This is a genomic window from Rhizobium sp. 01T417 (genome assembly GCF_056398905.1).
This window is the reverse complement of record NZ_JBFTQH010000040.1, coordinates 1-42662: the sequence shown is the minus strand read 5'-3', so window position 1 is coordinate 42662 and position 42662 is coordinate 1. Positions and strand designations below refer to the sequence as shown.

Below are 42662 nucleotides of genomic sequence, written 5' to 3'. Positions count from 1 at the left end.
GCCGCAAGGAGTTTCGACGCAATATCAAATGCCCTGAGCGACATCTGTGCACTGTTCCCCGTCGAAGAATGTCGAAACTACTTCAGGGCCGCCGGGTATGAGGCGATTTAGACGCGACAAGCTTTAGGCCGATTTCCGATCAAAAAGCCGCCGCAAAAAAGCTATCTCGCTTGTTGCGTTTGTGTCGCGTGGACTGGCCCAGTGTGTGTGTGGAAACCGTTGGAAATCAAAGGAAACGAATTACAACAAGGACGCAACACAAATCGCTGTCAAAAACCAGCTAAGCGCTTGAAATTAATGGTGCCAAGAGCCGGAATCGAACCAGCGACACGCGGATTTTCAATCCGCGGCCGCCGCAGCCGGAGGTTTGCTGTCTGGGTCGACCCGATCGACACCGAAAAGCTGACGCTTGACCGCCTCCCTGACCGTTTGAACGTATATATAGAGGAGTGGAATTATCAGGAGGCCGAGGACCGATCCGACCACCAGGCCGCCGAGAACCGTCGTGCCGATCGCCTGCCTGCTGCCTGCTCCCGCACCTGTAGCCACGACCAGCGGCACCACGCCAAGCACAGATGCCATCGCAGTCATCAGCACTGGCCTGAAGCGCTGTGACGTGCCATCGGTCGCCGCTTCCATGATGCTCAACCCTTCCTCCCGGCGCTTCTTGGCGAACTCCACGATGAGAATCGCATTTTTGGCGGCCAGTCCGACCAGCAGCAGCAGGCCAATTTGGGCGTAGATGTTGAGGTCGATACCACCAATCAGAAGGCTGCCCAACGCTCCCAGAACGGCCACCGTCACGGACAGCATCACTGCAAGCGGGACGCTCCAGCTTTCATATTGGGCAACGAGGAAGAGGTAGGTGAAAAGGATCCCCGCAATCAGGATGATTGTTGTTTGGTTACCGGCCTGCTTCTCCTGGAGCGCCATGCCCGTCCATTCGTATCCGAAGCCGGGTGGCAGCTTTTGCGCAGCGAGTGTCTCCATGGCGTCGAGGGCGGCGCCTGTACTCGTTCCAGCCGCAGCCTGTCCGTTGATCGCCGCCGACGGGAAAAGATTGTAGCGGCTGATGGAGTTGGGTCCGTAGACGGTAGAAATGGAAAGCAGTCCCTGTAGCGGTATAAGGCTCCCCGACTGGCTTCGCACTCTCAGCCGTTGAATGTCCTCGATGCGGGTTCGAAAACTAGGTTCGTCCTGAAGGCGAACCTGGTATACGCGCGAAAAAATGTTGAAGTCGTCAACATATGACGATCCCAGGTGGGCTTGCAGCGTGTTGAAGATCGTGGCGGGCGAAACCCCGTAAAGCTCCGTGCGCTTCCTGTCGATATCGAGATAGACCTCGGGAACGTCGGCGGAAAAAGTACTGAAGACACTGGTCAATGTCTTCGTCTGGTTTGCAGCGATAATCAGGCCCCTCATGACTTCGGCGAGCTCCGCCTGGCTTTGCCCGGCCCGCGCCTGAAGTCGGAAGTCAAAACCCCCCGTCGTCCCGAGACCGGGAATTGCAGGCGGATTAAACGGCACGACCGAGGCGGTCGAAATCGCGGCGAACTCGGCGCGCAATCGGTCCATGAGAGCAAAGACGCTTTGATCTGTCCCCCGTTCATTCCAGGGCTTCAGCGCGGAAATGATCATTCCGGAATTGGAACCGCCGCCACCAACCATGCTTGCGCCGGCAATTCCGATCGTATTTGCAACGCCGGGCGTGCGTTGAAGCACGGAACTGACGGTCGCAATTGTCTGCTGTGTGCGTTCGAGCGAAGCGGCGTTTGGCAATTGCACATTCATGAAGAGATAGCCCTGGTCTTCCGAAGGAACAAAGCCGGTCGGAAGGATGCGATAGAAACCGTATGTACCGCCCACGATGACAGCAAAAACCAGCGCGCTAAGGGCAAGCTTGCGGGCAAAGAGATCGAGCAATCGCAGATAAAACCGCCGTGAAGCATCCAGTCCCTGGTTCACCTTGACAAAAAACCGCGAGCGGCTCTCGGGGGTGGGGCGCAGCATCAGAACGCAAATTGCCGGGCTGAACGTCAGCGCGTTGATTGTCGAGAAAGTGATCGTGACCAGGATGGTGACCGCAAATTGCCGATAGAGCTCACCGGTTATTCCGGCGAGAAAGGCAACTGGCACGAAGAGGGCGGCCAGCACCAGTGTGGTGGCGACAATCGGGCCCGTGACCTGGTCCATCGTGCGCAGTGTAGCCTCGCGCACGTCGACGCCGGTTTCGCTCATGACGCGCTGGACGTTTTCCACGACGATAATCGCGTCGTCGACGACCAGAGTGACCGCAAGGATCATCGCGAACAGCGTGATTGTATTCGCTGAATACCCCATCACGTAAAGCACGGCAAAGCCGCCTATCAGCGAAACGGGAATCGTCAACGTGGGAATGACCGTTGCACGCCAGTCCTGCAGAAAAAGGAAGACGACCGCCACGACAAGCACAAAGGTGATTGCCAGCGTAATGAAAATTTCCTCGATGGTTTGGCGAACGAAAGTGGTCGTGTCGAAAACGACCGTATATGCGACGTCGTCAGGAAACTGCTTCGACAATGTTTGCAGTTCCGCAAGGACCGCGGCTGACACGGCGAGCGCATTTGCATCCGGAGATTGATAAACGACAACAGTGGCACTCGGCTGCCCGTTCAGGGTTGAGGCCGTGTCGTATGATTGCGCTCCGAGCTCCACCCGGGCGACGTCGCGAAGACGGACGATCGCTCCGTCTCTGTTGGTGCGGACGATTATGTTGCCGAACTCTGTTGCATCCGCAAGCCGTCCCTGGGCCTGAACCGTCAATTGCAATTGCTGGCCTGTCGGCGATGGAGGAGATCCTAGCTGGCCGGCGGATGCCTGCGCGTTCTGGCCCTGGATGGCCGCGGTCAAGTCGGATGCCGTCACCCCAAGCGCTTGCATCCGATCGGGGTTCATCCAGACGCGCATGCTGTAGACGGGACCAAATACGCTGGCTTCCCCGACGCCCGGCAGGCGTGCGATCGCATCTCGGATATTGACCGTCGCGTAGTTGCTGATGAAGACGTCGTCCTTGGTCCCCTTTGGGGAATAGACCGCAAAACCGAGAAGCATGCTCGAGGAACGACTTCTCACCGAGACGCCTGTTTGGGAGACCGCAGCAGGAAGGCGTGGTGTCGCCATTGCGACGCGATTTTGTACGTTGACCTGGGCGATCGCCGGGTCTGTCCCTGCCGCAAATGTGACCGTCAGACTATAGCTGCCGTTGTTGGTGCTCGATGACGACATGTAGAGCATGTCTTCGACACCATTCACCTGATCTTCGATCAGCGCGCCCACACTGTCAGTCATGACACTGGCACTCGCGCCCGGATAACTTGCCGTCACCTGCACTTCGGGCGGGGTGATCTGCGGAAACTGCGCGACGGGTATCTGAAGGAGGGAGACGAGTCCTGCGATGATCATGACGATCGCAATAACCATCGCGAACCTTGGCCGGGCAATGAACGGCGCGGATATGTTCATTGCGGCGTACCGGATGGTGATAGGACGGGAGTGGCAGAGGTCACGTTGTTGTCAGCAGGGGATATCTGAGTGACGGTCACAGCCAAGCCCTCGGAGACGTTCTGCAGGCCCTCGACAATCAGCTTCTCGCCGCCTTTCAAGCCGTCGTCCACCTCCCAGTTTGCACCTACTTGCTGGGAGACTTTTATGCGTCGAAGCGCGACCTCGTTCTTTTCATCGACGAGCAGGACAAACTTGCCCTCGCGATCCTGCTGGACTGCTCCGAGCGGCACAACCGGGCGCAGTGTCTTTTCTCTTTCCGAAATTATCACCGTTACGAACTGGCCCGGGGTGAGCAGGAGCTCCGGATTGGGAAACAGCGCTCGAATTGCCAGCGTTCCCGTTGATTCGTCGATCTCGTTTCCGAAAAACTCGATCTTGCCGGGTTCCTTGTACTGCTGACCGTTGGATAGTCGCAGGGTAGGCTCGTACCGCTTTGCAAGATCGTCCTTGCTGGCACCTCCGGCAGCCGCACGCAGTTCAAGGATCGATCGGTCGCTGACAGAGAATACAACCCGGATCGGATCCAGCTCGACAATGCGAGCCAGTGTCACCGAACTGCCGCTGACGAAGCTGCCGACCGACAACTCGGCCGCCCCTATGCGCCCCTTGATCGGTGCGGTTATCCGGGTGTAGCTGAGATTAAGTTCGGCTTGGCCCACTCGCGCCTGCGCCGACATCACGGAAGCCTGAGAGGTTTCGACCGCGGCCTGACTTTCTTCCAGCGTTGCGCGCGATACGGTCTGTGTGGTCAGTGACTGATTTCGCGCAAGTCGACGCTGGGCGTCAGCGAGCGTCGCCTGCGCACTCGCAAGGGCAGCCTTGGCATCTGACAAGGATATTTCCAGGGATCGAGGATCGATAAGGAAAAGGTCCTGATCCTTTTGGACGACCTGGCCTTCCTCGAAAAGGCGCTTGTCCAGGAACCCTTCGATCCGCGATCGAATATCGACGGCATTAACCGCTTCCACGCGCGCGACGAATTCGTGCTTGGGCGAAACATCTTCCACCGGAACGCTGATAACGCCAACCGATGGGGCAGTCTGTGCCACTGCACCTTGAGGCGCGGCCATCCAGGCTGCAAGCACGATCAACAGGCAGGCTGGCGGAACACGACGTGACAGTTTCATCGACCAGTCTCCAGCAGAACCGAGATGGCTTCTTCAACTCCAGGCACTTAAAAGTAGGTATCAGATCGACCGCAATTCACAAATGCTACCGTTAGTCGCTGAAATCGGCAAGCCCCGGGACATCCAGGCTTGGAACGCTGATGGCGAGCTGACAACGATGTCGTCGCCTCAATCGGGTCGGTCCCTGTCTCGAATGCGTGGGAAGGACGGTGAAGAGCCTGGCCTGGGAGACAGCAGGCCCTTCACCAAAGGCGTGGCCCGGAGGAAGGGCTCCGCGCGTGGCCATGGCTCAAACCTCCCAATCGCGAAAAGGTTCCGTTGGCGTGAAAAATTGTCAGCAGACGCCTGGGCTCCCCGGCATGAAAGGGTTTTCTTCAGCAGCCCGCTCCCGGCGATCAGAGCCTTGATCTGCATCCATATCCGTCGGCTCATCTTGATCTGGTCGTCCCGCAGCTCGGTTCCACAAGTAGGGCTGCCTGGCGCGGCATCGCAGGACTATCGTGTGGGGAAAAGCACCCACATGGTTGACACTACTCACCGTTGCGGTCGATCAAATGCCGTCATCACAGGTTTGCCGAGGTCAGCAACTTTCAGTATCGCCGAAATGTTTATGCAGCAAAAAACTGTATTTATCGGCTTTCTTTCGATAAATCGCGCGACAAAAGATGTTTATTTATCCCTTGACTTAGGAATTTAAATTCCAAACTATAAGCACTGTTCTAACTTACTTCACTGATGTCCGGAGGCGATGTCGTATTACATCGGGACACATGCAGTAACTTCGAACTAAGCCTGGGAGGAAGTTTCGTCTTAATCGAGGAACTTTCATGGCACCGAATAAGAGCCGGGTTTCGGCTATTTGCGCATCTCCGGGACTGCCCGACGTCATAGGTTCAAGTTTGTTGGGAGATTCCTCGATGTGTTTCGTCGACACGAAACGCAAGGAGGAATCATTGGTCGATTTCATCGGTCGAACCCTTCCCACTGTTGTCATTTGCGAAGTGGCAAATGACGCTGACCTTGCAGTCGGCAGGGCCGTGCGTCGGCTGTCAAATGCCGAGCGGGATAGCTCGTTCAAGGTCATCTACGCGGTGGATCCCCTGATCGCGCGCCGGATCGACGAAATCTACGTCGATGGCATGCTAAACATCGTCTTCACCAACGACGATGATCAGCAGATCTATAAGGCGATATCGCTTGTTGCGCAGGGTGGCCACTACATCAGCGCGGCTGTCTTCAACAGCTTGTCGGCGCTCGATATTCGCAGTTTTCATTCCCTGATCAATAGCGGACCCGAGAGGATCGAGCGTCTTTCCGAGGGCAATCTCAGCGCCAGAGAGGAAATCGTGCTGAAGCTTTTTGCATATGGATTCAGCACGAAGGAAATTGCCGCCGAAATCCATGTGAGCACCAAAACGGTCGAGACATACAAGGCACGTGGAGCCGACAAGCTCAGCCTTTCCAGCCGGGCATCCATAGTAAAATATGGCGCATCGAGAGGCTGGTTCGACATATACAATACTTAAATCGCGCGCGTAAAGAGAACGTACTATAGATGCTGCCGTCTATTCTACGGATCAATACAATTGCGCCTAAATATAAAATCGGATTTTCGCATTTTCCCTACATTTATTCTGCTTTTCCCGACTTCATTTCTTTTGTCGCGGGCATAACATTCTCTTGCGCCTGACGAGACTCGAGACTTGCCTAAAAAGCAGACGCTGCCGAATTCCGCAGCGAGAGTTTTTAGTGATCGTAAAACGGGGACATGACATGTCGAGAATAAGCATTATTGGCATCGGATATGTCGGTGCCGTTTCGGCTGCCTGTCTCGCGGAGGACGGTCACACTGTTGTCGCGGTTGACACCGATCCCTCGAAAGTGGCCAGACTCAATGCGGGTGAGCCGCCAATTGTCGAAGCTGGACTGGCAACGCTGCTGGCCCGAAACGTCAACCGTGGACGGCTCTCGGCCACGACAGATGTTTGCGCGGCAGTGGCCAATACTGACATAACATTCATCTGTGTGGGCACACCCAGCGCCGCCGAGGGCTCAGTTGAGCTCAACTATGTCAAGCAGGCGTGCAGCGATGTTGCCGGTGCCTTGCGCAAAAAGAACTCATTCCACTCCGTTGTCCTGCGTTCCACGATTGTACCAGGGACAATGGAAGAGACCTGCATACCGATCCTCGAGATGGTTTCGGGCCTGACGGCAGGAAGAGATTTCGGGGTTGGCTATTATCCTGAATTCCTTCGTGAAGGTACAGCCATCGATGACAACTACAATCCGGGCCTTATCGTTTTTGCCGCCCTCGACCCCACGACTGAAAACATCCTGCGCGAGCTGAACGCTAGGCTTGCCTGCGTGTGCAGCGTCGTGCCGCTGTCGACCGCGGAAATGATCAAATATACCAGCAATTCGTGGCGCGCGGCCAAGATCACCTTCGCAAACGAAATCGGCAACATTGCCAAGAGCTGTGGGATCGACGGCCAGTTGGTCATGAAGGTTCTCTGCTCCGACAGCAAGGTGAGCATGTCGCCCTATTTCATGCGACCGGGATTTGCTTTTGGCGGTTCCTGCCTGCCAAAGGATGTGCGCGCGCTGCGTCATGTCGCGCATAAAGGCGGTGTTGCGACGCCAATGCTGGATTCGGTCCTTGAGGCAAACACTCGCCAAATCGAAAGAGCCGAGAATCTCGTCCACAACAGCGGTGGCAGATCCGTCGGAATGGTCGGAATAAGCTTCAAGGCAGGGACGGACGATCTGCGGGAGAGCCCGCTTGCCGAACTCGCATCACGACTGATTTCCAAGGGCTTCGGCCTAAAGGTCTACGACCCGAGCGTCCGTGTTGCCTATCAGAGCGAGCTTGGTGGATCCGGGCGCGGCGACGGCAAGGTTCCTGACCTTAAGGAACGACTGGTTGCCGGGATCGAAGAACTGATCGACGAAGCCGACGTCCTTTTGGTCGGCAATCGCTATGAAGAGACGATCGAGCCATTGGCACGAGCCGCCGTGGCCAAAAGTCTTGTCGACCTCACCCGTCTCAGGCCGGACTTGCGGTCAGGCGGCTTCTACGAGGGTATTTGCTGGTAGGAGAGACCCGTATGCTTGTGCTTGGTCACATCCTCTACATGCTAGTGTTCGTGAGTATCGCGATTGCCGTACCGACCCACCGGCTTGCTGAGAATGCCGGCCTGGCGCTGACAATCGGTACACTGGGTATCTGGCGTTATGGCTGGGGTGCTGTGAATTTCGCAAGGGCGAAGCTCTTCATTCACTTCGCGCATCCAGCAAGGCGAGCAGCTGCAGGCAGGGAATACGAGGCAAGAAACCGACCGGCGCACGCCTTCTTTGTCGTCACGAGCTACAAGGTTGATGTCGCGGTGACAGTGCGTGTCTACCGCGCGATTTTTCGGGCTGCAGCCGCATCTCGCGGCGGCGCCACCGTCGTTGCCTCTGTCGTGGACGTCGCTGACGAGCGTTTGGTTCGGCGAATTTTTTCGTTGATGCCACAAAACGCGAGAGGCATTCATCTGATCATTGATCGGATACCGGCGACAGGCAAACGCGATGCCTTAGCTGCTTCCTTGCGTATCCTTTCGAGGCAATGCCCCACAGACAATGACATTGTGGTCTTCGTCGACGGTGACAGCTGCCCACCGGAAGATGTTGTGGAGGCATGCGCGCCCTTCTTCGTTGATCACCGCCTGGGCGCTGTTACGACCGACGAAGATTGTGAAATCAGCGATTCAAAGCTCTTTCGCGACTGGTTCAATCTGCGCTTCACGCAGCGCCATATGATGATGTCTTCGATGGGGCTATCAAGGCGCGTTCTGACCCTGACGGGACGCCTGTCGATATTCCGTGCGTCTCTCGCCTGCAATGCCGATTTTATCGAGAGCATTCAGTACGACTCGCTTGAGCACTGGCGTCTTGGCAAAGTTCCCTTTGTCACCGGTGACGACAAGTCGACGTGGTTCTGGCTGTTGAAGAACGGCTATGAAATGGCCTACCTGCCCGACGTGCGCTCTGTTTCGATGGAAAGTCAGCCGAAGCCGGGGTTCGTGGATTCCGCTGTGGCATTGATGCTGCGCTGGTTTGGCAACATGCTTAGAACCAATGGCCGAGCATTGGCTCTTGGGCCAAGACGCATTGGCTTGTTCACCTGGTGGTCGCTTCTGGACCAGCGCATCTCCATGTGGACTACCCTCTTCGGCCCGGTAGCGGTGCTCATGTCGACACTCTTCGTCAGTCCGCTCGTCCTGCCGATCTATGTCGCGTGGGTGATGTTCACGCGCTACATAAACTGCTGCCTGCTGGCGACATTCCGACCGTCCTTCCCGATATCCTATCCGTTTCTTCTTTATTTCAGCCAGATCTGTGGGGCGCTCGTCAAAAGCTTCGTGTTTTTTCGTCTCGATCGACAGAGATGGACACGTCAAACAGCCGAAGCCTCACACCGCATTCCATCCGCCTCCGAGCGCCTTCGCGGGCTCTCATCGACCTACGTACACATCCTCGCAAGCGGGTGGCTGTTGTTCGCTGCCTTTATGATTTCAAGCGCCAAGATCTGATTTGGAGTTTCTCATGACGACATTTGATCAACGTGAACACAATGATAGTCCGCCGCCAACAGACGCGGAACGCGACAGTTTGCTCGATCTTGCCGATGGCAGCGAACATCCGCGCGTCAAACTGCCCTTTTCGGTGACCATCGACGGGCGATCATATGAGGGCTCCGTGCTGTCCATGGTCGCGGCCCGCGTGACTGGAATCGTCGGAGCAAATTGGCCGGGCGCCCACAAATTGGCGATCTTTCGCTTCAATTTTGGGAACTTCTGGATGTCTCTTCCAATCGACGTGACGATTTCTGCTGCTGACAGCAAGACCGGAGCAGTTACTCTTCGCTATCGCGATCCGACCGGCCAGCACATGCCGCAACTGCGTTACATCCTGAATTCCTGGCTTGCTGGCGACCACGTCGACGTCAACGGGATGCTGGTGGCCGAAAGCAGTCTGCCGAAAGGCAAAAGTACCGCACACAAGGTCGCCCAGTCTGGCTCATCGCGCCTTTCGAAATTGCTCGGCACATGCGTCGTCGCAGCCGCGTCGGCTGCGCTATTTGTCTTTGCAGCATCGGTGCTCAGTGACCGCCTTTTCGTGACGGACGTCGAGGCACCGGCGATTGCTTACAGGCAGGGTTCGACGATGACCGCAACAACGGGCGGTCAGCTTGATTTTATCGACACTCATGCCGCAGTCGGCAAGCCCGCATATTCGATCCTTGCGTCAACTGGCGTTGCGGTAACGGCTACGATGCCTTGCGACTGTGATGTTGAGACAGCCGGCCTTGCGAAGGGTGGGACCGTGATTGCCGGTCAGCCGGTTCTATTCGTCAGCGAGCCGGGAGCGCCGATGATCGTTCGTACGGCCTTCACGGGCTCCGATTTCCGCCATGTTGCGGACGGCGCGAAAGTGACGATTGAAACCGCCGATGGCGGCTCCGTTCCTGCGAAGGTGGAAGTTGATCGCGAAGCCATCGGCGATGGCCAATCAGCATCGGTAGTTCTGGTTCCACTGCAACCCGTGTCCGGATTGCAGCCAGGATCCCCTGTCGCCGTCCGTCTAGACGCTACCCCGCAATGGCTGCGAACCATTCGCAGCGGCATCTCGTTTGCGGCCGAGCAAACCGTAGGAGGTGCACAATGAAGCGCATACATCCCCTTATTCTCTGCGGCGGCTCCGGGACGCGTCTCTGGCCGCTGTCCAGGGCTCATCAGCCGAAGCAGTTTCAGCCCATTAACGGCGACGGCACGCTGACGTTCTTCCAAAGCACGGTTCAGCGCCATCGCACGCAAATGTTTTCTGATCCGATCGTGTGTGTGAATGCGCGACACGTGGAAACAGTGGGCCGTCAGCTTCGTGAAATACAATGCAAAGCCAGCATCCTTACGGAGCCGGTAACTCGAAACACCGGGCCGGCCGTTCTTGCCGCGGCGCTTTACCTTATGGCAGCCGCGCCTGATGCCGTTCTCATTGTCCTTCCTTCCGATCACGTGATTCAGGGCGACCTGAACCGTGTCATCGCGCGGATGCACCGTGCGGCTTTCGATGGAATGATCGTGACCTTCGGTATCCATCCGACCTACGCGGAAAAAGGATACGGCTACATCATGGATGGCGGCGAGTTTGACGATTATCCCGGCCTTCACAGGGTTGAGCGCTTTATCGAAAAGCCGAGCGTCAATGTCGCCCAGTCGCTGATTGACACCGGCTTTGCGTACTGGGCTTCGGGTATCAGCATGTTCCGGGCCGATAAACTTGTCGATGAATATCGACGGTACGACCCAGCCACACTTGATGCAGTCACCCGCGCTTTGATGGCGGCTTCGCCGTTGGCCGCTGAAACCGGACTGCTTCTGGAGGAGCATTTCTTTGCGCAGGCCGTCAGCCAGCCGACGGAAATGGCTGTGTTCGAAAAATGCAGGGATATCGCGCTGGCCCCAACTGTAATCGAATGGGACGACGTAGGAGGTTGGACCTCCGTCCATTCGATCGGGTTGAAGAACGAGAGCGGCAACGTCACATCGGGCGATGTTGTCTTGCTGGACACCCGCGGCTCTCTGGTTCGCGGCAGTGATCGCCTGGTTGCCGTGGTTGGCATGAATGACGTCGTCGTCGTTGATACAGATGACGCCCTGCTGGTCACCAACAGGGCCAGTGCGCAGGATGTCAAGAAGATCGTTGAACATCTCGTTTCGCTCAAGCGCCGCGAAGTAGAACGCCACCGCAGTCAGGTCACGGAATGGGGCGGCATGAAGACCATGCAGGCGGGTGCGGGATTTGCAATGGACCTGCTGACGGTTGATCCAGGAAAGCAGGTGACACTGATCGGGGAAGAAGGCGTGTCGCGGGTGCTCGTGGTGATCCGCGGCAGCGTCAGCGTGAATGGCAACCGGTCTCAGGAACAGCTCACCCCCGGCTTGTCGGCGATGATCGATTCGGCAACGAGCGTAACGCTTTTCAACCATGCAGATGGTGCTGCGGAAATCGTCGAGATCAGCTGTGGAACGGTAATGGCCGGCGTCGTCGCGCCATCTCTGACGCAGTTCGCAACCGGCGTGAGGATGGCCGACTATGCCTAGCTGGTTGAGGGTAGCCTCCCTGGTCGGTGCGATAGCAGTTGCAACGTCGTCATCGGCGACGGACGGCGGAACTGCACAGAAGCAGCAACCGCTCCTGGCCCTGGTACAGGACGCCCGTGACCTCTCCGTCGCGGCGCCTGATGTCTTCCAGCGCGCTGCGGCCTTTGGGGAGGTTCACGCCCTCCCAGCACTCAAACAGCCAGACAGCGTCCCTGCTTCAAGTCGCCAGAAGAGGATCAGCCGATCTACCGTCGACATTCTTGTGCGCCGCATCGGTCCATCAGCCGGCGCCGGTTTCATGGAGACGGTTCTGGCTGCGCAGCCGCCTGAGGGGATCGGTGCGATCGTCATCGAGAGCGGCTCGTTCCGGCTTGGCGATGTCAGGCGTGAACTGGAAGCGCTTGGCCACGCCGGACATCTCGAGGCAACGCCTGGTGGATACATTGCACACACGCCAATCTTCATCTGGAATGGCGCAGAGTTGAAGATAACGCCCGGCGAAATTCTCAAGATGGACAATGCCAAAGGCGCGTTCATGGTGAACGCCGGTTCGCTCACGGTTGATCATGCAACATTGCAAGGCATTGGCCGGGGCGCGTCGACATTTCGGGCCTTCGTCCTGACTACCTTCGGCGGCACCACAACAATTGATCGCAGCAATCTCGTCAGCCTTGGCTTCGACGCGTCAGCTGAAACCGCAGGCATTGCATTCGCCCGACAGCAATTTGCGAATGCCGCCAGGCCTTCGATCGTGCAAGGCAGTCTGTTCCAGGATGTCGCGGGCCTCAGCCTGATCGACGTCAACGGCTTGAATATTCTGGGTAATCGCTTCATTGACAGCCCAACGACGGCAATCATCCTGAGAGCTGCGCGCGACGTGCACATCGCCGGCAATATTATCGTCGGCGATCGTGGCTCGCATGGCATCAAGGTGATGAGCAGCTCGAGCGGCGTCACGATCAATGACAATCTCGTCGTGGGCGGCGCGGGCAACGGAATTTTTGTGACCGGTGGCGCGACATCGGTTGCGATCTCCAACAACATCGTTGCCCTGTCGGCACTGACCGGCATCGGCGTCGATACAGCAGCCTGCGTCACGGTGCAGCAAAACGCTCTCATCAACAATGGTTCCAAGGGCGTTGCGATGCGCACGGCACTTCACAGCCACGTTCGTCAAAACCACCTCGCAGGCAACGGCTTTGCGGGCCTTTCGGTCGACGACCAGTATCACGGCATGCCGCTCGAAGTATCCCGCAATGCGTTTAGCGAAAACCGCGCGGGCCTGGCTGGGTCAGGTGTCGGATCCGTGGTTCTGGTGGAAAATGATTTCGACAGGCAAATGCCGCGCCTCGGCGTCGGTGAATTTGCCGGTAGCGTCGGCCAATTGCTGGCGTTCGACGCGTCAAGGCAGCCTGGCGAATTTCGCCTTGCGGGAAAAACAATCGACAACCAGCCAGCTCTCGCGGCGTTTTCCGCTGTCGACCTTGCTGCCTGCGCAGGAAAGAGGGGATGAATCAAAATGGTATTCTCCTCCGAAGTCTTCCTGTTTCTCTTTCTGCCAGTTTTCCTGGCGGTCTATTATTTGACGCCCATGCGGGGCCGCTCCGTCACCATCCTTTTGGGATCCTATGTCTTCTACGCGTGGTGGCGTATGGACTTCCTTTTTCTTTTGTTCGGAACGACCGTCTGGGTTTACACCTTTGCAATCCTGGTCGAGCGCAATCTCGGTAGCCGCCATGCCAAGCTCTTCCTAACCATCGGGATTGCCGGGTGCCTGGCGGTGCTCGGCATCTTCAAATACCTGAATTTCTTTATCGACAGCTTCGCCGAGTTGCTGGGAACCGATGCGCACGGCCTTGGCGTTCACTGGCGCCTCATCCTTCCGATCGGCATCTCTTTCTATATCTTCCAGTCGATCAGCTATCTGGTCGACGTCTATCGGCGTGATACGCCTGCAACCCGCAATTTCATCGACCTGGCCGCATACAAGGCCCTCTTTCCGCAGCTGATAGCGGGCCCCATCTTGCGCTTCAGGGATCTCGCCGGCCAGTTCCAGTCGAGGCAGCATACGCTCGAGAAGTTCACGGACGGCACGTCCCTGTTCGTCATAGGCCTTGCAAAGAAGGTGCTGCTTGCCGATCCCATCGCGCCCATTGCCAACACCGTTTTTGCAAGCTCGCATCCGACCATGGCGGAGGCCTGGCTCGGCGCGATCGCCTACGCGATGCAGCTGTATTTTGACTTTTCGGGATATAGCGACATGGCAATCGGCCTCGGGCTGATGATCGGTTTCCAGTTCAGACCAAACTTTGACAACCCCTACATCAGCCGCAGCATAACCGAATTCTGGCGTCGCTGGCACATCAGCCTGTCGAGCTGGCTTCGTGACTACCTTTACATTCCGTTGGGCGGCAGTCGGCTCGGCCCGACGCGCACCTATGTCAATCTGGTTCTGGTCATGCTGCTTGGCGGCCTGTGGCACGGAGCAAACTGGACGTTCGTGCTTTGGGGTGGATGGCACGGCGGATGGCTTGCGCTTGAGCGTGCAACCGGCTGGAACAGGATCGCCGACACCAGGTGGATCGCCTTGCCAGGGACCTTGCTGGTCGTGTTGCTAGGCTGGGTGATGTTTCGCGCCGACAGCGTGGCCGATGCTTTTTCCCTTTATGGCGGCATGCTCGGTCAAAACGGGCTGGGAATTCGTGCCGACACGCTTCTCGATGTCACGCATGAGGCAATGTTGACGCTGGCCGTTGCGTGTTTCGTGGTGGCCATCGAGCCGATGATGGGATCGCTGAGGCAAACAAACATTGCAGCACCGGCAGGTGACGGCGCCGCCGTGATGCGCCAGCCGATCGTCATGCCGCTGCTGCTTTCCTTGCTCGCCACGGTCACCATTCTGAAGCTCGCGGAATCCAGCCAGACTCCCTTCCTCTATTTTCAATTCTGAGGGTGGTGCCATGTTTGAACGCGCAATACCGATTACAAAATTCCTGCTTCCCGCCTTGCTGTTCGGCTATGCGGCCTTCGCCAATGTCGACATCCGAGATAAGATTGCCGGCGCCTTTTCACGGCTGCCAACCGAAGGCGGCTCTCTGAGCCACGGCATGCTCGGAGACGGGCTCGACGCGCTCTACAAGACTGAGCTTCCCCATCGGGAACTCGCGTTCGATCTGATCGGTGCAGCCAGATACATGGTCCTTGGGGAGGGCCGCCGCGGCGTTATCGTCGGAAAGGAGGGATGGCTGTTTTCGGACGAGGAATTTCGCGGTGCCGCGAGCGCTGAAGCCGGTATCAGCGGCGCCACAAGGGAAATAGCCAAGATCGCGGCGACGTTGCGCTCACACGGCGTACGCCTGATTGTTGTTCCGCTTCCAGCCAAGAACGACGTCTATCGCGAGCACCTTGCAGATCCTCGTTACGCCGAGATTTCCCGGGATCGCTATCTGGACTTCACGCGAGCGATGGCTTCGGCGAATATTGAGTTTGTAGACGCCAGAGCGGCGCTTCTTGAGATGAAGCCGAGGGGATCGGTTTTTCTGAAGACCGACACGCATTGGACGCCGCTTGGTGCCAAGGCCGTCGCCGAGGCTACCGGGGCCAGGGCGGGTGTTTCCCCCATGGCGCAATATGCACTGAGTGATGCCCCAGCCGAGGATGTGCGGGGCGACCTGGTCAAATTCGTCACCGGCAGGGCGCTTGCGGCTGCGATCGGGCTGGCAGATGAAAGCATCACGCCGCAAACAGCGTCGCAAACCGGGTCCGACGCGCTAAATGACATTCTGGCAGACGAGAGCTTTCCAACGGTTCTGGTCGGAACAAGTTACAGTGCCAACGAGGCTTGGTCATTCGCTTCTTATCTTGAAGCGGCACTGGGGTCGAACGTCCTCAATGTCGCCGAGGTCGGTCGAGGACCGGTTTTTCCAATGCACAAGTTCTTGTCCAACGCAAACGGCACGAGTTGGCCAGAGACCGTCATATGGGAATTTCCGATCCGCTACTTGACCGATCCGGCGTTGTGGAAGTCGGACGATCTCAAGACGAAGGAGTAACAGGATGCTCAGGACCGCGAGTCTGATCGCTCTTGGCATCGCGATATGCATCGCTGGCAGCGACGCTGGCGCGGTTACCCAGTCGGGCGCGGTTACCCAACCCAAGAACACCAAGGTTGAGACCAGAAAATCGAAAGCCGACGAACGGCGTTATCGACGCGGATTTAATCAGGGAGTAACGCGCACCGACCAGCTCAACAGCGCCCAGCTTCAGGGAATTCGCAAGCGCATGATAGGCCACCGAAAAGTGTCCTACAGGGAGCTTCAATTGTTGGCGGATCGTGGCGATGGCCTGGCAGCGCTTTACGTCGCAAAACGGCTCTCGACAAATCCCGCCCATAACGCGGATACCATCCACTACTATACAATTGCCTGCACAACCGGCAGGGCGGGTGCAGTTGCGCCGCTTGCAAGACAGCTCAAGAGCGCCAGCGATGGTGTCAGCAAGGTCCGCCTTGACCAGGCAGAGGCGACACTGCTTCAGCACGCCGCGCGCAGGAACCCCGTCGCAATCGACGCGCTTGTCAAATTCTATGCCGCCGGCGAGCCGTTCGGCACCAACCCGCAGGAAGCCGAACGACTGCGACGCGAGGCCGCAAAAGGTGGCGACAGCAAAGTCGCGCTTGATCTAGCCATCGCGATGATCTCGGAAGGCCTGCTGGACGAAGACGAAAAATCCGAGGCCCGCAGATATCTGGCAATCGCCGAAAAGTCACCTGAACTGAGTGTCAAGACAGTGGCCGCGGCAGTGCTCCGGCAACTCGACGCTGCGCCCGTCAACCCGATCGAGGTAAGTCAATGAGGCATCCTCTGACAAAATCGTCGCGGTGGCCCTGCGCTGTCCTATGTGCTCTGGGCGTTTTGGTGCTGGCCCATACCGCCAAGGCGGAATCAAACTTCGGCTGTGCGAACCTTGAGACCGACAAGCAACTGAGCGTCGTGGAAGGCAGGCAGGGGTATTTTTATCGGACGATCGCGGATCTGCGAATGGAGCAGCAACTTTCCGAGCATACGGCCAGTCAAATGGCCGCACTCTCGGAGGCTCTGGAAGCAGGAGGAACGACGCTCGTTTATGTGCCAATTCCGACAAAAAGCCTGGTGATGCCCGAGTATCTGCCGCGCGAGGCCGGCGACTATGGTTTTGACTACGACGTGGCAAAGCGCGTCTATGACGATGTCATCAAGCGCCTTCGCGACCACGGGGTGGTGACGGTCGATGTTCTCGGTGCGATGAAGCGCGCAGGAGGCCAGGAGCCACCGTTCTTTCAAGCGGACTTTCACTGGACCTCTTCAGGAGCTCGCGCAGCGGCAGATGGGATTGCGGCCGTGATCCAGCAACTTCCGGGTGTTAATGATCTCGCGAAGGCTTCATTCGAGACCAAACCCGCAGGGCGGCAGGCAATCATCTCAACGATGCGCCGCCTGCTGCAGGCAAACTGCAAACAGGCCCTGCCGTTGCCGGAAACCGATGCGTTTACGACGACTGAGGTGGCAGCCGGAGATGCCGGGCTCGATATCTTTGGAGACGGCACTTCGAAGGGCGCTGTAGCGCTGGTGGGAACGAGTTACTCGGATCTGGCTGCATCAAACTTTGCGGGCTTCCTTTCGCAAGCGCTCTCCTCCCCGGTTACGAATTATTCGATCTCGGGCGGCAACCAGTTCGGATCCATTACATCCTATCTGACCTCGAAGACCTTCGCGCAGTCGCGACCGCGCTTTCTCATCTGGGAAAACCCGATCTACAACAGTCTCGGAAAATTTGGTGATGCGCCCCTGCTCGAGTTGAGGACGGCGGCTGGCCAGAGTTGCCACGAGATCGAGCCCGACGAGATTTCCACCGTTGGCGACAGTACTCTCGAAATCGCCCTTCAGGATGGCGGCAAAATTCCGGATTCGGCAGTAATATACGTGTATTCCGGCGATGACCGCAGTCGACAGGCAACCTTACGCTTCCGATTGAATGACGGCCACATGTTCGAGAGCAGCATTCGGCGTGCGGACAGGATGATCTCCACCGGGCGGTATTACTTTCCTGTGCGCTACTTTGGAGTACAGGCATCGCAAAAACTGAACCTTGAGTTTGATCGCATGTCGGCGAAGGAAGTGTCGGTCGGCATCTGCAACACAAGAGGAGGATAATCTGATGGATAGGGCTCGTGCCTTTGGAATATTCGCCGCAGGAACTCTTCTGGTTGCCTCAACCTATTCAGCTGGGCTAGCCCAGGACTCTGGCCTCTACGGCAAGCCGATGGATCCGAATTCGTCCTTCATTCGGGTTCTTGACGCAAGTGCCTCTTCAGCCATCATTGCGGGGGCATCCATCGAGAATTTCAGCGATGGCGTCTCACCCTACGTCAACGTGAAGCCGGGCGAAGTAGAGATGTCCCTGGGGGCCAAGACAGCCAAGGTGACGGCCGAACCCGGAAAATACTACACATACGCCGCCCTGGCAGATGGGCAGACGAAGCTTTACACGGATGCGGTCAAGGACGATCCGTCGAAGGCTCAGGTTTATCTCTACAATCTGAGCGATTTGAAAGCGGTGGATCTCGTGGTTCCGGCTGCCAAGGCCACCGCACTGAAGGCAGTGGCGCAGGGAGAGGCTCAAAGCGTATCGCTGAGAGCACCACTGAGCTTGAGCTTTGCCATCCAGGAAGGCGGGAAGACTGTAGCGGAAACCAGCAAGGTCGATCTCAAGAGGCGCTCGGGCTTCACGATTGTTCTTTCCGGCAGCGCCGGCAACTACCGCGTCATCGCATTAGAAAATTACCTGAACCAATAGGAGATCCAATCGTGACCGGGCGTTTGCGTTTCTCAGTTCTGTGGATCGGCCATCTCGGTGTGGCAGCGGGCGTGGTTGCCGTTTTGGGGGCCGCACCCGCTGTTGCAAAGCCGGTCGCCGTTGAGTTTCTGCCTCCGGCGATCGAGTTGAAACCCATTTGCGAACAGCGCTCACAGGACAGCGATGTCGTCGGACGCTGGCTTGCCTGGGACAGAAAGGCGCTGCCGAAGCAACAGCCTTGGCTTGTTCTGAGGGAGGCTCAGCGCCTGCGCGACATCGACCCGCAACAGTATTTTCCGATCATAAAACGGATGATCGAACTTCTGCCCACGATCGATCCCGGAATGAAGGCAGACGATGTTGCCGCTGAGGAGATTACACTCTACCTGCGCGCCGGAAAGACTGACGAGCTGCGTCAGAGCAAGATGGTCGAACAGCTGATCAATCGCGCCGAGGCGAACACCCCGAAGAGCCTCTATCTTGCTGCTGAACTGATGCTTGATGGTGTAAGCGCAAAGCAGGATGAGAAGAAGGCCCTTTCCTATCTCGTGGCAGCCGCCTACGGCGGCAACCCGAACGCCCTACTGGAGCTGGCCAAGAGAAATCTCGAGGGTCAGCAGATCCAGGGCTGGAGTGTCGATCCGTCGCTGGCCGTAACGATGGCCTTTGGCGCGATGGTTGGTAAGCTCGACAACGGAATATGTGACCGCGTCACGCGGATCGCCCGGGAGTACGAAAAGGGAGAAGTGGTCGCCGCCGATCGCCGTATTTCTGAGGCGTGGTTGCGGTTTGCGGCCGATCTTGGAGATGGAAACGCAGCCTGGAATGTTGCCCGTTACCATCTCGACAGTTCCGAGATTACCAAGGACAACAATCTGCTGATTCACTATCTCCAATTTGCCGCTGACAAGGGCGTGGTTGCCGCGCAGTCTGAACTCGGGCACCTCTATGAGGTTGGGGCGATTGTTCCAAAGGATCTGGCCAAGTCCGAGTATTACTATCAGCTTGCCGTCGCCGCGGGTCATCGAAACAGCCTGATCAAACTTGCAAATCTCTACGAAGACACCGATCAGCAGGGGGCGCGCGAAAAATACCGCCACGCATTGAATGAACTCGCTGCACTCCCGGACCCACCAGGCTGGACTTTTGCCAAGCTTGGCAATCTCGCCATCGAGGAAAGCGGCTACTGGCGGGCAGAGAAAACAGCGACCGACTTTTTCGAAAAGGGCGCCGAGCGCCGGGATATGACATCAATCCGCAGTTTGGCTCTGATCCGTCTTCAACACAGTTCCACCGACGGTCAGTTCGACGAGGGCATAAATCTGCTTCTCGAATTGCTTGATAGCTATGGCCGGACGGACACGATGGCCGACCTTCGAGATGCCTACCTTTGCCATGCCCCCGACGGTCCGCAGATCGAGAAGGCCCAATACTGGTCGGCGAATGCAAAAGAAGCACTCAATGCCGGGTGGTCCGTCAAGACCATCGGAGATCTTGTCGAGCATCCCAGCACCGCCGAAACGGCGAGCCTGCAGTCGGGCGCCTTGAACGGGCAATCCAATTTCATCGCGGGATATCTCTGGTATCTCAAGACGTCGAAGGCTACCCCGGAGGCGATCGGCGAATGGGAAAAACGCGTTGCGCAAAATCCCGACGCGAAGACCGCCTACGCAGTTTTAATGCTGCAGGCGGACGACGGCGTAGACAACAAGAAGGCTGCCTTGAAAATGCTGCTGGAAGCGGCGCAAGCCGGCGGCCGGGGCGCAAAGACAGCCGCCGCCGATCTTATCCTGACCTCGCTTGGTCAAGACGCGAAACTGGTTAAGACGGCGGGAGATTTCCTTCATGCCGAAGCGGCAGGCGGATCGGGAGCCGCCATGCAGCTTCTTGCAACAAAGTCGGGCCCGTCGACATCGGCTGCCGACGTCTACCGGGAGTATAGCGACGCTATCGAAGCCCGCGGTGATACGGAGGCAATGATCTTTGCGGCCGGACAGGTTTCCGACGTCGAACAAAAACGGAGCTATCTTGCCCGGGCGGCGGGTAGAATCGATTGCTCTTTCGACTCGGCACTTTCGATGGCCAGCGCCTATTTCTCCTTCAATCAGGCGGCGGACGCCGTCAAATGGATGACGGTTGCAGAGGCGTTTTCTGCAGGAAAGCCGTGGAGATCAAGACTGCTCGGCGAGACTTTCCAGCGGATCCCACAGCCCGATATGCAGACCAATGCCATGCGGCTGTTTGAAGTCGCGGCCTTGGGCGGCGACGCAAAGGCCCAGCAGTATCTGCTGAAGGCCTACCTGGACGCCGCGGGCGCCAATTACTCCCAGGAAAAGGCGGTCGACCTGATGGTGGCCACAATCAGCAAGGCTTCGCCTGCGCAGATTCTTGACAGCTTGTCGCGGCTTGAGCGATCACACAAGGCCATACAGCAGCAGGTGTTGGCGCGCGTGAACCTGGCGACACTGTTTCACGATGCAGCCGCAGCCGGCGATCCCGTCGGTATGAGGGAATTCGGCAAGCTCCAGCTTGCCAGGATGGACGGTCCCGAAGACGCGGTGGTCGCCCAGGACATGTTCCAAAAGGCAGCCGGCAAGGGTGACGTTGAAGCAATGGTGCTGCTTTCCAGAAACTACGCGTTCGGTATCGGCACCACCCCATCCCTCTCGCTGGCCAGGACGTGGCTCGAAAAGGCGGCAAGCCTGGGCAACAAGGAGGCGAAGGAAATGCTCGTTGTCATGACAATGAAGGCCAATTGACATGCAAACCATTCGGTTTTGGACACCATGCGAAGGTCACGCCGATCCGCGCCGAAAGTGGCAGTTGCCATCTATCATCATGACAATGGGCCTGCTTGCTGCACCGCCCTTCGCGCTGGCGGCCGTAAAGTGCCCAAGCGTCGGAAAACCTGTGGTCAGCCTGGAGTTGGGCAGCCGATATGAAAGAAATGACAAGTCTCGTTCCGACATCGACGAGAATGCAGATGCGGCTGTCGACAAGGCGTTGAAGCCGATCGACGTCTATGTCAGGAGCCTGGCAAATCTTTCCGACCAGTCGCCGAAGGCTTCGACGCGGGACGAAACGAACCGCTGTTTGTATCGTGCGCTGTCGAGTTGGGCGGATGCCGGCGCACTTTCCGACCTCGGCACGCTCAATGCCAAGCTTGCGATCTCGCCGCGCGTGGCGGGAATGGCAATATCCTACTACGACGCGAAGGCCGTCACGCCGCCCGACGACGAACAGAAGAAGGCAATCGAAACCTGGCTTCAGTCTCTCGGCGTGGAGCTCATGACATTCTTCGATGAAGACGCGCCGAAAATGGCTTCGCGAAACAATTTGCGGGCCTGGGCAGGCCTCGCCGTCGGCCAGATCGGCGTTGCGACCGACAATGACCAGCTTTCCAGTTGGGGCGCGAAGACGAATGAGATGGTCATATGCTCGGCAGACGATGACGGCGGACTGCCCTTGGAGATGAAGCGGGGCGACAAGGCGCTCCATTACCAGCTTCATGCGGTGGGTCCTCTTGTCGTCAATGCGGCACTCCTCAATGCGAAGTTCAACGACAGTTTCAGCGTGTGCCAGGGCAAGCTCGACCGGATCGTTGATTTCACGCTGTCCGCACTCCAGAAGCCAGAGCTGGCTGCGGCCAAGGCAGGCACTGAACAGACATTTTCGACTGGCAAGGAAAAACTCGAAGCCTTCCAGATCGCATGGCTGGAACCCTATCTGAAGTTTCGGCAAAGTGAGAAAGCGACACGGCTCGCCGAGCGCTACCGGCCGCTATCCAATTCGAACCTAGGCGGAAACTTGACCAGTCAGTATTCCGCGAAGTCGAAAAAATGAGTGCAGGATAGCTGGAACGCCCTGTTTTACCACGACTGACGGTCAAAGGCGGGCTTGCAACCTATCCTCAAAAACCAATCGAATAGGGAGGTCGCGTTGAAAAAGCACCTGGTATTTGGGATCGCGTTCAGTGCCGTGGCCGCACTCACCTTTAATCCGGTTCTTGCTGCTCCGCCCACTGCCCCGCAACAACAAAGCGGATATGTTGCGCCTGACAGTCAATCCAGGCTCAGTCCGAAGGCTTGCGCAAAGCTGATTGCAAAAGCGAAAAACTCAGGCAAAAGCAACGAAATCATATTGAGAAGAAAGATGCGGCTTGAGGCACGAGGCTGCGTCTTCTGACGTCGGCCAGCGGCCATGTTTTCCGCGATCTGCGGTGTGAGTATCCAGCGGCCGGCCCCTGTCAGCAAGGCGTCCTGGGGCGCCCGCTGACGCGACACCATCCCCTCAGGTGGACCTGACGGTGCCAACGGCGTAAGATGCCGCCAATGCTGAGGGGCTCTCCGAAGGACGCACGCACGTGGCTATCTTCATGGACCGGCATGATCTTGCGGGGACATCCGCCGAAGATATAGCCGAGGCGCATCGCAGGGATCTGGCTGTCGAGGATCGGTATGGGGTGAAGTTCCTCACCTATTGGTATGACCAGCGGCGCGGAACGGCGTTCTGCCTTATCGATGCGCCGGACGCCGAGACTGCGCAATGCGTGCATCGCGAGGCACATGGATTTGTCGCCGGTGAAGTGGTCGAGGTGGCGTTGTCGGCGGTCGAGGCATTCCTTGGGCGCATTCACGAGCCCGAGCAGAAGGCCGGCCAGCCCGGTGCCGAAAGGGATGCCGGGCACAGGGCGATCCTGTTTACCGATATCGTGGGCTCGACGGAGATGACATCACGCCTTGGCGACCGCATGGCTGCGGAACTGGTGCGAGCGCATGATGCGATCGTGCGCCGTTGCCTGGCACAATGCGAGGGTCGGGAAGTGAAGCATACCGGCGACGGGATCATGGCCTCGTTCGTTTCGACGCACGCCGCCGTTGGCTGTGCCATGAGCATCCAGCGCGAATTCACCAGCTATAACAGCGGAACGCCGGAACCCATTCACGTTCGTATCGGCCTTGATTGCGGCGAGCCGATCGAAGACAGCCACGATCTCTTCGGCTCGACGGTGCAGCTCGCCGCTCGGCTCTGTGCGGCAGCCGGAGTCGATCAGATACTCGTATCGGAGAATATCTTCAGGGAGCACGGAGCCTCCGATCTTTTCGCCAACGCAGCGCGCCGACGTCTCAAGGGCTTTTCGAAGCCGGTGCTGGCATTCGAATGCGCCTGGAGCGACGCCGAGGGAGTTCTGTCGCAGTAGGTAAATCGCAATATCGATGTCGGCGCCGCAGCAGGTTCGCGCCGAAATGAACGCAATAGAGCCTGCGAAAACGTCGCCCTACCCCATCACGATCTGCAGCTTCACGTCACTCGGACGCGCTTCGACGGCGCGATCGAAGGCGGCAATGGAATCCTCGAAGCTGAATGTCTCCGAGATCAGCGGCTTGAGATCGACACGGCCGGAGCCGAGCAGCGCAATCGAACGCTCGTATTGGTGTGCGTAGCGGAACACCGTCTCGATGCGGATTTCCTTTGTCGAGGCCGTCGAGACATCGAAGCCGATCGGATTGACCGGCAGACCGACGGCGACGATGACGCCGCCCGGACGGGGCAGTTCCATGATGGTTTCCCAGGCCTTTGGCGAGCCGGAGCATTCGAAGATCACATCAGCGCCCCAGCCATCCGTCAGGCGTGCCACTTCTTCGACGAGGTTCCTCTCGCGGATATTGACCGGGATGACACCCTGATATTGGGCGGCAATGTCGAGCTTTGGTTGGGCCAGATCAGCAACGACAGCGCGAGCACACCCACCGGCAAGAGCGGCAATCGCCACCATCGTGCCAATCGGACCGGCACCAAGCACGACAGCCGTATCGCCGGGGCTGATCTTCGCCTTGGCTGCGGCCTGCATGCCGACCGCGAAGGGCTCGACCATGGCGCCTTCGGCGAAGCTGACGCCATCAGGAAGCTTGTAGGTATAATTGGCCGGATGCACGACTTCTGATGTCAGCACCCCGTGGACCGGCGGAGTGGCCCAGAAGGTAACGGCCGGGTCGACATTGTACATTCCAAGGCGACTCGCCTTGGAGTTGGGGTCGGGGATACCGGGCTCCATGCAGACGCGGTCGCCGACTTTCAGATGCGTGACGCCGGCGCCGACCTCGACGACGGTGCCGGCCGCTTCGTGTCCGAGCACCATTGGCTCGTTGACGATGAAGGGACCGATCTTGCCATGGGTGTAGTAATGCACATCGGAACCGCAAACCCCGACGGTATGGATCCTGATCTTCACCTGTCCCGGGCCTGTCTCCATTGGCAAATCGATGTCGCGAAGCGCGAGTTCATGCTGGCGCTCGAGCACCAGCGCGCGGACTTTGGCCATTTGTGTGTTTCCTTCCCGGTTGGCGCCCGCTCTTGTCTGGGCGCGGCGGCTTTGGACGGACTATATGATCCGAAGCCTTCGCATTCAATTGGACCTAGAAGGCTTTTGCTCAAGAAAAGTTCAAATGCTCATTTTGTTTGAGATCTGATCAGCCGGAGGTGACGAGATTTATCGCTGACGATGGTCCACCGGGAACCGCCGATCAATTCATTTCTAGAAACTGGGCGCTTGCCTGAATTTTCCTCGATCAGTGGTTGGAAGCTTGGGTGATCTTTATGCCGTCCTTATATTTGTAGTCGTTTATCACGCTCGAACCTTTATCCCGTCTGAGCCTATGAACGCGGAGCCAGGCGATCCACGAAACCGGCTGGCGACAGCGACAGTCATGGCCGACCCCGGACCCGCCCGCACGAACGACAAGAGAGACTTCATGGACCTTTCGATGATCATCCGTCCCGAGCACACCTTCATCGGCGTGTCGGTGGCGACGAAATGGAAGGCGTTGGCGAATATTGCTGAGAAAGCCGCCATCGCCTTCCATGTCGAGGAGAGGAAGATACTTCAGGCTCTGGAGAGCCGTGAGAGCCTTGGATCGACGGGGATCGGCAATGGTGTCGCCGTTCCGCACGCTGTCGTCGAAGGGCTGACACATCCGCGTGGCTTGCTCGTGCGCTTTGCGCGGCCACTGGATTTCGAGGCCGTCGACGACGTGCCGACAGACATTGCCTTCGCGCTTCTGTTTGGCGAGGCCAACCGCGGCGAGTATCTGAACGTGCTGGCGGCAATCGCGCGTCAGCTGCAGGCGCCGGGGGTTCTTGCAGCCATGCGCAAGGCCAGGACCGTCGAAGAACTCTATTCTGATTTCCTGGCGGATTCGCGTCTTTGACGAACCGGTAGATCTCTCCGATTTGGCTCGGTGTTCCAACGCCGCGGGCCCAGGCTGCCGCCCGGACCCGGCAGACAGGATCGCACCGAATGCCTCTCGACCATAGTTCGCCTCGTTGCTGGCGACAGCTTCGGCTTCTCGCCGCTCGGTGAACCCGCCAGCCGGTGCATCCGATCCGATTCAGGCGATATCGATGAGGATAAGCGACCGCAGACGGGCCGTGTTCACGGGTGCACCTGAAGGTTCGGCGTGCCCAAGGGAGCAAGTCCATTTCCAAAGTGGCTTCCAAATGGGATGCCATTCCAGAGTTGAGGGAGGAACAGAAACATTCTTCGTTTCATTATACGACTGACTTGGTAGAGTTTCGGCCATCAACGAAGGAGGTTTCCATGCAGTCCATAAGGATCACACGGCTTCTCGCGGCTGTGGCGCTGGCAGGCAGCGTCGCAATCGGGGCTGTCGCTCCCGCACTCGCGGATCAGACGCTTCTCAACGTATCCTACGATCCGACGAGAGAACTGTATAAGGATTTCAACGCCGCCTTCGCTGCGAAGTGGCAGAAGGACACCGGTGAAGCGGTCACCGTCAAGGCTTCTCATGGTGGCTCTGGCGCACAGGCGCGTTCTGTCATCGACGGGCTTGATGCCGATGTCGTAACCCTCGCCCTCGAGGGCGATATCGATGCGATTGCCAAGAAGACTGGAAAGATCCCTGCCGACTGGAAGACGAAGTTCCCGAACAACTCGACGCCGTACACTTCCACGATCGTCTTCCTTGTGCGCAAGGGCAATCCGAAGGGTATCAAGGACTGGGCTGATCTTGTGAAGGATGATGTCCAGGTCATCACGCCCAACCCGAAGACGTCGGGTGGCGCGCGCTGGAACTTCCTGGCCGCCTGGGCATGGGCCAAGCAGGCCAATGGCGGCGATGACGCCAAGGCACAGGAATATGTAACAAAGCTCCTGCAGCATGTCCCGGTACTCGACACCGGTGCGCGCGGCGCGACAACGACCTTCGTGCAGCGCGGCCTCGGCGACGTCCTTCTTGCCTGGGAGAACGAGGCCTATCTCTCCCTGGAAGAACTCGGTCCCGACCAGTTTGAGATCGTCACCCCGGCCTTCTCGATCCGCGCGGACCCCCCGGTCGCCGTCGTTGACGGCAACGTCGACAAGAAGGGCACCCGCAAGCTCGCTGAAGCCTATCTGAACTATCTCTATTCGGACGAAGGCCAGAAGATTGCTGCCAAGCACTTCTACCGGCCGATCAAGCCTGAAGCTGCCGACAAGGCAGACATTGCGCGCTTCCCGAACCTGAAGCTGGCGACAATCGATGATTTCGGCGGCTGGAAGGACGCGCAGCCGAAATTCTTCGGCGATGGCGGCGTATTTGACCAAATCTACAAGCCGGCACAATAATACGTCGCATGAAAGCATATAGCCCCACGCGGTGGCGGTTCAGACGGCCGAGCGTCATTCCAGGCTTTGGAATGGCGCTCGGCCTTACCTTGACCTGGCTCACCCTTCTGATCCTCATTCCGCTTTCGGGCCTTGCCTGGCGGTCGAGCGAGCTCGGCTGGACAAAATTCCTGGCCATCGCCTTCGATCCTCGAACGCTGAGTGCTCTTCGCATCAGCTTTGGAACCGCCTTCGCAGCCGCCTGCCTCAATGCCGCCTTCGGCGTCGTTCTGGCCTGGGTGCTCGTGCGCTACCGTTTCCCTGGCAAGCGCATCATAGATGCCATGGTCGATTTGCCGTTTGCATTGCCGACCGCCGTGGCCGGTATTGCGCTCGCAACACTTTATGCGCCGAATGGCTGGATCGGCCAGTTCCTGACACCACTCGGCATCAAGATCGCCTTCACGCCGCTTGGTATCGTCATTGCCCTGGTCTTCGTCGGCCTTCCCTTCGTCGTGCGCACGGTCCAGCCCGTCATGGAGGAGATCGACAAGGAGGTGGAAGAAGCTGCCGCAACGCTTGGCGCCACGCGTCTGCAGACGATCTTCCGCGTTTTGCTGCCGGGCCTTGCCCCACCTGTCCTGACGGGTTTTGCGCTCGCCTTCGCCCGCGGCGTTGGCGAGTATGGCTCGGTGATCTTTATTGCCGGCAATCTTCCGTTCCGGTCGGAGATTGCGCCGCTTCTGATCGTCATCAAGCTCGAAGAATACAATTATGCAGCTGCGACGGGCATTGCGGCCGTGATGCTGGTCATCTCGTTTGCCATGTTGCTGATCATCAACCTCATCCAGAGCTGGAGCAGACGGAGATATGGTTATGGCACTTGATACCGTCGCTCCGACAAAGGTGCGCTCCGCCGTTACCGAGCACCGGTTCGCGCGGTGGACGCTGATCCTTGTCTCTCTCACTTTCCTGACGCTGATCCTGCTTCTGCCCCTGGCAGCCGTTTTCGTCGAAGCCTTCCGCAAGGGCGCCGGACCGTTCCTCGAGGCGCTCCAGGACGAGGAGACCTTTTCCGCCATTCGCCTGACCCTCATCGTCGCGGGTGTCAGCGTGCCTCTCAACCTGTCTTTTGGAGTGGCGGCCGCCTGGGCGATTGCCAAGTTCGAGTTCAAGGGCAAGGCTCTTCTGACAACGTTGATCGACCTGCCCTTTTCGGTCTCGCCGGTCATTTCGGGCCTGGTCTTCGTCCTGTTGCTTGGTGCCAATACCTATCTTGGTCATTGGCTGAGCGCCTACAACATCAAGATCCTGTTTGCCGTTCCGGGGCTCATTCTCGCGACCATGTTCGTCACCTTTCCCTTCGTGGCGCGCGAGCTGATCCCCCTGATGCAGGAACAGGGGACGGGTGACGAAGAGGCGGCGATATCGCTCGGGGCCAGTGGCTGGCAGACCTTCTGGCATGTGACCTTGCCGAACATCAAATGGGGTCTGCTCTACGGCGTGCTGCTCTGCAACGCCCGCGCCATGGGTGAGTTCGGCGCCGTTTCTGTGGTCTCCGGTCACATCCGGGGACAGACGAACACCATGCCGCTGCAGGTGGAAATTCTCTATAACGAGTACAATTTCACCGGCGCGTTCGCCGTCGCCACCCTGCTTGCCTTGCTTGCGCTCGTGACCCTTGTTTTAAAGACGCTGCTCGAGATGCGATACAGTGAAGAAATCGCCGCCAGCCGACGGCACTGAAGGAATTAGAATGGAAGTTCGCGTACAAAACCTGCGCAAGGAATTCGACCGTTTTCCGGCGCTGCACGACGTCTCGCTCGACATACATTCCGGTGAACTTATTGCGCTGCTCGGACCGTCCGGTTCTGGCAAGACGACCTTGCTGCGTCTTATTGCCGGTCTCGAGAGCCCGACAGAAGGGTCGATCTATTTCGGCGACGAGGATGCATCGAAAAAGACCGTGCAGCAGCGCAATATCGGCTTCGTGTTCCAGCATTATGCCCTCTTCCGGCATATGACCGTGCTCGACAATGTCTCCTTCGGCCTGAAAGTGCGCGATGGTAAGCGGCGTCCGCCCAAGGCTGAGATCCGCAGGCGGGCTCTGGAGCTTCTCGACCTCGTTCAGCTCTCCGGCCTGGAGAAGCGCTATCCTGCCCAGCTTTCCGGCGGCCAGCGTCAGCGCGTGGCGCTTGCACGCGCCATGGCGGTTGAGCCGAACGTGCTTCTGCTTGACGAGCCCTTCGGCGCGCTCGACGCCCAGGTGCGCAAGGACCTGCGAAAATGGCTGCGCGAGATCCATGATCGCACCGGCCACACCACCGTCTTCGTCACGCACGACCAGGACGAGGCAATGGAGCTTGCCGACCGCGTGGTCGTCATGAGCCAGGGCGCGATCGAGCAGATCGGAACACCCGACGAGGTATACGACAACCCAAACTCGCCCTTCGTCTTTGGCTTTGTCGGACAGTCGAACTGTCTCGACGTGCGGGTCAATGGCGGCGAGATCTGGTTCGAGGATCGGCCGCTCGGGCTGAAGGTCGAGAGCGAAGCGGATGGAGACGCCCAGCTTTACTTCCGGCCGCACGATATCGAGTTGCGGGACGGCTGCGGCGGCTGCATCGCCGGTCTGCTGACGACAAGCCGACGCGTTGCCGGCACGCGCCACATCGAGGTCGACATCGGCAAGGGACATCCGCCCATCGAACTCGAACTGTCGCCTTCGCAGGCAGGGGCGCTCGATCGGACGCGGATCGCCTTCAGACCGACACGGTGGAAGTTGTTCCGGCCAGTTTCATAGTGACGGTCCACGCGGTCGATAGCGGTACGAATCAGCATGCCACGCGGGCCGATTTCGGTGGTTGCATCCGCCTGGCGGTCATTACCGGCGATGGAAGATCTGTTTGTTTTCGGTGGATGGTAGGAGTGCGAATCAGCCTGTGCAGCCGGGCAAAAGGCGGCCAAATCAAATTGTGATACTAATTGGGTTTGAAATTTACCTGAAACGCAGGTAAAAAAGCGATCACTTAATCGAGAAGGGCTTACTACTCTAAATAGGGGGCACCTGACATTGAGGGCGCATATATCGTTGGGAAAATCTCTCGCCTGGATTTTGCTCGCGGGCGTGGCTGCTGCAGGCTGCACGACCGCACAGCAACCGGCTTCGAAGGTGGTGAGCGACGCCACCAAGCCCAGGAATGCGGCGCACGCGGCGCAATCATCCAAAGTTACCTTCAATTATACGGCCAAGGATCGCGATTGCCTGAAGCGGGCAATGTACTTCGAATCCGAGCATTCTGATCGCGACGGCTACATGGCGGTCGGAACCGTGGTCATGAACCGTCTGACGTCGGGCGCCTATCCCGATTCAATCTGCGGTGTCGTCGCCCAACAGAGGCAGTTCGCACCTGGCGTGATGACGCGCGAAGTCGAGCCTGTGGCCGAGATTGAACTGGCAGACGCCGCTGACGCAATCTTGCGTGGCGAACGGCATCCGGGCGTCAAGGACGCGATGTTCTTTCACACGGACGGTCTGTCGTTTCCATATCGCAACATGCACTACGTGACGATTGCCGGCGGCAATGCGTTCTATGAGAAGCGTGGCCGGGACGGCGAGCTGCAGACGCCGGCACCCTTGCCCGCATATGAAGTCGCAATGAACTATCTGCCGGGCCGCAGCAGGATGCCGGCGCAGTTCGAAGCGCTTGTTCCGACGACGGTCCCTGTGCCGATCCCGATGCCCGGAACGGTGGCGACCTTGGGAACGGAACCCACTGCTCCGGCACCGACGGAAGCTGTCGTGCCTGTCAGCACCGACGCGGTGATACCAGTCGCCATTCCGACGCCGAGGCCGGACCTCGATAACGCCGTTCTGCGCGGCAGCCTCGCCCACGGCTGAGGCTGTTCGCCCTACTTCGCCCTGGTTCCATCGGCATCGAAGACGTGCAGATGCTGCGCGGGGAACGAGACGTTGATTGTCGGGCCGGATGTCAACGCGGCCCGGTCGAGCGTGAAGATCTTGAATGGCAGGCCGTGCAGCGACAGGTGCAGGATGATGCCGAAACCGGTCGGCTCGACCAATTCGACGTTCGCGTTCAGACCGCCTTCGCTGGCAATCACAACATGCTCCGGACGAATGCCGAGCGTCACTTTGGCACCGTTTGTCAGCGATAGCGGCGCAGCGAGCGGGACAACTGTTCCGTCCTTCAGGCGGACCCCGCCGTCTATGTAGGTCGCGTCCAGGAAATTCATGCCTGGCGAGCCGATGAAGCCGGCGACGAAGAGGTTGGCAGGAGTATCGTAGAGTTCGAGCGGGCTGCCGACCTGCTGCACGACACCGCCATGCATGGCAACGATCCTGTCAGCGAGCGTCATCGCCTCGATCTGATCGTGGGTGACATAGATCGAGGTCGCCTTCAGGTCGCCATGCAGTTTCTTGATTTCCGCGCGCATCTGTTCGCGCAGGCGCGCGTCGAGGTTCGACAGCGGCTCATCGAAGAGGAAGGCTTTCGGCTGGCGCACGATGGCACGGCCCATGGCGACGCGCTGGCGCTGGCCGCCCGAAAGCGCCTTCGGCCGGCGTTCGAGCAGCGGGTCGAGGCCGAGCTTGGAGGCGGCAGCACCGACGGCGCTGGCGATCTTTTCCTTGGCGGTTTTGCGAAGCTTCAGGCTGTAGCTCATGTTGCCGGCGACATTCATGTGTGGATAGAGCGCGTAGGACTGGAACACCATGGCGATGTCGCGGTCCTTCGGATGCAGCTCGTTGACACGATTGCCGGCAATGCGGATCTCGCCGCCGGTAACGTCCTCGAGGCCAGCGATCATGCGCAGCAGGGTGGACTTGCCGCAGCCCGACGGGCCGACAAGCACGACGAACTCGCCGTCCTTGATCCTGAGGTCGACGTCATGCAGCACTTTGACGGGGCCATAGGCCTTCTTGACGTTCTGGATATCGATCGATGCCATTTTGATTAACCCTTGACCGCGCCGGCCGTCAGGCCCTGGACGAGATAACGCTGGATGAGCAGGAAAAAGAGACCGGCCGGGATGAGCGCGAGCACGCCCGCCGCCATCATCTGCCCGAAATCCACGGAGAATTTGGAAACGAAGGTCAAAAGCCCGACCGGGAAGGTCGCCGCGTCGTTGCCGTTGATCAGCATGAGAGCAAAGAGCAGTTCGCTCCACGCAGCGGTGAAGACGAAGCCCAGCGTTGCGGCGATGCCGGGCAACGTCAGGGGCAGGATGATTTGCCGGAAGGCCGTAAACTGCGTTGCGCCGTCGATCATCGCTGCCTCCTCGAGATCCTTCGGAATGCCGTCGAAGAACGACTGCATCAGGAAGGTGGCAAAGGGCACGTTGAAGGCGGTGTAGACGACGACGAGACCGGTCAGGCTGTTTGTCAGGTGCAGTGGCGTCAGGATCTTGAAGATCGGCGCAACCAGCATGACAAGCGGGAACATCTGCGTCAGCAGCATCAAGGCGACGATCCAGTACTTCGCCCGGAAGTTGAAGCGCGACAGCGCATAGCCCGAAAGCGAAGCGCAGATTGTCACGACGACGGCGGTCGAGGCCGACACGATCAGGCTGTTCTTGAAGAAGGTCGGGAAGGCACTGTGCTGGATGACGAAGGAATAATGTTCAAAGGTCGTCCGTGAAGGCCACATCCGGACGCCTTCCGTATAGAGCAGGTCGTTCGGCGTCACCGACACCTTGAGGAGCCAGAACAGCGGAAACAGCGCAAAGATGATGTAGCAGAGAATGGCCAGGCGATGCGCGATGGTGGGGAGAAGGGATCGCTTCATGGCATCAATCCTTGTTCAGCAGGGTCTGCCGCAGCAGGATGATCAGCATCGAGTAGGCGAGCAGTAGGACGAGCAGCACCAGTGCTATTGCCGAGGCATAGCCGAAGTCCAGGCGCTTGAAGGCCTGCGTGAAGATGTAGCTCGCGACGATCTGCGTCCGGTCGGCCGGTCCGCCGCCGGTCATGACGACGATCAGGTCGGCGAAGTTGGAGACCCAGACGGTGCGCAGCAGCACGGTGATGGCAATCGTCGGCGCGAGGAAGGGCAAAGTGATCGAACGAAACCGCTGGAACCAGCCGGCGCCGTCGATGGAGGCTGCCTCATAGAGATCGCGCGGGATCGCCTGCAGTGCGGCAAGCAGGGTGATCGCAAAGAACGGGATGCCCCACCAGACATTGGCGATAATCGGTCCCCACATCGCATGGTGCGGATCGGAAAGGATGTTGGCAGGCTCGCTCATCAGCCCCAGCGCAAACAGCCAGTGCGGGATTGGCCCGATCACGGGATTGAAGAGCCAGGCCCAGTTCAGACCGGCGAGGAAGGAAGGGACAGCCCAGGGCAGAAAGACCAGAGCCTGCACGACACCCCTGCCCCAGAACGGCTTGTCGAGCAGAAGCGCGAGGATGAGGCCGAAGATGAACTGCAGCAGGACGGAGGCGCCCGTCCACAACAGCGTATTCTTCAAGGCACCGTAAAAAGCGGCATCTTGCGAGAGTGCACGGAAATGGTCGAGCCCGATGAAGCCGCCCGAAAAGGGATTGAGCAGCTGGATGTCACGAAACGCGTAGGACACCCCGATCACCAGTGGCACCAGCATCACCGCAATGATCAGGACCAGCGATGGCGCACTGTAGAGATAGGGTTCGGAGGCATCGGCGACGCGCTTCAGCCAGGGGCGTCGGTCCTGGCGCCTTTCCAGCGTATCGGCAGTCATGGTCATCAGACAAAATCCGTTTTGCGGCGCTTGTTGCGCCGTCGCAAGACAGGGAAGGAGGCGGCGGACAGGTCCGCCGCCGGTGGTCCGTTACTTCTTGGCGAGGAACTTCTGCTGTGCCTTGGTCAGATAATCTGCCCACTGGTCAGCCAGTTCCTTCGGCGTGATGTCGCCGAGAAGCGCCTGCTGGGTCGTCTTGATCGCGAGCGAATCCTTGAAGAAGGCGAACTCTTCGAGGTAGGTCGGCATCACGGTCGGAACGATATTCGGATCGGCCAGCTCCTCGAACCAACCCTTGAACTGATCGCCCGCATAGAAGGGATCCTTCTCGGCAGAGGTATGAACCGGAAGTGCGCCCGTCCGCTTGTTCCACTCGATGTTGCCCTCAGGCGATTCAAGTGTCTCGATCAGCTTCCAGGAGAGATCCTTGTTCTGGCTGGTGTTAAACATCGACCAGCCGGCAAAGCCGATAGTCGTGAAGCCCTTGCCGCTCGGGCCGACCGGCATCTTGGTGACGCCGAAATCTTCCGGCTTCATGCGCTGGGCAACCGCGATCAGCGCGTCCGGATCCTGGTCGAGCATCGCGCAGGTGCCTGAGTAGAAGCCGGCGACGGTTTCATTGAAGCCCCAGTTGACGCTGTCCTTCGGCGTCAGGCCCTTCTTGTAGAGATCGACAACCCATTCGAGACCCTTTGCCCAGCCTTCGCTGTTCATGGTCGAGGTGCCGTCCTCGTTGAAGAACTTGTTGGAGCCCGCCATCGTCGCGCCGAACATCACCCAGCCGTTCAGGCCGCCCGGACCACCGCGCAGGCAGTAACCGGACTTGCCCGGGAGCTTGGAGACCTTTTCGGAAGCTGCGACGAAATCGTCAAGCGTCTTCGGCGGCTCGGAAACGCCGGCTTCCTTGAAGAGGTTCTTGTTGTAGAACAGCGCACGCAGGTAGAAGCCGTAGGGCAGCATGTAGGCGGTGTTCTTGACGTCGCGGCCGAGTTCAAGGGCGCGCGGCGTCAAGCCCTTGGTGTGCTCCCATTTGGCAAGGTAAGGCTCGAGGCTTTCGAGCATGCCGTTGTTGGCATAGAGCGAAAGCCAGGTGTCGGGCATTTCCATCACGTCTGGCGTGTCGCCCGCCGAGACCATGGTCGCGAACTTCTGGAAGGCTTCGTTCCAGGGCAGCGAGATGATGTCGACCTTGGTGCCGGGGTTTGCGGCCTCGAACTTGCCGACGATCGATTTCAGGGTCTCGGTTCGTTCGGGGCTGGTGATGACTTCGACCAGTTTCAGCGTGGTATCGGCGAGCGCCGTACCGGCCATCATCGTGGCGAGTAGAGTGGCGGTGATCAGTCTTTTCATGCTTGCTCCCCCTTTTCAGGTTTTTCAGGTTGTCAACTCAAGAGGCGACCGCCAATGCCGCCTCGATGTCCTTCCACAGCGCCTCAGTTCCTTCGAGGCCGACGTGAAGGCGTACTGACCGCGCATGGATCCCGAAGGTATGCGCGGAATTCGGTTGCGCCTTCTGCTGAAGGACGACCTCGCCTGGTACGATCAGGCTTTCATGCCCACCCCAGCTCACTCCCAGTTTGAAGAGCTTGAGGTGATCGGCGAAGGCGCGGATATCGACGCCCTCGCGGAATATGAAGGAAAACAGGCCCGACGTGCCGTTGAGGCCAGCCGGAAGCCGGTTGGCAAGGCCCGGATGGCAGACGGTCTCCACCACGTCGAGTTCCTGCAGGCGCCTGGCGATCGTCATCGCGGCCGCCTCATGCGCTCGCATACGGATCGGCAATGTGCGCAGGCCACGGATCAGAAGCCATGCGTCAAACGGCGAGAGCTTGCCGCCGAGATAGGGGTAGGCCTCTGCCTTGATGCGGGCGATCATCTCCTTCGAGCCGGCAACGACACCGGCCACGACGTCGCTGTGGCCGCCGAGGTATTTCGAGGCCGAATGGATGACGATATCGACGCCGAGTGAAATCGGCTGCTGGAAGTATGGGCTCGCCCAGCTATTGTCGATCATGGTGACAACGCCATGCTTCCTGGCGAGGGCCGCGAGCGCGCCGACATCATGGGCTTCCATCACCCAGCTCGTCGGGCTTTCCATGTAGAAGACCTTGGCGCCGGGCAGCGCCTTGGCTACAGCCTCTTCATCGCGACCATCGACATAGGTCACCTCGACCTTCATGCGCTTCAGGATCGTGCCGAACAGGCGGAAAGCATCGGGATAGACGTGCTTGACGGCAACGATCCGGTCGCCCGGCTCGACGAAGGAGAGCACCGCCGAGGAAATCGCTGCCATGCCGCTTGCAAAGCCGAGCGCATCTTCAGCGCCCTCGAGCTTTGCCAGCATCTCCTCGAACATGCGGACGGTCGGGTTGAGGCCGCGTGTATAGATCGGCCGGACCTTTTCGCCCCGATAGGAGGAGATCATGTCGTCATAGTCGGAAAAGGTAAAAAGCGACGTCTGAAAGATCGGTGGCACGACGGCTTCGGCGAAGTTTCCTTCGTCGTGTGCTGTGATGAGCGAGGCAAGATCGAACGCGTCTGCGCCGTTGTTCATTTCGACATTTCCTTGATATCTTCCTCGACGACCCCGAGGATCTTCAGTGTCTCTTCACGCGCGGCCTCGGCGTCCCGGGCAGCGATCGCGTTGAAGAGCGTGCGGTGAAAGGGAAACGAGCGGCGGGCGAAGTCCTCGCGCTCGAAGGGATGCTCCCAGAACTGCCAGAATGTCTCGCGCATCTGCTCGAGAAGCTGGCGGAAAAGCGGATTGTGGGTGGCATCGTAGATCGCCAGATGGAAGGCAAGGTCTTCGGGCCCCGACGTGCCTTTCTCTATGTGGACGCGCTCCATCTCGTCGAGGTTCTGCTCGATCAGGATGAGATCCTTGTCGGTCCGCTTGCGTGCAGCGACCATGCAGGCCTCGCACTCGATCCCGCGACGCACCTCGAGCGTTTGCAAAAGAGCGTTACGCAGATGGCCGGTATCAAGCGACAGCGGCATATGGATTGTCGCCTTCGAAACCGGTTTCAGCAGGTAAGTTCCGCTGCCCTTTCGGGTTTCGATGACGCCGAGCGCCTGGAAATGACGGATCGCTTCGCGGATCGTCGAACGGCCCACCATCAGCGCCGCCATCAGCTCGCGCTCCGCCGGCAGGCGATCGCCTGCCCTCAATTGCGCGCTCTGAACATACTCGGCCAGTGCGTCGGTCACCTGACGTGCCCGATCCATGGCCGGAAGCGGCCGGATAACCGGCCTGTCGCTGCGTGGTGCCTTCATGGTTCCCCAGAATTCTTATAGGCAGTCGACCTGAAATTGGTCTGACATCTTAGCATTTCCAAAAAGCTGCGGAAACGTCAAGGGCAAGTCGGAAGTTAAAGAGCAGATTCTAGATTCTCCCAAGATACGGATCTCGGAAATCGAGGTCGTGGCGAAGGTCAGCGACCCTTACACAAACCTTTAAAAGGCAGACCTCACAGCAGACGCTGAAGGCGCGTGTCAGTCCTTGCCCACCGAGCGGTGCAAACCCGCCGTAGATTTACCGCCGACTATCCGACGGGTTATCAAGCACCGCCAGTTCAGCCTCGGTTGGAACCTCTCGAATATCCTTCGTGGGCGTTCCCGCCATTGCTCCAAGTCGCCCTCACTCCGGAGGACAACGGCAACCATCGCCGCGGACGTCCGCTTCGTCCTTCGCCATCGGCGATGTATGAATGACCTCACACCGAAACGTCGCGCGCGAAAACCCGGAGAAAGAAAAACCACAGCGCCTGCTTGACTAGCAGCAAGTTCCAGCGTCCTTGCAGTGTCGGTATCGCCCTGAACGATTGCGACGAATTCTCGCAGTAAGGTAGCAACCGCCACACCTCATAGGCGGAATTCAACGCTTGGGGCTGAAGCCACCCGTATCATCATCGCTTACGATTTTCGGCCGCTCGTGTTGGCCTGGAAATGCTGTAGTCATTCCGATCGTAGTGCACGCGAAGCGTCTGAGCCGGCCGATTGCCGTTCAAGAATTTGTCGAGTTCAGCAGTACGGGATTTGGATAGCCGGACTTTGTCAGCAAACTGCGGCCACCGGTCTACGGCCGTTCGCACCTGCTCTATAACATACCGAGCGTCTTGATCCGAGATCGAAGCCCCTCTGGCGACCGCCAAGAGGTGAGACATGCCAGGGTTTCTACCTTCCCCAGCTATTGCCGCGCTGTGCTCTCCGCCTGGTCCGGACGAAAAGGTAAGATCGTATGCAGGTGCTAATGACCAACGACCATTCCCGTCCATAAGGAATGCGTGGTTCTTCGCATGGTCGTCGCGATTCTTGGCATATACATTGAACACCATGTTTCGAAACATCTTGAGGACTTCTGCGGCGTCGCGGGTCATCATATGGGTAAGCTTGTGAAGTTGCTCGTAGGTGAGAGAGGCCTCGCGATGGCTGGCATTCAACAGACCGCTTGCCGTGTGCATGTGAAGCCTACCGGCAGGTATCCTGTCAAAACGCTTCGTTGCAAAAAGCCGCCTTCCCTTCCGGGTGTCGAATAGCTGGGTGTCGGCCATCTCCAGCCCTGCAGCTGCCGCCATGAGCGCATAGGCTTTTTCTTCGGCACCGATCTCCCCCGGATCGTTAGAACTGGGCGCTTTGACCATCCATCTTTCAAATCCCGGATCCAACGGCCGGCCGTAGTCCAAAACGCAGGTATTCTCGGCCTTGTTGAAGGCGATCATAATCTTTGGTCGTGCACCTGCGGATCCACCTTGCGCGCCCTGCAAGCTATCGATGTCAGCGACGTCCATTTCTGTCTGCACCAACTCCACTTGATCAGCGAACCAGTCGAGGTCAGCGTCGGTCGGTTGTTTCCGATCGTCCGGCAAATCGGGAACGTATGTCAGCGCGCCCATTCCCGTTCTTCCCACTGCCGAGAGACGGTCGATAGGAGTGAGCTGCGTATAGTCGATGCCCGCTCGCTGGAGACGGCGGTCAAGCAATAGACGACCCCAACCATCAGGCAGGCTGTCGTTGAAGAGCCCATGGAGCCCGTCAAACGGATCGCGAGGCGCTGCAATCAATCCAGTGGCGGCCATCATATGGAATGGTGAAATCAAAAGGGGTGCTGCGAGAAACTCTGCCGAGTACTCGAAGTAGGCCCTCCGTTCCTTGCCGCTCCAAGCGAGCGTGCCGAGCTTCTGCTCATTCCCTTCGAGATTCAGATAGACGTTCATCTGCTGGACTGGTTTGAACTTCATTTCCTGCGCACCCGCTGCCTAAGAGGACGATCAACGACATCATCGATATTCCGCGGCGGCCGACTCGGAAACAATCGCTCGAACTCAGCCTCGGCCTCAAGGGCGAAGGCAATTTTCACGAGACTCTCGAGGGAGATTTTTCCACTTTCTTCAAATAGTCTCAACGACCCGTACGAGACATTCGATCTTGCCGCCAGTTCCCGCTGGGTCAATCCGTGCTCGATCCGCCGGCGCTTCATTCTGTCCGCCAAGCCTCGAATAACTTCCACCGGAGACGACATGTTAAATGTGAACATATTATCACCTAATCGCATTATTTGGAAGTTAATGCCAATATAATAGCATTTAAATATATTGCAAGTCGATGATCTAATCGATCGCCCTGGTATGGTTCGCGGGATGTTCAGGATCATCCGAATACGACAACGTTCAGTTCGCCGATCCTGGCGAGATCCCGTCGTATCGCGATCCTACAGGCAATTGAACATGGTCTCCGACAACGTCCGTCATTCCGCTCCGGCAGCCGACAGCAGACCCACATGGCGCGGGCGCGTGGCAAGCCAGAAATGGCCCTTTGCGCGAATTGCGCCCGCTCAAGGCGGAGGTCAAACCGGAAGCCGTCGAGTTGATCCTCAACTCGACCTCGGCTGTGCGCTGTGCTGGAAAAGACAAAAATGCGGAATGCGGCAGCGCATACATATCGACGCCGGCACGCCTGTGTGTGCCACGGAAAAGGGGGCGATCGTGTAGATCCCAACACACGATTGGGCGCAGAAGTGTCGATCGCGCAGAATGTCTTTGAGGCGTTCTGTTTGTGGCTTTGACGCGCATAGCGTCGGAAAAAGTCGTTCTTCGTTGGGTCGCCGCAATCGAAGGACTGACGATGATGCGATTTCGCGATGGCTTCCTCTCTCCAGGAGGGCAGCGTCATAGAGTGTCAGGCAACCCTGCTATTGCCGCCCGCAGCTTCGCATTGGACTTGGGCGGATTTTCCAGCAGCTCGAGCACTCGCGCATGATCGCGCGCGGTCAGGCGAACGACCTCCGCCGCCTCGATCACGGCTTCGGCTTCGCGTAAGGCGGCCTGGGTCACGAAGTTGGTCAGGTTGGTGTTGCGCAGCGCAGCGGCGCGCACGAGCTTGGCCTTCGCTTCCGGTGAAACCCGCAAATTCATGCGTTTGTTGTCATCAACGGCAGCCTCGGGCATCTCCGTCTTCCTCCTAAATCGTACATGTTCAAGATGTTCGCGATTGCACCCGATTTTTCAAGATGGTGTGTCTTGATGGTGTTTGCCCACCCATTCCCCGGGAGCGTTGCCGGGCTCCCGCAGAAGGTTAGGCCGCGATCGTCGCTCGGCCACGGGCGATGGAGACTTCCATATATTGCCGATGCAAGTGGATTGCTCTCGAGCATGGTGTCAGACGGAACATCGAAAGTATCAGAGAGGTCATCGAGCAAATAGTGCCGCCCGCGCTACCAAACCGGAAACGGATCTTCGAGTGCGGACCAGTCCCGCGGATCCGCACTGGCCAGACACTCGTCCAACGCGCCGCGAACGCCTGTCTCATCCATGCCCACACCAATGAACACCAGCTCCTGCCGACGATCACCCCAGGCGCTGTCCCAGTGGCTCTCCAGACGTTCACGAAACTGCGGATGGACAGGCCAATCTTGCCGGGGCACCGCTGCCCACCAGAGCCCCATCGGTTCGCAGCGCCGCTGCACTCCGGCAGCCGACAGCAGACCCACGTGACGCGGGCGCGTGGCAAGCCAGAAATGGCCCTTTGCGCGAATGACGCCCGCCCAGGGCTCATCCAGGAATGCGCGAAATCGCATGGGATCGAAGGGACGCCTTGCTCTGTATACAAAGCTCGACACCCCATACTCCTCCGTCTCTGGAACATGGGTGCCTGGGCTGTAGAGCTCCTTGTGCCACAACGGGTGGGCGGCAGCCTTTGCCTCATCGAAGCGACCGGTGTCGAGAACGGTCGCGAGAGGAATCCTGCCGAAATCCGTCTCCACCTGGAGCGCATCCGGATTAAGTGCCGCAACCACCCTGCGGACCTCGGTGCGAACATCCTCGGTCGTGTCCGAGACCTTGTTGATCACCACGACGTCGGCAAATTCGATCTGATCGACCAAAAGGTCAATAAAGGTTCGCCGGTCCTGGCTGTCACGCTCCAGGCCACGATCACGGAGCAGGTCTGCGCTGCTGTAGTCGGCAAGAAGGCTTGCCGCGTCGACGACGGTAATCATCGTGTCGAGTTTCGCAAAATCGGATAGGGAGATCCCGTTTTCGTCGCGGAACGAAAAGGTTGCCGCGATAGGGCGTGGCTCGGCAATCCCAGTTCCCTCGATCAACAGATAGTCGTATCGCCCTTCCTCGGCCAGTCGCCGCACTTCCGTCAACAGGTCGTCGCGCAGGGTGCAGCATATGCAACCATTGCTCAGCTCAACCAATGTCTCCGTCGTATGCGACAGGTTGGAGCCGCCATCTCGAATGAGGCTGGCGTCTATGTTCACTTCGCTCATGTCGTTGACAATGACGGCGACCCGCAAGCCCTCGCGGTTGGCCAGTACATGGTTGAGGAGTGCCGTCTTGCCAGCCCCGAGAAAACCGGCGAGCACTGTCACCGGCAGCCTCTTTGTTCCTTCCATCGGCATCCTTTCGATGTCGGCATTTGCGACGACTATTTGCCGCGGCAAGAACCTGCATTGCATTCATTGCATCTGAAGTCGGCCTCTCACTTCGGCCGACCCATCACGCTGCGAGTTGCGGCCGGAAGACCACGTCGGCCCAGTAGTTCGCCGAATCAAAGGTGCTGGTCGGGAAGAGACCCGCGGTCGCGGACCCGCCATAGCTGTAGACGCCGTTCCCACCCGCGGCGGCACTTGAGAGGGCCGTCAGAGGACCGTTGGTGACGCCACTTGTGAAAAAGCCGTCGGTCGCCACATAGGCACCAGTCGTGTGGTAGGACGCCACATAGGTAGTGCCCGCGGTGATGGTAACCGGGGTTGCAAAGTTCACCGTCTGCCAGCCGCTGCCGGTGGTACCGGAATAGGTGGCGGTGGCAAGCTTGGTGCCTCCGGTCGTCCACAGGTCGACGACGTTCTGGCCGTTGTCGTTGGCGTTGCGGTAGAACTTGATGCCGGTGATATCGCCGGCAACGTTTGCCTGGAACTTGACGCCGAGCTCGAGTTGCTGGCCATCGTTGAGGTTCGTCTGGGCGGGTGTGCTGGTGGCGCTGAACAAGCTATAGGTCACAGGCGCTGCGGCCGTATTGATGCTGAAGGTCTCGCTGGTGGCGAGGCCTGCAATGTCGGTTGCCGTTACCTTGATGTCTGACGTGCCTGATGTCGTCGGCGTACCRCTGAAGGTGCGCGTCGAGGCATTGAAGCTCAGCCAGGTGGGAAGTGAAGCTCAGCCAGGTGGGAAG

At 58.6% G+C, this 42662-nt stretch carries 34 protein-coding genes and 1 pseudogene; 21 read left to right on the top strand and 14 right to left on the bottom strand.

What is annotated here, in order from left to right:
* Window positions 1–339 precede the first annotated feature (339 nt).
* Complete coding sequence (locus AC1DPR_RS26655; RefSeq protein WP_477817531.1) at window positions 340–3501, bottom strand: efflux RND transporter permease subunit; 3162 nt, start codon at window positions 3499–3501, stop codon at window positions 340–342.
* On the bottom strand, window positions 3498–4670 hold the full coding sequence (locus tag AC1DPR_RS26650; protein WP_477817530.1) for an efflux RND transporter periplasmic adaptor subunit: 1173 nt from the start codon (window positions 4668–4670) through the stop codon (window positions 3498–3500). The genes AC1DPR_RS26655 and AC1DPR_RS26650 overlap by 4 nt, the downstream gene beginning before the upstream one ends.
* 917 nt (window positions 4671–5587) lie before the next feature.
* Between AC1DPR_RS26650 and AC1DPR_RS26645 the strand changes: the two genes are divergently transcribed.
* The 15 genes from AC1DPR_RS26645 to AC1DPR_RS26575 all read left to right on the top strand — a co-directional run bounded on the left by AC1DPR_RS26645 (window position 5588) and on the right by AC1DPR_RS26575 (window position 23849).
* Window positions 5588–6196, top strand: coding sequence for a helix-turn-helix transcriptional regulator (locus tag AC1DPR_RS26645; protein ID WP_018855438.1), 609 nt, complete (start codon window positions 5588–5590; stop codon window positions 6194–6196).
* A 247-nt stretch (window positions 6197–6443) separates the two neighbouring features.
* Window positions 6444–7763, top strand: a complete 1320-nt coding sequence (locus AC1DPR_RS26640) for a nucleotide sugar dehydrogenase (RefSeq protein WP_477817529.1) — start codon at window positions 6444–6446, stop codon at window positions 7761–7763.
* Window positions 7764–7774: 11 nt separating this feature from the next.
* The gene (locus tag AC1DPR_RS26635; protein ID WP_477817528.1) at window positions 7775–9244 is read left to right on the top strand and encodes a glycosyltransferase; all 1470 of its coding nucleotides are present in this window, start codon (window positions 7775–7777) and stop codon (window positions 9242–9244) included.
* 13 nt (window positions 9245–9257) lie between these two features.
* A complete protein-coding gene (locus tag AC1DPR_RS26630) occupies window positions 9258–10379 on the top strand; it encodes a hypothetical protein (RefSeq protein ID WP_477817527.1) in 1122 nt (373 codons plus the stop codon).
* Window positions 10376–11815 (top strand): mannose-1-phosphate guanylyltransferase/mannose-6-phosphate isomerase, encoded by a 1440-nt coding sequence (locus AC1DPR_RS26625; RefSeq protein WP_477817526.1) that lies wholly within the window; start codon window positions 10376–10378, stop codon window positions 11813–11815. Before AC1DPR_RS26630 ends, AC1DPR_RS26625 begins: the two co-directional genes overlap by 4 nt.
* On the top strand, window positions 11808–13328 hold the full coding sequence (locus AC1DPR_RS26620; protein ID WP_477817525.1) for a right-handed parallel beta-helix repeat-containing protein: 1521 nt from the start codon (window positions 11808–11810) through the stop codon (window positions 13326–13328). Before AC1DPR_RS26625 ends, AC1DPR_RS26620 begins: the two co-directional genes overlap by 8 nt.
* Before the next feature lie 6 nt (window positions 13329–13334).
* On the top strand, window positions 13335–14765 hold the full coding sequence (locus AC1DPR_RS26615; RefSeq protein ID WP_477817524.1) for an MBOAT family O-acyltransferase: 1431 nt from the start codon (window positions 13335–13337) through the stop codon (window positions 14763–14765).
* A gap of 10 nt (window positions 14766–14775) precedes the next feature.
* The gene (locus tag AC1DPR_RS26610) at window positions 14776–15867 is read left to right on the top strand and encodes an alginate O-acetyltransferase (RefSeq protein ID WP_477817523.1); all 1092 of its coding nucleotides are present in this window, start codon (window positions 14776–14778) and stop codon (window positions 15865–15867) included.
* A 4-nt stretch (window positions 15868–15871) separates the two neighbouring features.
* Window positions 15872–16669 carry an SEL1-like repeat protein gene (locus tag AC1DPR_RS26605; RefSeq protein ID WP_169680051.1) on the top strand — a complete coding sequence of 266 codons (798 nt, stop codon included), beginning with the start codon at window positions 15872–15874 and terminating at the stop codon, window positions 16667–16669.
* Between the two features lie 62 nt (window positions 16670–16731).
* The gene (locus AC1DPR_RS26600) at window positions 16732–18006 is read left to right on the top strand and encodes an alginate O-acetyltransferase AlgX-related protein (protein WP_477817522.1); all 1275 of its coding nucleotides are present in this window, start codon (window positions 16732–16734) and stop codon (window positions 18004–18006) included.
* 4 nt (window positions 18007–18010) lie between these two features.
* Window positions 18011–18649, top strand: coding sequence for an alginate O-acetyltransferase AlgF (locus AC1DPR_RS26595; RefSeq protein ID WP_477817521.1), 639 nt, complete (start codon window positions 18011–18013; stop codon window positions 18647–18649).
* 11 nt (window positions 18650–18660) lie between these two features.
* The gene (locus AC1DPR_RS26590) at window positions 18661–21408 is read left to right on the top strand and encodes a tetratricopeptide repeat protein (RefSeq protein ID WP_477817520.1); all 2748 of its coding nucleotides are present in this window, start codon (window positions 18661–18663) and stop codon (window positions 21406–21408) included.
* 64 nt (window positions 21409–21472) lie between these two features.
* Entirely contained in the window at window positions 21473–22492 is a 1020-nt protein-coding gene (locus AC1DPR_RS26585; protein ID WP_477817519.1) for an alginate lyase family protein, read from the top strand.
* Between the two features lie 96 nt (window positions 22493–22588).
* Complete coding sequence (locus AC1DPR_RS26580; protein WP_156828717.1) at window positions 22589–22834, top strand: hypothetical protein; 246 nt, start codon at window positions 22589–22591, stop codon at window positions 22832–22834.
* Window positions 22835–23012: 178 nt separating this feature from the next.
* Window positions 23013–23849: a nickel-binding protein gene (locus AC1DPR_RS26575; RefSeq protein ID WP_477817518.1), complete on the top strand. Its 837-nt coding sequence runs from the start codon at window positions 23013–23015 to the stop codon at window positions 23847–23849.
* A 78-nt stretch (window positions 23850–23927) separates the two neighbouring features.
* Here the strand turns inward: AC1DPR_RS26575 and AC1DPR_RS26570 are convergent, their stop codons facing one another.
* The gene (locus AC1DPR_RS26570; protein ID WP_477817517.1) at window positions 23928–24971 is read right to left on the bottom strand and encodes an NAD(P)-dependent alcohol dehydrogenase; all 1044 of its coding nucleotides are present in this window, start codon (window positions 24969–24971) and stop codon (window positions 23928–23930) included.
* A gap of 430 nt (window positions 24972–25401) precedes the next feature.
* Between AC1DPR_RS26570 and AC1DPR_RS26565 the strand changes: the two genes are divergently transcribed.
* The 6 genes from AC1DPR_RS26565 to AC1DPR_RS26540 all read left to right on the top strand — a co-directional run bounded on the left by AC1DPR_RS26565 (window position 25402) and on the right by AC1DPR_RS26540 (window position 31152).
* Window positions 25402–25857: a PTS sugar transporter subunit IIA gene (locus AC1DPR_RS26565; protein ID WP_018855421.1), complete on the top strand. Its 456-nt coding sequence runs from the start codon at window positions 25402–25404 to the stop codon at window positions 25855–25857.
* 389 nt (window positions 25858–26246) lie between these two features.
* On the top strand, window positions 26247–27272 hold the full coding sequence (locus AC1DPR_RS26560; RefSeq protein WP_018855420.1) for a sulfate ABC transporter substrate-binding protein: 1026 nt from the start codon (window positions 26247–26249) through the stop codon (window positions 27270–27272).
* Window positions 27273–27280: 8 nt separating this feature from the next.
* The gene (gene cysT, locus AC1DPR_RS26555) at window positions 27281–28138 is read left to right on the top strand and encodes a sulfate ABC transporter permease subunit CysT (protein WP_025658308.1); all 858 of its coding nucleotides are present in this window, start codon (window positions 27281–27283) and stop codon (window positions 28136–28138) included.
* Window positions 28128–28997 carry a sulfate ABC transporter permease subunit CysW gene (gene cysW, locus AC1DPR_RS26550; protein WP_018855418.1) on the top strand — a complete coding sequence of 290 codons (870 nt, stop codon included), beginning with the start codon at window positions 28128–28130 and terminating at the stop codon, window positions 28995–28997. Before cysT ends, cysW begins: the two co-directional genes overlap by 11 nt.
* A gap of 10 nt (window positions 28998–29007) precedes the next feature.
* Window positions 29008–30054 carry a sulfate/molybdate ABC transporter ATP-binding protein gene (locus tag AC1DPR_RS26545; protein ID WP_477817516.1) on the top strand — a complete coding sequence of 349 codons (1047 nt, stop codon included), beginning with the start codon at window positions 29008–29010 and terminating at the stop codon, window positions 30052–30054.
* A gap of 270 nt (window positions 30055–30324) precedes the next feature.
* Complete coding sequence (locus AC1DPR_RS26540; protein ID WP_477817515.1) at window positions 30325–31152, top strand: cell wall hydrolase; 828 nt, start codon at window positions 30325–30327, stop codon at window positions 31150–31152.
* A gap of 11 nt (window positions 31153–31163) precedes the next feature.
* Here the strand turns inward: AC1DPR_RS26540 and AC1DPR_RS26535 are convergent, their stop codons facing one another.
* The 11 genes and pseudogenes from AC1DPR_RS26535 to AC1DPR_RS26485 all read right to left on the bottom strand — a co-directional run.
* The gene (locus AC1DPR_RS26535; RefSeq protein ID WP_477817514.1) at window positions 31164–32219 is read right to left on the bottom strand and encodes an ABC transporter ATP-binding protein; all 1056 of its coding nucleotides are present in this window, start codon (window positions 32217–32219) and stop codon (window positions 31164–31166) included.
* A gap of 5 nt (window positions 32220–32224) precedes the next feature.
* Window positions 32225–33055: a carbohydrate ABC transporter permease gene (locus AC1DPR_RS26530; protein WP_018855414.1), complete on the bottom strand. Its 831-nt coding sequence runs from the start codon at window positions 33053–33055 to the stop codon at window positions 32225–32227.
* 4 nt (window positions 33056–33059) lie between these two features.
* On the bottom strand, window positions 33060–33995 hold the full coding sequence (locus AC1DPR_RS26525) for a carbohydrate ABC transporter permease (protein WP_025658302.1): 936 nt from the start codon (window positions 33993–33995) through the stop codon (window positions 33060–33062).
* An 84-nt stretch (window positions 33996–34079) separates the two neighbouring features.
* Window positions 34080–35339, bottom strand: a complete 1260-nt coding sequence (locus AC1DPR_RS26520) for an ABC transporter substrate-binding protein (RefSeq protein ID WP_018855412.1) — start codon at window positions 35337–35339, stop codon at window positions 34080–34082.
* A gap of 37 nt (window positions 35340–35376) precedes the next feature.
* Window positions 35377–36543 carry a PLP-dependent transferase gene (locus AC1DPR_RS26515; RefSeq protein WP_018855411.1) on the bottom strand — a complete coding sequence of 389 codons (1167 nt, stop codon included), beginning with the start codon at window positions 36541–36543 and terminating at the stop codon, window positions 35377–35379.
* Window positions 36540–37262 carry a FadR/GntR family transcriptional regulator gene (locus tag AC1DPR_RS26510; RefSeq protein ID WP_113163569.1) on the bottom strand — a complete coding sequence of 241 codons (723 nt, stop codon included), beginning with the start codon at window positions 37260–37262 and terminating at the stop codon, window positions 36540–36542. The genes AC1DPR_RS26515 and AC1DPR_RS26510 overlap by 4 nt, the downstream gene beginning before the upstream one ends.
* A 632-nt stretch (window positions 37263–37894) precedes the next feature.
* Window positions 37895–39226 (bottom strand): type II toxin-antitoxin system HipA family toxin, encoded by a 1332-nt coding sequence (locus AC1DPR_RS26505; protein ID WP_477817513.1) that lies wholly within the window; start codon window positions 39224–39226, stop codon window positions 37895–37897.
* Window positions 39223–39465 carry a helix-turn-helix domain-containing protein gene (locus AC1DPR_RS26500; RefSeq protein ID WP_477817533.1) on the bottom strand — a complete coding sequence of 81 codons (243 nt, stop codon included), beginning with the start codon at window positions 39463–39465 and terminating at the stop codon, window positions 39223–39225. The genes AC1DPR_RS26505 and AC1DPR_RS26500 overlap by 4 nt, the downstream gene beginning before the upstream one ends.
* 688 nt (window positions 39466–40153) lie before the next feature.
* A complete protein-coding gene (locus tag AC1DPR_RS26495) occupies window positions 40154–40486 on the bottom strand; it encodes a type II toxin-antitoxin system TacA family antitoxin (protein ID WP_477817532.1) in 333 nt (110 codons plus the stop codon).
* A 212-nt stretch (window positions 40487–40698) separates the two neighbouring features.
* On the bottom strand, window positions 40699–41883 hold the full coding sequence (locus AC1DPR_RS26490; protein WP_113470891.1) for a CobW family GTP-binding protein: 1185 nt from the start codon (window positions 41881–41883) through the stop codon (window positions 40699–40701).
* Between the two features lie 103 nt (window positions 41884–41986).
* Window positions 41987–42643, bottom strand: a pseudogene (locus tag AC1DPR_RS26485) (DUF4082 domain-containing protein); the annotation flags it as partial.
* Between the last annotated feature and the right edge of the window lie 19 nt (window positions 42644–42662).

What these genes read in the sequence shown, in the direction of transcription:
- AC1DPR_RS26655 (WP_477817531.1), bottom strand. Translation starts at nt 3,501, where the DNA reads ATGAACATATCCGCGCCGTTCATTGCCCGGCCAAGGTTCGCGATGGTT.
- AC1DPR_RS26650 (WP_477817530.1), bottom strand. Translation starts at nt 4,670, where the DNA reads ATGAAACTGTCACGTCGTGTTCCGCCAGCCTGCCTGTTGATCGTGCTT.
- AC1DPR_RS26645 (WP_018855438.1), top strand. Translation starts at nt 5,588, where the DNA reads ATGTGTTTCGTCGACACGAAACGCAAGGAGGAATCATTGGTCGATTTC.
- AC1DPR_RS26640 (WP_477817529.1), top strand. Translation starts at nt 6,444, where the DNA reads ATGTCGAGAATAAGCATTATTGGCATCGGATATGTCGGTGCCGTTTCG.
- AC1DPR_RS26635 (WP_477817528.1), top strand. Translation starts at nt 7,775, where the DNA reads ATGCTTGTGCTTGGTCACATCCTCTACATGCTAGTGTTCGTGAGTATC.
- AC1DPR_RS26630 (WP_477817527.1), top strand. Translation starts at nt 9,258, where the DNA reads ATGACGACATTTGATCAACGTGAACACAATGATAGTCCGCCGCCAACA.
- AC1DPR_RS26625 (WP_477817526.1), top strand. Translation starts at nt 10,376, where the DNA reads ATGAAGCGCATACATCCCCTTATTCTCTGCGGCGGCTCCGGGACGCGT.
- AC1DPR_RS26620 (WP_477817525.1), top strand. Translation starts at nt 11,808, where the DNA reads ATGCCTAGCTGGTTGAGGGTAGCCTCCCTGGTCGGTGCGATAGCAGTT.
- AC1DPR_RS26615 (WP_477817524.1), top strand. Translation starts at nt 13,335, where the DNA reads ATGGTATTCTCCTCCGAAGTCTTCCTGTTTCTCTTTCTGCCAGTTTTC.
- AC1DPR_RS26610 (WP_477817523.1), top strand. Translation starts at nt 14,776, where the DNA reads ATGTTTGAACGCGCAATACCGATTACAAAATTCCTGCTTCCCGCCTTG.
- AC1DPR_RS26605 (WP_169680051.1), top strand. Translation starts at nt 15,872, where the DNA reads ATGCTCAGGACCGCGAGTCTGATCGCTCTTGGCATCGCGATATGCATC.
- AC1DPR_RS26595 (WP_477817521.1), top strand. Translation starts at nt 18,011, where the DNA reads ATGGATAGGGCTCGTGCCTTTGGAATATTCGCCGCAGGAACTCTTCTG.
- AC1DPR_RS26570 (WP_477817517.1), bottom strand. Translation starts at nt 24,971, where the DNA reads ATGGCCAAAGTCCGCGCGCTGGTGCTCGAGCGCCAGCATGAACTCGCG.
- AC1DPR_RS26565 (WP_018855421.1), top strand. Translation starts at nt 25,402, where the DNA reads ATGGACCTTTCGATGATCATCCGTCCCGAGCACACCTTCATCGGCGTG.
- AC1DPR_RS26560 (WP_018855420.1), top strand. Translation starts at nt 26,247, where the DNA reads ATGCAGTCCATAAGGATCACACGGCTTCTCGCGGCTGTGGCGCTGGCA.
- cysT (WP_025658308.1), top strand. Translation starts at nt 27,281, where the DNA reads ATGAAAGCATATAGCCCCACGCGGTGGCGGTTCAGACGGCCGAGCGTC.
- cysW (WP_018855418.1), top strand. Translation starts at nt 28,128, where the DNA reads ATGGCACTTGATACCGTCGCTCCGACAAAGGTGCGCTCCGCCGTTACC.
- AC1DPR_RS26545 (WP_477817516.1), top strand. Translation starts at nt 29,008, where the DNA reads ATGGAAGTTCGCGTACAAAACCTGCGCAAGGAATTCGACCGTTTTCCG.
- AC1DPR_RS26535 (WP_477817514.1), bottom strand. Translation starts at nt 32,219, where the DNA reads ATGGCATCGATCGATATCCAGAACGTCAAGAAGGCCTATGGCCCCGTC.
- AC1DPR_RS26530 (WP_018855414.1), bottom strand. Translation starts at nt 33,055, where the DNA reads ATGAAGCGATCCCTTCTCCCCACCATCGCGCATCGCCTGGCCATTCTC.
- AC1DPR_RS26525 (WP_025658302.1), bottom strand. Translation starts at nt 33,995, where the DNA reads ATGACCATGACTGCCGATACGCTGGAAAGGCGCCAGGACCGACGCCCC.
- AC1DPR_RS26520 (WP_018855412.1), bottom strand. Translation starts at nt 35,339, where the DNA reads ATGAAAAGACTGATCACCGCCACTCTACTCGCCACGATGATGGCCGGT.
- AC1DPR_RS26515 (WP_018855411.1), bottom strand. Translation starts at nt 36,543, where the DNA reads ATGAACAACGGCGCAGACGCGTTCGATCTTGCCTCGCTCATCACAGCA.
- AC1DPR_RS26510 (WP_113163569.1), bottom strand. Translation starts at nt 37,262, where the DNA reads ATGAAGGCACCACGCAGCGACAGGCCGGTTATCCGGCCGCTTCCGGCC.
- AC1DPR_RS26505 (WP_477817513.1), bottom strand. Translation starts at nt 39,226, where the DNA reads ATGAAGTTCAAACCAGTCCAGCAGATGAACGTCTATCTGAATCTCGAA.
- AC1DPR_RS26500 (WP_477817533.1), bottom strand. Translation starts at nt 39,465, where the DNA reads ATGAAGCGCCGGCGGATCGAGCACGGATTGACCCAGCGGGAACTGGCG.
- AC1DPR_RS26490 (WP_113470891.1), bottom strand. Translation starts at nt 41,883, where the DNA reads ATGGAAGGAACAAAGAGGCTGCCGGTGACAGTGCTCGCCGGTTTTCTC.